The organism is Mesorhizobium sp. P2_D6, assembly GCF_056404315.1.
Genome location: NZ_JBFUEG010000025.1, coordinates 1 through 55,438, shown reverse-complemented (window position 1 = coordinate 55,438; position 55,438 = coordinate 1). Strand labels below are relative to the sequence as shown.

At 64.3% G+C, this 55,438-nt stretch carries 55 protein-coding genes, 1 tRNA gene, 2 pseudogenes and 1 riboswitch (1 of these 59 cut by a window edge); of the genes and pseudogenes, 33 read left to right on the top strand and 25 right to left on the bottom strand.

Annotated elements, in window-relative coordinates; translation table 11 throughout:
- Positions 1–450, top strand: partial view of a MarR family winged helix-turn-helix transcriptional regulator gene (locus tag AC1D1L_RS30775; protein ID WP_477345112.1) — the 3' portion only. 9 nt of this gene lie to the left of the window's left edge; the window shows 450 of its 459 coding nt (coding positions 10–459); the start codon falls outside the window, past its left edge; its stop codon occupies positions 448–450.
- 30 nt (positions 451–480) lie between these two features.
- Here AC1D1L_RS30775 and AC1D1L_RS30770 read toward each other — a convergent pair whose 3' ends face one another.
- The gene (locus AC1D1L_RS30770; RefSeq protein WP_477345136.1) at positions 481–912 is read right to left on the bottom strand and encodes an anthrone oxygenase family protein; all 432 of its coding nucleotides are present in this window, start codon (positions 910–912) and stop codon (positions 481–483) included.
- 155 nt (positions 913–1,067) lie between these two features.
- Between AC1D1L_RS30770 and AC1D1L_RS30765 the strand changes: the two genes are divergently transcribed.
- Together AC1D1L_RS30765 and ilvC are read left to right on the top strand one after the other, a co-directional pair.
- Positions 1,068–1,724, top strand: a complete 657-nt coding sequence (locus tag AC1D1L_RS30765; protein ID WP_477345134.1) for a TetR/AcrR family transcriptional regulator — start codon at positions 1,068–1,070, stop codon at positions 1,722–1,724.
- 19 nt (positions 1,725–1,743) lie between these two features.
- Complete coding sequence (gene ilvC, locus AC1D1L_RS30760; RefSeq protein WP_112394672.1) at positions 1,744–2,763, top strand: ketol-acid reductoisomerase; 1,020 nt, start codon at positions 1,744–1,746, stop codon at positions 2,761–2,763.
- Positions 2,764–2,844: 81 nt separating this feature from the next.
- On the opposite strand, the gene AC1D1L_RS30755 is transcribed toward ilvC, so the two are convergent.
- Together AC1D1L_RS30755 and AC1D1L_RS30750 are read right to left on the bottom strand one after the other, a co-directional pair.
- Complete coding sequence (locus AC1D1L_RS30755; protein ID WP_477345110.1) at positions 2,845–3,129, bottom strand: PilZ domain-containing protein; 285 nt, start codon at positions 3,127–3,129, stop codon at positions 2,845–2,847.
- Positions 3,130–3,298: 169 nt separating this feature from the next.
- Positions 3,299–3,874 carry a BA14K family protein gene (locus tag AC1D1L_RS30750; protein ID WP_477345108.1) on the bottom strand — a complete coding sequence of 192 codons (576 nt, stop codon included), beginning with the start codon at positions 3,872–3,874 and terminating at the stop codon, positions 3,299–3,301.
- Between the two features lie 166 nt (positions 3,875–4,040).
- Between AC1D1L_RS30750 and AC1D1L_RS30745 the strand changes: the two genes are divergently transcribed.
- Together AC1D1L_RS30745 and AC1D1L_RS30740 are read left to right on the top strand one after the other, a co-directional pair.
- Positions 4,041–5,153: an endonuclease/exonuclease/phosphatase family protein gene (locus tag AC1D1L_RS30745; protein WP_477345106.1), complete on the top strand. Its 1,113-nt coding sequence runs from the start codon at positions 4,041–4,043 to the stop codon at positions 5,151–5,153.
- Between the two features lie 14 nt (positions 5,154–5,167).
- On the top strand, positions 5,168–5,893 hold the full coding sequence (locus AC1D1L_RS30740) for an NUDIX hydrolase (RefSeq protein WP_352559242.1): 726 nt from the start codon (positions 5,168–5,170) through the stop codon (positions 5,891–5,893).
- Between the two features lie 4 nt (positions 5,894–5,897).
- Here AC1D1L_RS30740 and AC1D1L_RS30735 read toward each other — a convergent pair whose 3' ends face one another.
- Entirely contained in the window at positions 5,898–7,001 is a 1,104-nt protein-coding gene (locus tag AC1D1L_RS30735; protein ID WP_477345104.1) for a 1-aminocyclopropane-1-carboxylate deaminase, read from the bottom strand.
- Between the two features lie 147 nt (positions 7,002–7,148).
- On the opposite strand from AC1D1L_RS30735, the gene AC1D1L_RS30730 reads away from it, so the two are divergent.
- Entirely contained in the window at positions 7,149–7,625 is a 477-nt protein-coding gene (locus AC1D1L_RS30730; RefSeq protein ID WP_477345102.1) for an Lrp/AsnC family transcriptional regulator, read from the top strand.
- Between the two features lies 1 nt (position 7,626).
- Here the strand turns inward: AC1D1L_RS30730 and AC1D1L_RS30725 are convergent, their stop codons facing one another.
- The 4 genes from AC1D1L_RS30725 to AC1D1L_RS30710 all read right to left on the bottom strand — a co-directional run bounded on the left by AC1D1L_RS30725 (position 7,627) and on the right by AC1D1L_RS30710 (position 11,181).
- On the bottom strand, positions 7,627–7,869 hold the full coding sequence (locus AC1D1L_RS30725) for a hypothetical protein (protein WP_477345101.1): 243 nt from the start codon (positions 7,867–7,869) through the stop codon (positions 7,627–7,629).
- Between the two features lie 96 nt (positions 7,870–7,965).
- Complete coding sequence (locus AC1D1L_RS30720) at positions 7,966–9,183, bottom strand: ABC transporter permease (protein ID WP_477345100.1); 1,218 nt, start codon at positions 9,181–9,183, stop codon at positions 7,966–7,968.
- Positions 9,184–9,185: 2 nt separating this feature from the next.
- Positions 9,186–9,887, bottom strand: coding sequence for an ABC transporter ATP-binding protein (locus tag AC1D1L_RS30715; RefSeq protein WP_477345099.1), 702 nt, complete (start codon positions 9,885–9,887; stop codon positions 9,186–9,188).
- Between the two features lie 4 nt (positions 9,888–9,891).
- A complete protein-coding gene (locus AC1D1L_RS30710) occupies positions 9,892–11,181 on the bottom strand; it encodes an efflux RND transporter periplasmic adaptor subunit (RefSeq protein WP_477345097.1) in 1,290 nt (429 codons plus the stop codon).
- A gap of 112 nt (positions 11,182–11,293) precedes the next feature.
- Here AC1D1L_RS30710 and AC1D1L_RS30705 point away from each other — a divergent pair, with 112 nt between their 5' ends.
- Both AC1D1L_RS30705 and AC1D1L_RS30700 read left to right on the top strand, forming a co-directional pair.
- Positions 11,294–12,202, top strand: coding sequence for a PhzF family phenazine biosynthesis protein (locus AC1D1L_RS30705; RefSeq protein ID WP_352584059.1), 909 nt, complete (start codon positions 11,294–11,296; stop codon positions 12,200–12,202).
- Between the two features lie 106 nt (positions 12,203–12,308).
- Positions 12,309–12,384: transfer RNA gene (locus tag AC1D1L_RS30700), tRNA-Lys, on the top strand.
- A gap of 178 nt (positions 12,385–12,562) precedes the next feature.
- On the opposite strand, the gene AC1D1L_RS30695 is transcribed toward AC1D1L_RS30700, so the two are convergent.
- The 8 genes from AC1D1L_RS30695 to cbiE all read right to left on the bottom strand — a co-directional run bounded on the left by AC1D1L_RS30695 (position 12,563) and on the right by cbiE (position 19,477).
- Positions 12,563–12,835, bottom strand: a complete 273-nt coding sequence (locus AC1D1L_RS30695) for a hypothetical protein (protein ID WP_155922523.1) — start codon at positions 12,833–12,835, stop codon at positions 12,563–12,565.
- Positions 12,836–13,074: 239 nt separating this feature from the next.
- Positions 13,075–14,085: a nicotinate-nucleotide--dimethylbenzimidazole phosphoribosyltransferase gene (gene cobT, locus AC1D1L_RS30690; protein ID WP_477345096.1), complete on the bottom strand. Its 1,011-nt coding sequence runs from the start codon at positions 14,083–14,085 to the stop codon at positions 13,075–13,077.
- Between the two features lie 24 nt (positions 14,086–14,109).
- Positions 14,110–14,877, bottom strand: a complete 768-nt coding sequence (gene cobS / locus AC1D1L_RS30685) for an adenosylcobinamide-GDP ribazoletransferase (RefSeq protein ID WP_477345095.1) — start codon at positions 14,875–14,877, stop codon at positions 14,110–14,112.
- Positions 14,874–16,187, bottom strand: coding sequence for a cobyrinate a,c-diamide synthase (locus AC1D1L_RS30680; protein ID WP_477345094.1), 1,314 nt, complete (start codon positions 16,185–16,187; stop codon positions 14,874–14,876). The genes cobS and AC1D1L_RS30680 overlap by 4 nt, the downstream gene beginning before the upstream one ends.
- On the bottom strand, positions 16,184–16,996 hold the full coding sequence (gene cobA / locus AC1D1L_RS30675; protein WP_477345093.1) for a uroporphyrinogen-III C-methyltransferase: 813 nt from the start codon (positions 16,994–16,996) through the stop codon (positions 16,184–16,186). Before cobA ends, AC1D1L_RS30680 begins: the two co-directional genes overlap by 4 nt.
- Complete coding sequence (cobM, locus tag AC1D1L_RS30670) at positions 16,993–17,757, bottom strand: precorrin-4 C(11)-methyltransferase (RefSeq protein WP_477345092.1); 765 nt, start codon at positions 17,755–17,757, stop codon at positions 16,993–16,995. The genes cobA and cobM overlap by 4 nt, the downstream gene beginning before the upstream one ends.
- The gene (locus AC1D1L_RS30665; protein ID WP_477345132.1) at positions 17,754–18,254 is read right to left on the bottom strand and encodes a cobalamin biosynthesis protein; all 501 of its coding nucleotides are present in this window, start codon (positions 18,252–18,254) and stop codon (positions 17,754–17,756) included. Before AC1D1L_RS30665 ends, cobM begins: the two co-directional genes overlap by 4 nt.
- Complete coding sequence (cbiE, locus tag AC1D1L_RS30660; RefSeq protein ID WP_477345091.1) at positions 18,251–19,477, bottom strand: precorrin-6y C5,15-methyltransferase (decarboxylating) subunit CbiE; 1,227 nt, start codon at positions 19,475–19,477, stop codon at positions 18,251–18,253. The genes AC1D1L_RS30665 and cbiE overlap by 4 nt, the downstream gene beginning before the upstream one ends.
- A gap of 155 nt (positions 19,478–19,632) precedes the next feature.
- Between cbiE and AC1D1L_RS30655 the strand changes: the two genes are divergently transcribed.
- The gene (locus AC1D1L_RS30655) at positions 19,633–20,391 is read left to right on the top strand and encodes a cobalt-precorrin-6A reductase (protein WP_477345090.1); all 759 of its coding nucleotides are present in this window, start codon (positions 19,633–19,635) and stop codon (positions 20,389–20,391) included.
- On the opposite strand, the gene AC1D1L_RS30650 is transcribed toward AC1D1L_RS30655, so the two are convergent.
- The 8 genes and pseudogenes from AC1D1L_RS30650 to AC1D1L_RS30615 form a co-directional block, all read right to left on the bottom strand.
- Entirely contained in the window at positions 20,355–21,119 is a 765-nt protein-coding gene (locus tag AC1D1L_RS30650) for a precorrin-3B C(17)-methyltransferase (protein WP_477345089.1), read from the bottom strand. The genes AC1D1L_RS30655 and AC1D1L_RS30650 overlap by 37 nt on opposite strands.
- The gene (locus AC1D1L_RS30645) at positions 21,116–21,880 is read right to left on the bottom strand and encodes a precorrin-2 C(20)-methyltransferase (protein ID WP_352584078.1); all 765 of its coding nucleotides are present in this window, start codon (positions 21,878–21,880) and stop codon (positions 21,116–21,118) included. Before AC1D1L_RS30645 ends, AC1D1L_RS30650 begins: the two co-directional genes overlap by 4 nt.
- Positions 21,877–22,509: a precorrin-8X methylmutase gene (locus AC1D1L_RS30640; RefSeq protein WP_477345130.1), complete on the bottom strand. Its 633-nt coding sequence runs from the start codon at positions 22,507–22,509 to the stop codon at positions 21,877–21,879. Before AC1D1L_RS30640 ends, AC1D1L_RS30645 begins: the two co-directional genes overlap by 4 nt.
- Positions 22,510–23,856: pseudogene (gene cobG / locus AC1D1L_RS30635) on the bottom strand (precorrin-3B synthase); the annotation flags it as partial. It lies immediately after the preceding gene.
- The gene (locus AC1D1L_RS30630) at positions 23,853–27,530 is read right to left on the bottom strand and encodes a cobaltochelatase subunit CobN (protein ID WP_477345088.1); all 3,678 of its coding nucleotides are present in this window, start codon (positions 27,528–27,530) and stop codon (positions 23,853–23,855) included. The pseudogene cobG and the gene AC1D1L_RS30630, both read right to left, overlap by 4 nt.
- Positions 27,531–27,548: 18 nt before the next feature.
- Entirely contained in the window at positions 27,549–28,601 is a 1,053-nt protein-coding gene (cobW, locus tag AC1D1L_RS30625) for a cobalamin biosynthesis protein CobW (protein WP_477345087.1), read from the bottom strand.
- Between the two features lie 2 nt (positions 28,602–28,603).
- Positions 28,604–29,029 (bottom strand): DUF1636 family protein, encoded by a 426-nt coding sequence (locus AC1D1L_RS30620; protein WP_477345086.1) that lies wholly within the window; start codon positions 29,027–29,029, stop codon positions 28,604–28,606.
- A 39-nt stretch (positions 29,030–29,068) separates the two neighbouring features.
- Positions 29,069–29,271, bottom strand: a riboswitch (cobalamin riboswitch).
- A 29-nt stretch (positions 29,272–29,300) separates the two neighbouring features.
- Positions 29,301–30,500: a winged helix-turn-helix domain-containing protein gene (locus AC1D1L_RS30615; protein WP_477345128.1), complete on the bottom strand. Its 1,200-nt coding sequence runs from the start codon at positions 30,498–30,500 to the stop codon at positions 29,301–29,303.
- A gap of 333 nt (positions 30,501–30,833) precedes the next feature.
- Here AC1D1L_RS30615 and AC1D1L_RS30610 point away from each other — a divergent pair, with 333 nt between their 5' ends.
- From AC1D1L_RS30610 to AC1D1L_RS30525, 18 genes are all read left to right on the top strand, one after another.
- Positions 30,834–31,199, top strand: coding sequence for an NADH-quinone oxidoreductase subunit A (locus AC1D1L_RS30610; RefSeq protein WP_112394699.1), 366 nt, complete (start codon positions 30,834–30,836; stop codon positions 31,197–31,199).
- The gene (locus AC1D1L_RS30605) at positions 31,190–31,771 is read left to right on the top strand and encodes a NuoB/complex I 20 kDa subunit family protein (RefSeq protein WP_023670824.1); all 582 of its coding nucleotides are present in this window, start codon (positions 31,190–31,192) and stop codon (positions 31,769–31,771) included. Before AC1D1L_RS30610 ends, AC1D1L_RS30605 begins: the two co-directional genes overlap by 10 nt.
- 4 nt (positions 31,772–31,775) lie before the next feature.
- Positions 31,776–32,381: an NADH-quinone oxidoreductase subunit C gene (locus AC1D1L_RS30600; protein ID WP_436260520.1), complete on the top strand. Its 606-nt coding sequence runs from the start codon at positions 31,776–31,778 to the stop codon at positions 32,379–32,381.
- A gap of 9 nt (positions 32,382–32,390) precedes the next feature.
- The gene (locus AC1D1L_RS30595) at positions 32,391–33,581 is read left to right on the top strand and encodes an NADH-quinone oxidoreductase subunit D (RefSeq protein WP_477345085.1); all 1,191 of its coding nucleotides are present in this window, start codon (positions 32,391–32,393) and stop codon (positions 33,579–33,581) included.
- The gene (locus tag AC1D1L_RS30590; RefSeq protein ID WP_477345084.1) at positions 33,582–34,868 is read left to right on the top strand and encodes an NADH-quinone oxidoreductase subunit E; all 1,287 of its coding nucleotides are present in this window, start codon (positions 33,582–33,584) and stop codon (positions 34,866–34,868) included.
- Positions 34,869–34,878: 10 nt separating this feature from the next.
- Positions 34,879–36,183, top strand: a complete 1,305-nt coding sequence (nuoF, locus tag AC1D1L_RS30585) for an NADH-quinone oxidoreductase subunit NuoF (RefSeq protein WP_112565109.1) — start codon at positions 34,879–34,881, stop codon at positions 36,181–36,183.
- Positions 36,184–36,258: 75 nt separating this feature from the next.
- Positions 36,259–36,951: an NADH-ubiquinone dehydrogenase gene (locus AC1D1L_RS30580; RefSeq protein WP_477345083.1), complete on the top strand. Its 693-nt coding sequence runs from the start codon at positions 36,259–36,261 to the stop codon at positions 36,949–36,951.
- Positions 36,952–36,960: 9 nt separating this feature from the next.
- Positions 36,961–37,242 (top strand): pentapeptide repeat-containing protein, encoded by a 282-nt coding sequence (locus AC1D1L_RS30575; protein WP_477345082.1) that lies wholly within the window; start codon positions 36,961–36,963, stop codon positions 37,240–37,242.
- Complete coding sequence (gene nuoG / locus AC1D1L_RS30570) at positions 37,242–39,323, top strand: NADH-quinone oxidoreductase subunit NuoG (protein ID WP_477345081.1); 2,082 nt, start codon at positions 37,242–37,244, stop codon at positions 39,321–39,323. Before AC1D1L_RS30575 ends, nuoG begins: the two co-directional genes overlap by 1 nt.
- A 2-nt stretch (positions 39,324–39,325) precedes the next feature.
- A complete protein-coding gene (gene nuoH / locus AC1D1L_RS30565) occupies positions 39,326–40,369 on the top strand; it encodes an NADH-quinone oxidoreductase subunit NuoH (RefSeq protein ID WP_477345080.1) in 1,044 nt (347 codons plus the stop codon).
- Complete coding sequence (gene nuoI / locus AC1D1L_RS30560; protein WP_181055889.1) at positions 40,369–40,860, top strand: NADH-quinone oxidoreductase subunit NuoI; 492 nt, start codon at positions 40,369–40,371, stop codon at positions 40,858–40,860. The genes nuoH and nuoI overlap by 1 nt, the downstream gene beginning before the upstream one ends.
- Before the next feature lie 124 nt (positions 40,861–40,984).
- A complete protein-coding gene (locus tag AC1D1L_RS30555; protein ID WP_352559278.1) occupies positions 40,985–41,605 on the top strand; it encodes an NADH-quinone oxidoreductase subunit J in 621 nt (206 codons plus the stop codon).
- A 1-nt stretch (position 41,606) separates the two neighbouring features.
- Positions 41,607–41,915, top strand: a complete 309-nt coding sequence (gene nuoK / locus AC1D1L_RS30550) for an NADH-quinone oxidoreductase subunit NuoK (RefSeq protein WP_023670810.1) — start codon at positions 41,607–41,609, stop codon at positions 41,913–41,915.
- Positions 41,916–41,925: 10 nt separating this feature from the next.
- Positions 41,926–43,899 carry an NADH-quinone oxidoreductase subunit L gene (gene nuoL, locus AC1D1L_RS30545; RefSeq protein WP_477345079.1) on the top strand — a complete coding sequence of 658 codons (1,974 nt, stop codon included), beginning with the start codon at positions 41,926–41,928 and terminating at the stop codon, positions 43,897–43,899.
- Positions 43,899–45,404 carry an NADH-quinone oxidoreductase subunit M gene (locus AC1D1L_RS30540; protein ID WP_477345078.1) on the top strand — a complete coding sequence of 502 codons (1,506 nt, stop codon included), beginning with the start codon at positions 43,899–43,901 and terminating at the stop codon, positions 45,402–45,404. The genes nuoL and AC1D1L_RS30540 overlap by 1 nt, the downstream gene beginning before the upstream one ends.
- Before the next feature lie 18 nt (positions 45,405–45,422).
- Positions 45,423–46,859 (top strand): NADH-quinone oxidoreductase subunit NuoN, encoded by a 1,437-nt coding sequence (gene nuoN, locus AC1D1L_RS30535; RefSeq protein ID WP_477345077.1) that lies wholly within the window; start codon positions 45,423–45,425, stop codon positions 46,857–46,859.
- 5 nt (positions 46,860–46,864) lie between these two features.
- Positions 46,865–47,686, top strand: coding sequence for a biotin--[acetyl-CoA-carboxylase] ligase (locus AC1D1L_RS30530; protein ID WP_477345076.1), 822 nt, complete (start codon positions 46,865–46,867; stop codon positions 47,684–47,686).
- A 91-nt stretch (positions 47,687–47,777) separates the two neighbouring features.
- Positions 47,778–49,448, top strand: a complete 1,671-nt coding sequence (locus AC1D1L_RS30525; protein ID WP_477345074.1) for a ribonuclease J — start codon at positions 47,778–47,780, stop codon at positions 49,446–49,448.
- A 21-nt stretch (positions 49,449–49,469) separates the two neighbouring features.
- On the opposite strand, the gene AC1D1L_RS30520 is transcribed toward AC1D1L_RS30525, so the two are convergent.
- A complete protein-coding gene (locus tag AC1D1L_RS30520; protein ID WP_477345073.1) occupies positions 49,470–50,312 on the bottom strand; it encodes an MBL fold metallo-hydrolase in 843 nt (280 codons plus the stop codon).
- Between the two features lie 133 nt (positions 50,313–50,445).
- Between AC1D1L_RS30520 and mce the strand changes: the two genes are divergently transcribed.
- From mce to AC1D1L_RS30490, 6 genes and pseudogenes are all read left to right on the top strand, one after another.
- Positions 50,446–50,850 (top strand): methylmalonyl-CoA epimerase, encoded by a 405-nt coding sequence (gene mce / locus AC1D1L_RS30515; RefSeq protein ID WP_112565137.1) that lies wholly within the window; start codon positions 50,446–50,448, stop codon positions 50,848–50,850.
- Entirely contained in the window at positions 50,847–51,131 is a 285-nt protein-coding gene (locus tag AC1D1L_RS30510; protein WP_477345072.1) for a DUF1467 family protein, read from the top strand. Before mce ends, AC1D1L_RS30510 begins: the two co-directional genes overlap by 4 nt.
- A gap of 743 nt (positions 51,132–51,874) precedes the next feature.
- Complete coding sequence (gene proS / locus AC1D1L_RS30505; protein WP_477345071.1) at positions 51,875–53,203, top strand: proline--tRNA ligase; 1,329 nt, start codon at positions 51,875–51,877, stop codon at positions 53,201–53,203.
- Positions 53,200–54,516, top strand: coding sequence for a lipoprotein-releasing ABC transporter permease subunit (locus AC1D1L_RS30500; RefSeq protein ID WP_477345070.1), 1,317 nt, complete (start codon positions 53,200–53,202; stop codon positions 54,514–54,516). The genes proS and AC1D1L_RS30500 overlap by 4 nt, the downstream gene beginning before the upstream one ends.
- Positions 54,513–55,196, top strand: a complete 684-nt coding sequence (locus AC1D1L_RS30495) for an ABC transporter ATP-binding protein (RefSeq protein WP_112565145.1) — start codon at positions 54,513–54,515, stop codon at positions 55,194–55,196. Before AC1D1L_RS30500 ends, AC1D1L_RS30495 begins: the two co-directional genes overlap by 4 nt.
- Before the next feature lie 76 nt (positions 55,197–55,272).
- A pseudogene (locus AC1D1L_RS30490) lies at positions 55,273–55,438 on the top strand (IS5/IS1182 family transposase); the annotation flags it as partial.

Below are 55,438 nucleotides of genomic sequence, written 5' to 3'. Positions count from 1 at the left end.
AAAGCCATGCCTTCGCCGGAAGCCATCAAGGCCTGGGCGCGCCTGATGCGCGTTTCGCGCCAGCTCATCGAACGGGCCGAAGAGGCCTTGAAGGACGGTGGCTTGCCGCCACTCGACTGGTACGACGTGCTGCATGAGCTTGCCGAGGCGGGCGAGGGCGGGCTGCGGCCGTTCCAACTGACCGAGCGCACCCTGTTTGCGCAGTACAACATCTCGCGGCTGCTGGCCCGGCTCGAAGCCGACGGGCTGGTCGAGAAGCTGAAGGTCGCCGATGACGGCCGCGGTCAGACCATTCGCATCACTGCCAAAGGGCGCGAGACGCGCCGGCGGATGTGGGCGGTCTACGGCCGCTCGATCGCGGAACTGGTCGGCGCCAAACTCTCGGCGGATGAGTTGAGCACGGTGTCGACGTTGCTGGGGCGGCTGCGTCATCCGCCGGTTGCGGATTGATCCTTGCCGTCCGACAAGATCCGGCCGATGTCAGGCCAGATGGCTGCCCCAGAGAAAGGCCAGCGTCGCCAGCACGCCCAGTCCGGCGCGCACCAGGTGCAGGGTGCCCCACTTGACGATCAGGGCTCTGGCTTGCGGATTGTCGGCGCTCGCGGCCATCGCCTCCAGCTGCTTGTTGGTCGGCAACATCACCATCAGCGTCCACGGCCAGGGCAGGATGATCAGAATTGCGCCGAGCAGAAAGGCGAAGCCACCGGTCTGCCACCATGCGATCAGGCCAAGGACGCAGGCGACAATGGCGATCGACGCCTGCATGGCCGCGCCGCGCTTGTAAGAAGGCTGCCATTCCTTGAGCAGCGCCTTGTCATCGAGGCCAAGCCGCGCCGGCTGCTCGGCGACGCTGACATAGATGGCGGCGCCGGAGAACACGGCGGCGACCGTCAAGGCGAGCAATCCGACCAGCATCTTCTTCCCACAGCAAACGGTCCAGCGACGAACCGTTGAGCCAGAAATAGGGCTTGCAAGGCTGAGTGCAATACGGCATAGAACGGCGAACCGTAACGTACGGTACGGCTTGCCGCTCTTGCTGGCTCGCCTGCCGCCGAGGAACGACCGTGTTGCAGGCAAGCGCCGACATCGACACCAGCGAGACCCTGACGGAGCGGCAGAAGGCCGTTCTCGACGCGGCCTTGCGCCTGCTGGTCGAGGAGGGCGACAATCTGACGATGACCGCAGTTGCGCGCCGCGCCAGCTGCTCCAAGGAAACGCTCTACAAATGGTTCGGCGACCGCGACGGGCTGCTGACGGCGACGGTGCAGTGGCAGGCCTCGAAGGTGCGTGTGGTGCCGGTCGACGGCGATAGGCTCGATCTTGCCTCGCTGACGGCAAGCCTTGAAGGCTTTGCCGCGGACTGGCTGAAGGTGATTTCGAGCGACACGTCGATTGCCTTGAATCGCGTGGCGGTCGGCCATGCCGGGTCCGGCAAGGACGATCTCGGCGCCATTGTGCTTGAGAATGGCCGCTTTGCGCTGGCCAGGCGGCTGAAGCCGGTGCTGCTTGCCGGCAGGCAGGCCGGGCTGCTCGATTTTATGGATGCCGAAACGGCATTCCGCAGCTTTTTCGGGCTGGTCGCCCGCGATGTGCAGATCCGCCTTCTGCTCGGCGACCGGCTGGAATTGACTGAAGCGGCGATCGGCGGCGATGCCGTCCGGGCAACGCAACAGTTTCTCGCTCTTTTCGGAGCAAAAACCGGCCGCAGGGCCACTGATCTATAAAACGGGAAGGAAGACCAAAATGCGTGTCTATTACGATCGCGACGCCGATCTCAATCTGATCAAGGGCAAGAAAGTCGCCATCATCGGCTATGGCAGCCAGGGCCGGGCGCATGCGCTCAACCTCAAGGATTCCGGCGCCAAGGAGATCGCCATCGGCCTCAAGGCCGGCTCGGCGACCGCCAAGAAGGTCGAGGCCGACGGGCTCAAGGTGATGAGCGTGGCGGATGCCGCCAAATGGGCCGACCTGATGATGATGGCGACGCCCGACGAATTGCAGGCCGACATCTACAAGAACGAGATCGCGCCGAACATCCGCGATGGTGCGGCGATCGCCTTCGCGCACGGCCTCAACGTGCATTTCGGCCTGATCGAGCCGAAGGCTTCGGTCGACGTCGTCATGATCGCGCCGAAGGGCCCCGGCCACACGGTGCGCGGCGAGTACCAGAAGGGCGGCGGCGTGCCATGCCTGGTCGCCGTCAACCAGGACGCGTCGGGCAATGCGCTCGATCTCGCTCTGTCCTACGCCTGTGGCGTCGGCGGCGGCCGTTCGGGCATCATCGAGACCAATTTCCGCGAGGAATGCGAGACCGATCTGTTCGGCGAGCAGGTCGTTCTGTGCGGCGGCCTGGTCGAACTGATCCGCGCCGGTTTCGAAACGCTGGTGGAAGCCGGCTACGCGCCGGAAATGGCCTATTTCGAGTGTCTGCACGAGGTCAAGCTGATCGTCGACCTGATCTATGAAGGCGGCATCGCCAACATGAACTACTCGATCTCGAACACCGCCGAATGGGGTGAATATGTCTCGGGTCCGCGCATCATCACTGCCGAGACCAAGGCCGAGATGAAGCGCGTGCTGAAGGACATCCAGACCGGCAAGTTCACCTCGGAATGGATGCAGGAATACCGCGCCGGAATGTCGCGCTTCAAGGGCATTCGCCGCAACAATGACAGCCATCAGATCGAGGAAGTCGGCGCCAAGCTGCGCGCGATGATGCCGTGGATCTCGAAGAACAAGCTCGTCGACAAGGCGAAGAACTAATCCGCAATTTTAGGATTGCGACGAAGCCGGCGGAGCGATCCGCCGGCTTTTTCATGCTGGCTTCGGTCAGCTGGTCAGATCTCAGCCATAGTGCCAGTGCGGCTTCGGCGCGGTGCCGGTGAACTGGACGCCGATGCGGTCGTCGCGGCGCCAGCGCACGATGGCCTTGTAGCCGATGCCGTCGACCGGCACATAAAGCAGGAATTCGTCCGGCACGCGCGCGTCGATCGGCACTTTCAGCTCGGCGCCGCCGGCATGCATGTTGCGCACAGTGCACTTGACCTCGGAATTGGTGAGGCCGAGCAGGATCGTCGCGCCTTTCAGCACGCGCTGCCGGTGTTTGTTTCTCAACTCGTTGTCGGCCATGACGGCTTGTCCTTCGCGACCGGATTGGGCGCGATCGTCAGATGGGGGGCACGGTATCATGGATAGACCGAGCCGATAAACAGGTGGTTAGCGGCAAGACATCCAGCGTTCCCCCAAAACGAAAACGGCGCCGCGATGGGCGGCGCCGTCATGCATTGTCGCTTATAGTTCAGCTATAGGGCGACCAGCATTGCTGGCGCGGGCCATTGTAGGGCTGGAACGTGTTATCCCAGGCCCGGTAAGACCGGTAGCGGTCGTAGCACCACTGGACATGGGCGCTGGAAAGGCGCTGCGTGCGATAGTAGCGGCGGGGCGCCGGCTGCACGTAGTAGCCGTTATTGTAGTAGCCGTTGTTATAATAGCCGTTATTGTAGATGCTGCCGAGGCCGAGACCCAGGCCGAGGCCGAGAACTGCAGCGGCGCCGGTATCGAAATCGCGGCTGTGACGATGGCGATGATGACGCCAGCGCCAGTTGTCGTCGCCATTCCAGTTGTCGTTGTTCCAGTTGCCTGACCGGGCAAAGCGACGGCCGTCATGGCGACGCCACTGCCAATTGCTGAGCTGGCGGTCATTGCCGCCCGCCCAGTCGTCGCGAACCGGCGTAATCGTCGGGGCTGCGGTGCTTGACGGAATTGAGAGGTTTGGCTGCAGGATCGGGCCGGCGGCGGACGGCGCCGTAACACCCGAGAGGAGACCGAGCGCTATCAGCCCGGATTTGACCGTGGAAGAAAAGAGCGAGTTCATTGCACTCTCCAAGAGATACAGGCCCCACGCCCGGAAGACCCCAGGAAGTGGCCTATTGATGGACCTTTGCATCTGAACGGAGGATGAACGGAAAGGTTCCCTCAACCTCGCCGAGCAAGGGCCGGCCTCTTGTTTTTGGGGCTGCTTGCGGGCAAAGGTCAGGGCCATGTCGCTGCGCCTCGCCACCTTCAATGTCGAAAACCTGATGAACAGGTTCGATTTCTCCGGTTACCGCAATCAGCTCAACGAAGACCGCACGCTGGCGCTTTTCGAGATCCAGAGCGAGGCCGACTACAAGATGCTGGAGCAGGCGCGGGCCATCGCGCAGTCCGACGACACGCGCCAGCTGACCGCGCTCGCCATCGCTGCCACGCGCGCGGACATCATCTGCATGCAGGAGGTCGACAATATCGAGGCGCTGAAGGCCTTCGAATATGGCTATCTCTTCAAGATGGTGGGTGAGGGCTACCGGCAGAAATACACCACCGCCGGCAATGATTCGCGCGGCATCGACGTTGCCGTGATGATGCGTAACGAGACCGCGCAGGGACAGCCGATCGAATTCGTGCGCATGACCAGCCATGCCTATGCCACCTTCGAGCAGTTCGGCCTGTTCACGCCGGAGCTGGCCGAACTCGGGCATCAGGCCAATGAGCGCATCTTCCGGCGCGATTGCCTGGAGGTCGACGTCAAGGTCGGCGGCGTGCCGTTGACGCTCTATCTCGTGCATTTCAAATCGATGGGCTCGCCACGCAACGGGCTCGACGGGCGCGAAGCGACGATGCCGCTGCGCGTCGCCGAGGCGCAGGCCGTGCGCCGCATCATCGAGGAGCGCTTCAGCAAGGACCATGCAGCTGACAAGCGCTGGGCGATCTGCGGCGACATGAACGACTACCGGCAGCGGGTGAAGATCGAGGGCGACGCCTTCGATGGCTACCGCTTCCAGGTGATAGACGAGAGCCAGTCCTGCCTCAATGTGCTGACCGCCGGCGGCTTTTGCGAGAATGTCGTCGAGCGCCGTCCGGAGATGGACCGCTGGAGTTTCTACCACACGCGCGGGCCGCAGGAGCGCCATCTGTGCCAGCTCGACTACATCCTGTTGTCGAAAGGGCTGGCGGCGAAGAATGCGACGGCCGTTCCCGACATCATCCGCAACGGCCAGCCCTGGCGCACCATATTTCCGGCGGGACAGGCGGTGGAGCGTTTTCCGCGCGCCGGCTGGGACCGGCCGAAGGCCTCGGACCATTGTCCGGTGGCGATCACTTTGGATATGGCCTGAGTGGGAGCCTGAGCGTGAGTTTCGACCTGCCGCGCAATGTCATCCTGCCGGTCGATGAGATCGACGTTCGGCTCGACCCCGGCCAGCATCCGTTCGAGCGCGACAACGCGCAGGCCATCACTGAAAACTGGCGGCTTGAGACCGAAGCCAAACCCGCGCTGTTCGACGGCACCGTGGTGCTTTTGTCAGCACTCGCCTGGCGCGACAACCGTCTCGCCGGGCGCTGCCACGCGGTGAAGTACTCGACCTTCATGCTGTGGCGCAAGAACCGGCAAGGGACCGGCGCCGAGCACGCCTATGGCCATGCCATGCTGGTCGCCGGCGACAATGCGCTGGTGGCGATCCGCATGGGCTCGCACACGGTCATGGCCGGTCGCGTCTATTTCGCCGCCGGCTCGTTCGAGCCGATCGATTTTCGCGACGGCCGCGTCGATGTCGATTTCAACATGATCCGCGAGGTGCGCGAGGAAACCGGGCTTGACCTGACGGGCGCTGCGCGCGGCAGGCGCTACCACGCGCTGTCGACTTCGACCGGCACGGTTCTCTTCCGCCGCTACCACGTCGAGGAGCCGGCGGATGAGATTGCGCGGCGCATCAGCGCCTTCGTCGCCACCGAGGCCGAGCCGGAGATTGAGGGACCGGTGATCATCCGCCATGCCGCCGACCTGCCGGAGGGACTGGCGCCGCATATGAAGCCGCTGGTCGAGTGGCATTTTGCCCGCAGCGGCGAGGATCCCTGACCTGTCAGGGAAACAGCGGCGGCAGCGTCTCCTGTGGCGCGCTTTCCAGAGGTTTTGAGCCTGCTGCCGGTTGCGGCCGGGTCGGGGCGCTGTCGTCCTTGTAGTAATAGCTGTAACCGTTGATCGCCGGCGCGCCGCCGAGATGGGCGTAGAGAATTCTTGACCCCTCAGGAAAGAAGCCTTTGCGGGTCAGATCGATCAGGCCCTGCATCGATTTTCCCTCATAGACCGGGTCGGTGATCATGGCCTCGGTGCGGGCTGCCAGCCGGATCGCGTCGTTGGTCTCATCCGAGGGAACACCGTAGGCGGGGTATGCATAGTCGGGGTTGATGACGATCTCGTCGTCGCGGACCGTGCGGCCGAGCCCGACGAGGGCAGCGGTGTCATCGACGATGCGCCGGACCTGCGCGCGGGTCTGGTCGAGCGTTCCGGAGGCGTCGATGCCGATCACGCGGTCGGCGCGACCTTGCGCGGCGAAACCGACGATCATGCCGGCCTGCGTCGACCCGGTCACCACGCACACGATGATGTAGTCGAATTTGAATCCGAGCTCGGCTTCCTGGCGCGCCACCTCTTCGGCGAAGCCGACATAGCCGAGCCCGCCGAATTTGTGCACCGAGGCGCCGGCCGGAATCGGATAAGGCTTGCCGCCGGCGTCCTTCACCGACTGGATGGCGTCCTCCCAGCTCTTGCGGATGCCGATGTCGAAACCCTCATCGACAAGCCGGCTGTCGGCGCCCATCAGTCGCGTCAGCAGAATGTTGCCGACCCGGTCGTAGACGGCGTCATAGTGCGGCACCCATTTTTCCTGGATCACCACGCACTTCATGCCGATCTTGGCGGCCGTTGCGGCGACCATGCGGGTATGGTTCGACTGGACGCCACCGATCGATACCAGCGTGTCGGCGCCCGAGGCTATGGCATCCGGAACGATGTATTCGAGCTTGCGCAATTTGTTGCCGCCCATGGCGAGCCCGGAATTGCAATCGTCGCGCTTGGCGTAGACCTGTACTTTCCCGCCCAGCGCCGCGCTCAGCCGCGGCAGATGCTCGATCGGCGTCGCGCCGAAGGTCAGGGGGTAACGTTCGAATTTTGCGAGGAGTGACACCGATTAGTCTCCACCAGCGGTCGGTTTCGATAGGCAGAGGATAGGCGATCTCATGCGGAATGTGCTCTCAAACTTGCGCCGAGAATTTTTGCAGGATTCACAAACGGGCGATATGATTGGTCATATCGTCCACAGAGGTCTATCAAAATGGAAGAATCTTCCACACAAGCTCTTGACCGCATCGATGTGAAAATCCTGCGCGCCCTTCAGGCCGAGGGACGGCTGACCAATGCGGAGCTGGCGGCCCGCGTCAATGTCAGCGCCGCCACCTGCCATCGGCGCACGCAACGCCTGTTCGGAGAGGGATACATCACCGGGGTGAGGGCGGAGATCGCGCCGGTTGCGGTCGGTCTCGGCGCGCTGGTCATGGTCGGCGTCGTGCTCGACCGCTCGACACCGGAAAGCTTCGCCGCTTTCGAAGAGGCCGTGCTCGAGCTCAAGGAGGTGCTGGATTGCAATCTCGTCGCCGGCGACTTCGATTATCTCCTGAAGATCAGGGTCCGCGACATGGCGGATTTCAACAAGCTGCATGGGCAGAAGCTGATTGCGTTGCCGGGCGTTCGGCAAACCCGAACCTTCTTCGTCATGAAGGAGGTCAAGGAGAATGCAAGGCTGCCGTTTTGACTCAGCGCTTCGCCTTTTCCTGCGCCGCCTTGCGGTCGTTGCGGGCGGCGACGACAAACAAGACAAGGCCGAGCCCAAGCAACCCACCCATCGCCGTGCCCATCGTCTGGCCGACGACGCCCTGGAAATCGGCTGTGACGCGATCAGGATTGGCCGCGCCGTAGCTGGCGAGATACCACCAGATGCCGGCAAGGGCGCCTTCGATGATTATCATCGCCAGGATCAGCCGTGCCTTCTTGCTCATTACCATTCCTCGACCAGAGATGCATTGCCTTAGCATCGTAGATCGGACGACGACAGCGTTGCCGGCGTCGGCATGCACCCAAGTTGTGGATAGCAATTACTCGTGCCGCAGCGCGTCGATCGGATCGAGCCTGGCGCCGCGCAGCGCCGGGAAGAAGCCGAACACCATGCCGATCAGCGCCGAAAACCCGACGGCAAGCAGGATGACCGCCGGGCTTGGCGCGAACGGTATGGCCAGCGTCGCCGAGGCGAGGCCGGCCAATGTGAGACCGATCAGGATACCGATAATGCCGCCGAGCAGCGACAGCACCGTCGCCTCGACCAGGAACTGAATCAGTATGTGCTTTTCATGCGCGCCGATGGCGAGCCGGATGCCGATCTCGCGCGTGCGTTCGGTGACCGAGACCAGCATGATGTTCATGATGCCGATGCCGCCGACAAGCAGGCTGACGCCGGCCACGGCGCCGAGCATGCCGGTCATGGTGGTGGTGGCGCTGGCCATGGCGTCGGCGATCTGGGTCATGTCGCGGATCGAGAAATCGTCTTCGCGGTCGGGCGTGATGCGGCGGGTGTCGCGCAGAATATCCTCGACGCGCGGCTGCAATTCTGTGGTCGGCGTGCGGTCGTCGGCGGCGACATAAATGTTGTCGATGTCGCGGTTGCCGGCGATTCGGCGCTGGTAGGCGGCAAGCGGCATCAAGACGACATTGTCCTGGTCCTGGCCGAAGCCGGTATAGCCCTTGGGTTCGAGCAGGCCGATGATCTTGCACGAGGTGCGGTTGACGCGGATGATCTCGCCTTCAGGCTCGCCGGCGCCGAAGAATTGCTGGCGCACGGTCTCGCCGATCAGGCAGACGCCGGTGCCCGAGCGTGTTTCGGAATCGCTGAACGGCCGGCCCGAAACGAGCTTCCAGTCGCGGGCGTCGAGATAGGCGCTATCGGTGCCGGTGACGCCCGAGGTCAGGCTCTCGGTGCCGAAGATGACACGCACCTGTTTTTGCGAGGCCGGCGAAATGGCGCGTGCCCCGGTCAGATGCGCGACGAGGGCGGCAACATCCTTGTCGGCCAGCGGCCGCATCGCCTGGTCGAGCCCTCCCGGTCCGCCAGTGCCTGCAGGGCGGCCAGAGCGGACGACGAGCAGGTTCGAGCCGAGCTTGGCAATGTCGGACTTGACCTTGGCCGTGGCGCCGGAGCCGATGGTCAGCATGGCGATGACGGCGGCAACGCCGATGACAATGCCGAGCAGTGTCAGGAACGAGCGCAGCACATTGCGGCGGATGGAGCGCAGCGACAGGCGGACGGTTTCCCAGATCATGGTTAGGCCACTTCCAGTTTCGAGGAATCGGAAGCGACGTGGCCATCGAGGAAGCGGATGGTGCGCTCGGCATATTCGGCGACGTCGGCCTCGTGGGTGACCATGGCGATGGTCAGGCCAAGCTCGCGGTTCAGCCTCGTCAACAGCTCCATGATCTCGTGCGTGCGGGCGGTGTCGAGATTGCCGGTCGGCTCGTCGGCGACGAGCAGCGTCGGCCTGGTGACGATGGCGCGCGCGATCGCCACGCGCTGCTGCTGGCCGCCGGAGAGTTCTGCCGGCGTGTGGTGCTCGCGCCCGACAAGGCCGACCTCGGCCAACGCCTGCATGGCGAGTTCGCGGCGCTCGCGGGCAGGGGCGCCGCGATAGATCAGCGGCAGCTCGACGTTCTCCGCCGCCGTGGTGCGCGGCAACAGATTGTAGCCCTGGAAGACGAAGCCGATGTAGAGATTGCGCAGCAGGGCGCGGCGGTTGCGGTCGAGCCGGCCGGCATCGATGCCCATGAAGGAATAGGTGCCGGCGGTCGGCGTGTCGAGGCAACCGATAATGTTCATCGCCGTCGACTTGCCCGAGCCCGAAGGACCCATGATGGCGACGAATTCGCCGCGCTGGATGGCAAGGTCGACGCCGGCCAGCGCATGCACCGTGGCTTCGCCCTGGCCATAGCTTTTCCAGACCGTATCGAAGCCGATGAGGGCCGCGGCCACGGCGTCAGCTCCGCAGCTGCGAGGCGGTGATCACCTGAGCGCCTTCGTCGAGGCCGGAGGTGATCTCGGTCAGTTCACCGTCGGTGGAGCCGATCTTGACGTTGACAGGATGCGGCCGGCCGTTCTCCAGCACATAGAGTGTGCGTGAGCCGTCGGTGGGTGCCGCCACCTGCTGGCGGCGATTGCCGCCCGGACGGCCCATGCGACCTGTAAACAGGTCGCTTAGGCTCCAAGCGCGCGCGGCCTGCTGCGCCGGGCGGTAGCGGAAGGCGGTAGACGGCACGGTGAGCACGCGCTTGGCCTGTTTGGTGACGACCGAAACGGTGGCGGTCATGCCGGGCCGCAGCAACAACTCGTCGTTGTTGACCTCGAGCCGCGCATTGTAGGTGACGACGCCGTCGGTGGTGACCGAGGCGTAGGAGATGTCGCGGATTTCGGCGTCGAACGGCCGCTCGGGAAAGGCGTCGACGGTGAAGCGCGCATGTTGGCCGGGCCTGACCGCGCCGATATCGGCCTCGTCGACCGCCGCCACCAGCTCCATGTTGCGCAAATCGGCGGCGATGATGAACAGCACCGGCGCCTGCAGCGAGGAGGCGACCGTCTGGCCGGGGTCGACCGAGCGCGTCAGCACGATGCCGTCGATCGGGGCGTAAATCGTGCTCTTGGCAAGGTCGGTCTGCTGCGCCTTGAGGTCGGCCTGGGCGATGGCGAGATTGGCCTCGGCACTGTCGAGTGCCGCCTTGGAGCGGTCGCGCGTGGCGGTTGCGGCCTCAAGCGACTGGTCGGTCGCCATGCCGCGTTTGGTCAGTTCGGCGGCGCGCACCAGCGCCTTCTCGTTCTCGGCCAGCGTTACCGTGGCGTCCTCGACATTGGCGGCGGCGGCCTTGGCCGAAGCCTCGGCTCGTTCGATCTGGACCTCGAGTTTCACCGTGTCGAGCGTCGCCAGCACGTCGCCCTTCTTGACCTGCTGGTTCTCCTCGGCCGAGACGGAGCGTATGATGCCGGACAGCTCGCTTGAAATGTCGACCTGGGTGAGGGGCTGCAGCGTGCCGGTTGCTGACACTGCGACGGTGAGGTCGGCAATTGTGGCCGGCGTGGTGGTGTAGTCGATCTTGGCGGGAGAGCCGGAATACCATTGGTAGCCGGCGAGACCACCGGCAATGGCGATCAGCGCCAGCAGCGCGTATAGCCAGCCGCGGCGGCGCTTCTTGCGCACGCCGTTGCGGTCAAGTCCGAGCGCCGCCTCGATGGCGGAATCCGATTCCGTCTTTGGCAGATTGACAAGCTGGTCCACGCCGGACCCCTATGAAGCGTAATGTCCCTATAGGTGCACAGATCAGGCTTACTGGTTCGAATATCAAATTAAATTTCGGCCATGTTCGGATTGAGGCGGGAGGTTTTCCAAGATGCAGACGCGCAATTACTTGCTTTACGATGTGTTTACGACCGAACGGCTGGCCGGCAATCCGCTGGCTGTCGTGTTGGACAGCAAGGGGCTGGATACGGCAGCCATGCAGGCCATTGCGCGCGAGTTCAACCTGTCCGAATCGGTCTTCGTGCTGTCGCCGGACAATCCCAAGCATCGCAACCGCATCCGCATTTTCACGCCCGACTATGAAATGCCGTTTGCCGGCCACCCGACTGTCGGTGCGGCGATTGCGCTGGCCGAACTGGCAGGCGAGGGCGACGCCGGCATCTTCGTGCTGGAGGAGAATATCGGCCCGGTGCGCTGCGCCGTCAGCCGGCACGATGGCGCCACCTTTGCCGAGTTCGATCTGGCGAAGCTGCCGGAACCGTTGAAGCTCGAAGCCGACCCGCAAGCGATTGGTGCGGCCCTTGGCCTGGCGCCGCATGAGATCGGCTTCGAGAATCACCTGGTGTCGTTCTGGTCCGCCGGCGTGCCCTACGTCACGATCCCGGTCGCCAATCTGGAGGCGGCAGCCCGGATCAAGCTCGACAACCAGGCATGGTCGGAACTGGCGCCGCGCAAGAGCGAATGGGCTTTCGCCAGCCCGTACGTCTATTGCCGCCAGACGGTGAACCATGACAGCGCCTTCCATGTCCGCATGATCGTGCCGGGCACGCCGTCCTACGAGGATCCGGCGACCGGGTCGGCCGCGGCGGCCTTTGCCGGCGCCATCATGCATTTCGACGCCCCCACCGACGGCATTTCGCAGCTGTGGATCGAGCAGGGGCTGGAGATGGGCCGACCGTCGCGCATCCGTCTCGAACTCACTGTCGAAGGCGGAAAACTGGCCTCCGCCCGCATCGGCGGCCATGCGGTGAAGGTGGCGGAAGGCAGACTGTTCGTCTGACCGCCTGCGGCAGTTCAGCTATTTGTCGGGAAATGATTCCGGCAGGGCTGGACAGGACCGGTATCGGCGGCTATATGCCCGCCGACGCCGGTTTTACCGGTCGAGTGGGTGCGTAGCTCAGTTGGTAGAGCAGCTGACTCTTAATCAGCGGGTCCACAGTTCAATCCTGTGCGCACCCACCAAATTTTTCGAAAAGTTGGTGGAAGACCTTGGAATGCGGGACGCGTTGACGCGCCTCGGCATGCCTCAATCATGGGGCAGATTGCCTTAAACTCGGCGGCCGGTAAGCCCCGGTGCGCTATTTGGCGAAGGAGGGGAGGCCGCGCTGGATAAAGAAAGGCCCGGAAGCCGAAGCCGCCATCAATTAAAGCCAGTTTGAAACCACGGACTGGTGTCATACCCTAAGCGCGGATTATAATGATCCAGGAAGTTTTCGGCCCTATTTGACGGCCGCGCAACCACGGTGCCTGTCGATTTGCAGTCCGGTTTCGCGGTCGGCTTGCTGCCAGCCTTCTTATGAGCTGTAGAACACGAGGTTGTAGCCTGAGCGGTGGCCACCTTTTTCTTCTCTTTCGCAACAGCTGCTCCGGTGGCGGCCAATACTATTGCTACGCCAAAGACAACGAGTTTCATTGAAACGCCCTCACCCTGCACAACCGTAATGATTGCGCCTAGTCGACGTTACGTCAATCACATTTTGTCGGCAACGACGGCGACTAGAGCCAGTAAAAAGAGCCCACCACAGAAGCAGCGGGCCAATGTTCCCAAGGGGGAATCTTTCAGCGGCCGTGCCGTTCGAGCCACCAGTGCCAGCGACCGGCCCGACGATCGTCAGTGAAGCGGGCCGGCGCGCTCCCGTCAAATCGCCCTGGCTACTTCTCCGACACACCGGCCTCAGCAAAGCTGGCCATCCTTACATGGCATTCCAGCGCCGAGCGGACGATGTTGACGGCGAGGCAGGCGCCGGAGCCTTCGCCGAGCCGCATGCCGAGGTCGAGTAGCGGCGGCAGGCCGAGCGCTTCCAGCAGGCGGCGGTGGCCGGATTCGGCCGAGACATGGGCGGCGATGGTGTGGGCGAGGCCGCTTGGGTGCAGCCTTGCCAAGGGCGCCGCGGCGGCCGTGCAGACGAAGCCGTCGAGCAGCACCGGGACATTGTTGCGACGCGCGGAAAGCGTGGCGCCGAAGATGGCGGCGAGTTCGCGCCCGCCCAAGGCAGCGGCGATCTTCAGCGGATCGGACAGCGCGTCGGCATGGCGTTTGAGGCCGGCTTCGATGGCCGTGACCTTACGTTTCAGCCCGGCGTCATCAACGCCGGTGCCGCGCCCGGTCCATTTTTCCGCGCCGCCGCCGAACAGGGCAGTCGAGATGGCGGCTGCCGGTGTGGTGTTTCCGATGCCCATTTCGCCGAAGCAGACGAGGTCGAGGTCTTTCGTCACCGCGTCATGACCGGCGGAGACGGCGGCAAGAAACGCCTTTTCGTCCATTGCCGGCGTTTGTGTGAAGTCGCCGGTCGGGTGGTCGAGGTCGAGCGGGATGACATCGAGTTCCGCACCGGCGATGCGGGCAAGCTGGTTGATGGCAGCACCGCCGCCGGCGAAATTCGCCACCATCTGTACAGTAACCTCCGAGGGGAAGGCCGACACGCCTTGCGCTGTGACACCGTGATTGCCGGCGAAGACGAAGACCTTCACACGGTCGAGCTTCGGCATGTCGCGGCCCTGCCAGCGGGCCAGCCAGGCGGCGATGGTCTCCAGCCGGCCAAGGCTGCCTTGTGGCTTGGTCAGCGTGTCCTGGCGGCGGGAGACGGCATTGGCAGCCGTGTCGCTGCCGGCAGGCAGGTCAAGGCAAGCGGCGCGCAGTTCATCGAATGATTTGAAGGGCATGGGGAAGCAATCTCCGGACGTGATTCAGGTGTGGGAAACGGTAGCGACCAGCAGCACTATGATCTCGCCGAGCTGCTGCAAGGCGCCGATCGTGTCACCGGTTTGGCCGCCAATCTGGTTGAGGCAGAGCGCGCGCAAGGCGCTGAACACGAGCGCCAGCAGGATCAGCGCGGTAAACGCACCTCCCAGCCCCAGCGCCAGCAGTGCTGCGGCGCCGAGCACTGCGCCGAGAACAGCGGTTTGCGCCGACACGGTGCCAGCGCCTGCGGACAGGCCGTCGCTGCGCGCCGGCGGCGACAGGTGCATGAAGGCGCCGAGCAGGCCGCGCGAAGCGGCATGGGCGGCAATCAGGGCGAAGAGAACGCTTGTCGGATTGGCGAGTTGCGACAGCGCGCTCCAGCGGATGAGCAGCGACAGGCCAAGCGCCGAAGCGCCATAGGCGCCGATTCGGCTGTCGCGCATGATCTCCAGTTTTTTATCGCGCGTCTTGCCGCCGCCAAAGCCGTCGGCGACATCCGACAGCCCGTCCTCATGCAGGCAGCCGGTGGCGAGCAGCGTTGCCGCAAGGACAAGGGCGGCCGCCGGACCGGCGGCCAGGCCGAGTTTTATCCCAATGGCGTAGACGACGGCGCCAACCACTGCCACGGCGAGGCCGGCGACAGGTGCAGCCCAGATCGCATCGGCAAGGCTGCGGTCGCGAAAGTCGAAGACCGGCAGCGGCAGCCGGGTGAAGAAGACGAGGCTAAGCGCGACGTCGTCAAGCGCCTGCCGGGGCGAGGGAACGACGGTCATGCAGCCCTCGCAATGGCATGGAAGAAGGTGCCGCTGACATGGCCGCGCCGGTAGCCGGAGGCGCCGAGCGGATTGCCCTGGCCGTCGGCGAGATCGGCCAGCGGCTCGTCATTACCGGTCGCAATCATCTGCGCATAATGGAATTCGTGGCCGCGGATCAGCGCGCCCTGCGCGCCCAGCGGACAGGCGGCGCGCAGCCGCGCCTCGCGGTAGCCAAGGTTCATCTTGCGCTTGGCGAAGCTGGTGGAATGGCCGAGCAGGCCGAGCATGGCGTGTGTCTCGCCGGCCGCATCCTCCAGTGCTTCACCCAGCACCATGAAGCCGCCGCACTCGCCATGGATGGGCTTTGTCTCGGCGAAACGCGCCATGCCCGCGCGGAAATTCATTGCCGCCGCAAGACGGCCGGCGTGCAGCTCGGGATAGCCGCCGGGCAGCCAGCAGACATCGCAATCCTGCGCCGGCGCTTCGTCGGCTAGCGGCGAGAACGGCACGATCTCCGCACCGGCCTTGCGCCAATAGGCTGCGACATGCGGATAGAGGAAGGTGAATGCGGCGTCTTCGGCGAGCGCAATGCGCTGGCCGGGCGGCGGCAAGGCATTTTCGAAACTGCCCGGCGCCGGCGAAAAGGGTGCTGCCAGCGCCATGATGGCGTCGAGGTCGAGGGATTTCTCGACCATATCTGCCAAGCGGTCGAGATGCGCCATCAGGTCGGCATATTCGCCGGCCTGGACGAGGCCGAGATGGCGCTCCGGCAGATTGAGCGAGGGATCGCGCAAGATGCTGCCGACGACCGGCAGGCCGAGCGCTTCGATAGCCTCGCTGCACAGCTTGCGGTGGCGCTCGCTGCCGAGACGGTTGAGCACGACGCCGGCCATGCGCACGTCTGGGTCATAGGTGGCAAAACCCTTGGCGACGGCGGCCGCCGTGGTCGATTGGCCGGAGACATCGAGCACCAAAAGGACCGGCAGGTGGTAGAGCCGCGCCAGATCGGCGGCCGAGCCGGTGCGGCCTTGCCCGGCGGGGATGCCGTCGAACAGGCCCATGGCGCTTTCGAGGAAGATGAAATCGGCATCCGCTGTGGCGTTGCCGGCCAGTGCATTGAGCAGGTCGGGCGACATCGCCCAGCTGTCGAGATTGACGCCGGAAAGCCCGGTCGCCGCCGTGTGGAAACCGGGATCGATATAGTCGGGGCCGGATTTGGCGCCGCGCACTTTCAGACCACGCCGGGCGAGCGCGCGCAAAATGCCGATGGTGACGCTGGTCTTGCCGGAGCCGGAGCGCGGCGCGCCGATGATGATGGCGCGGGTCATGCGTCGCCCGCCAGTGCCGCGCGCATGGCGACAATGCCGCCGACGACAATGAGCGCCGGCGAGGCGAGCCCGGCAGCGGCGGCAGCCTCGGCGATGGTGGCGAGCGTGGCGACGACGGTTCGCTCCTGCGGCGTCGTCGCCGAAACGATGACCGCCGCCGGCGTCGATGGCGCCAGCCCGCCTTCGAGCAGGGACGCGGCGATGATGGGCAGATTGGCCATGCCCATATAGATGACCACCGGCTGGCCGGTGCGGGCGATCGCTGCCCAGTCGAGATCGTCATCGGTGCCGGCGGCGTGCCCGGTCGCCAGGATCACCGCCTTGTTGATGCCGCGCATGGTGGCCGGGATGCCGGTGGCGGCCAGCGCGCTCAGCCCCGATGTCAGGCCGGGCAGGACGCGAAACGGGATATCTTCCCGCGCCAGCGCCAGTGCCTCTTCGCCGCCACGGCCGAAAATGTAGGGGTCGCCGCCCTTCAGCCGGACGACGCGACGGCCGTCGCGCGCCAGCCGCACCAGCAAAGCGGTGATGTCGTCCTGCTTCATCGACGGCTTGCCGCCGCGTTTTCCCGCAAAGAACAGCTCGGCTTTGTCCGCCACGGCGACAACATCGGGGGAGACCAGCGCGTCGTAGACCAGCGCATCGGCATCGGCCAAAGCCGCCAGCACTTCCAGCGTCAGGCAGCCTGGATCGCCGGGACCGGCGCCGGCCAGCCAGACATGGCCGGGCTCAAGCGCACGCGGCTTGAAGTTGAGCCGCGACAGCGCCTTTTCGAGCGTGGTGTTTTCGCTTTTGGTCTTGCCGCTCACAATCCGTCCCGTCCGCGAAAACGCCGCTGATAGTGGGCGTCGTATAATGAACTCTCGCCAAAACCTTCCGCCGCCAGCGAAGAGCCGACGAAGATGATCGCCGTGCGCTCCATCGGATCGGCGGCGAGCAGCGCCTCGATGGTCGCCAGCGTGCCGGTCAGCACGCGCTCGTCCGGCCAGGAGGCGCGAAACACGATCGCCACCGGGCAATCGCCGCCGTAGTGCGGCGTCAATTCGGCGACGACGCGGTCGATGGCGTGGATGGCCAGATGAATGGCGAGCGTGGCACCCGTGCGGCCGAAGCCGGCCAGCGTTTCGCCGGGCGGCATTTTCGAGGCGCGGCCGGAGATGCGGGTCAGCACCAGGCTTTGCGCCACTTCGGGAATGGTCAGTTCGCGACGCAGCGCTGCGGCAGCGGCGGCGAAGGAGGGGACACCCGGCGTCAGTGTGTAAGGGATGCCATGCTTTTCCAGCCGGCGGATCTGCTCGGCCACGGCGCTCCACACCGAGAGATCGCCGGAATGCAGGCGGGCGACATCGTGGCCGGCCTGATGGGCAGCCACATACTCAGCCTCGATCTCGTCGAGCGACATCGGTGCTGTGTCGATCAGTTTCGTTCCCGGCGCGCAGTGCTGCAGCAATTCGGGGGCGACGATCGAGCCGGCATGCAGGCAGACCGGGCAGCTTGCCAGAAGCTTGGCGCCACGCAGTGTGATGAGGTCGGCAGCGCCCGGGCCGGCGCCGATGAAATGCACGGTCATGGCGCGTCTCCGCTGATGGCGATGGCGCAGGTGACCGGGCCGAGCACCGTGCGCGGCCCGAGCAGTTTTGCTCCGGCGCCGGCAACGGCAAGGGCGGAGGCTTCGGAGACGGATGGCGTGCCGGTGAGTTCTTGCGAGAGGTTGCGCGAGGCGGCCCCCTCATCCGGCCCTTCGGGCCACCTTCTCCCCGCTGGGGAGAAGGTGCTCGCGTCGACGCCGGTAATCTCCTCTCCCCCCGGGGAGAGGTCAGCCGAGCGAAGCGGAGGCTGGGTGAGGGGGAACGACGGTTCGGTGCCAGCAACATCCACTACTATCACTGGGAGGTTGAGCTCACGGCCTGCAGCGAAAATGGCCTCTTCGTTGCGCTTGAATTCGGTCGTCGCCAGGGCGGACAGCGCCGTCATCGCCAGCCCATGCGCTTCGAGGGCAGTTTCGATCGCCGCCAGCACGTCTTCGACGCTCACGCCCTTGCGGCTGCCGATACCTGCGACCATCATGGCTTCACCCAGCTCCATTGGGTGACCGGCATGGCCGGCCGCCAGGCCTGCATCGAGCCAACAGGGGAAGCGCGGGAGATGGCGATGCGGGTGAGGTCGCCGCCGCGCTTGGTATGCTGGGCGAGGAGCAGAGTTTCCATCTCCAGAGTGACAGCATTTGCGACCAGACGACCGCCGGAACGCAGCACCTTGATGGCTGCGTTCAAAACACCTGAAACACTACCGCCGCCACCGATGAAGATCGCGTCCGGCGTGGCCAGCCCGGCCAGCGCCTTGGGTGCTTTGCCTTCGACCACGACAAGGCCGGGAACGCCGCAATGCGCGGCGTTGCGGGTGGTGCGGGCCGCGCGCTCGCTGTTGGCCTCGATGGCGATGGCGCGCATCGAGGGGTGAGCGAGCATCCATTCGATGCCGATGGAGCCGGAACCGGCACCGATATCCCACAGCAATTCACCACGCCTTGGCGCCAGCGCCGCAAGCGTGATGGAGCGGATATCGTGCTTGGTGATCTGGCCGTCATGCTCGAACAGGTGATCGGCGCGGCCAGCGGTTAGCGGCAGGATGCGAGCTTCCGGTGTCGATTCAAGTTCGAGCGCCAGCACGTTGAGCGGATTGATATCGCCAAGATCGAAAGCGTCGGCTCGAGCGGAACGCTGCTTCTCGTTCGGTCCGCCCAGCGCTTCCAGGACCGTCAGCCGCGAAGCGCCGAAATCGAGCTCTGTGAGCAGGCGCGCGATTGCCGCCGGTGCATCGGCGTCAGATGTCAGCGCCAGGATGCGCGCATTCGGCTGCAGCAACGGCCGGATCAGGTCGAGCGGCCTCCCATGCAGCGACACCATCTCGATGTCCTGTAGCGCCCAGCCAATCCTCGCGGCGGCCAGCGAAATGGCCGAGGGTGCAGGGATGACATGCATCTCCTGTGGCTCGACCTTGCGGGCAAGAGTGGCGCCGACACCATGGAAGAACGGGTCGCCGGAGGCGAGCACGCAGACGCGCCGGCCGGCCAGCGCCAGCACATCGGCCATGCCGGCATCGAAGGGGACCGGCCACGGGCGTTGCTTGCCCTTGGCAAGCGAAGTCACCAGCGCCAGATGCCGCTTGCCGCCGAAGACGATTTCCGCTTCGGCGATCAGCCGCTTGGCCTCGTCGCCGAGACCCGCTAAACCGTCCTCGCCGATGCCGACGATGGTGAGCCATTTTGGTGTTGGCTGATTTTTTGACATGTCGGCGCCGCCCCTCATCCGCCTGCCGGCACCTTCTCCCCGTATAGTGACGGGGAGAAGGGGGAAGCTCCGACGCTGACGCCTCCCTCTCCCCGTTCTTCACGGGGAGAGGGTAAGGGTGAGGGGCAGCGCCGGCGCTGTTCAATATGGTGCCCATGAAGAAGATTTTGATCCTCGGCGGCACGACGGAAGCGCGCCAATTGGCCGGAAAACTGGTTGCGGATTTCCTCGTCACGCTGTCGCTGGCCGGCCGTACCGAAAGCCCGGTCGCGCAAGGTGTGCCGGTGCGCAGCGGCGGATTTGGCGGCGCCGATGGGCTGGCCGCCTATCTCAGGGAGGCGCGCATCGATCTGCTGATCGACGCCACGCATCCCTATGCCGCGCGGATTTCCGCCAACGCGGCGCAAGCCGCGCGCCTGACCGGCGTGCCGATCCTGGCGCTGCGCCGTCCCGGCTGGGAGCCTGTCGAGGGCGACCGCTGGACGCTGGTGGATACGGTGGGCGATGCCGTGCAAGCGCTTGGACCGGCGCCGCGCCGCGCCTTCCTGGCGCTCGGCCGGCAAGAGGTCGCAGCCTTCGAGGCCGCGCCCCAGCACCACTATCTCATCCGCAGCGTCGATCCGGTCGAGCCGAAACTGGCGGTGCCGGATGCGGCTTACCTGCTGGCGCGTGGGCCATTCCGCGAGGCGGATGAACGCGCGCTGCTCGAAAGCAAGCGCATTGATGTCGTCGTGTCCAAGAACAGCGGCGGCGAGGCGACCTATGGCAAGATCGCGGCGGCGCGGGCGCTCCGCATCGAGGTGGTCATGGTGCGCAGGCCCGCCCTGCCGGACGTGCCCTCCGCCAAAACCGTCGATGAGCTTGCCGCGATGATCGATCATGGTCTCGACCCCGTCGCGGAGCGCGGCGTGTAGACCAGCGCCGGCTTGTCGCCGCGCTTGATGATCCTTGTTTCCGGCGAGCCGATGATGATGCAAGTCGCCATATCGGCCTTTTCGGCCTCAACGTCGGCCAGCAGAAACACCTCGATGCGCTCGTCCGGGCGGCCGGCCGCGCGGCCGAAGATCACCGGCGTGGTGCCGGGCAGGATGGCGGTCAGGCATTCGAAGGCGCGGCCGAGCTGCCACGGGCGCGCCTTGCTGATCGGGTTGTAGAGCGCGATAACGAAGCCGGCGCCGGCCGCCGCCAAAAGACGCAGCTCGATCAGATCCCACGGCTTCAGATTGTCGGACAGCGAGATGGCGCAGAAATCATGACCGAGCGGCGCGCCGATGCGGGCCGCGACCGCCAGCATGGCGGTGACGCCAGGCACGACGGCGACATCGACCGCGTGCCATTCGGCCGGGCCGGCCTCGATCGCCTCGCAGACGGCCGCCGCCATGGCAAACACGCCAGGATCGCCGCCGGAGACGACAGCGACATCATGGCCCTCGGCAGCCTTGACCAGCGCGTCCTTGGAGCGGGCGAGTTCCTCGCGATTGTCGGAGGCGACGCGGGTCTGGTCAGGGCGCAAGTCGAGCCGGTCGAGGTAAGGCTTGTAGCCATAGAAGAATTTTGCTTCCGCCACGGCGCGACTGGCTTCCGGCGTGACCTGATCGGCATTGCCGGGTCCGAGGCCAATAACGGTGAGACGGCCGCTCATGGCTTGGCACCCATTCCCATAGCACCAGGCCGGCCGGACCAGCCGGCGACCAGCACGATGGCGAAGTAGGGTGCCTTGTCGTCCGGCTTGTCGGCGAGCCTCATCGAGACGCTGCCGGCCATGGTGCCGCGCTCGACATAGACAGCGCGGGTCAATTTGCCTGTCGCCTCCAGCGCCCGCCTGATCTTGGGCAGGTTGCGGCCGACCTTCATGATAACAGCGGCGTCGGTGTCGGCCAGCCGGCGAGTGAGTTCGAACTCGCTCATTGTTCCGGGCAAAACCGTCAGCACATCGTCGCCCTGGACGATCGGCACACCGGTCTGCGACCAGCATCCGGACATGGCGGTAACGCCGGGGATGACCTCGGTCGGGAAGCGATGGGCGAGGCGCACATGCAGATGCATGTAGGAGCCGTAGAACAGTGGATCACCTTCCGACAGCACCGCCACCATCCGGCCGGCCTCGAGGTGTTCGGCTACCTTTTCGGCCGACTGCTCGTAGAAATCGGTGATCTGCGAGCGGTAGTCGTCGTCGTCCTTGTCGATTTCGGTGGTGACGGGGTAGAGCAGCGGCAGTTCGAGCATATCCGGGCGGAAGCGCGCCTCGACGATGGCGCGGGCATTGCTGTTGTTGCCGCGCTTGGCGAAATAGGCGACGATATCGGCTTCGGCCAGGACGCGCGCGGCTTTCAGCGTCAGCAGTTCGGGGTCGCCGGGACCGGTGCCGATGCCGACAAGGCGGCCTTTGGGAAGCGCGTTCACAGGCCGGGCCTCGCCAGCGAATTGAGGGCGGCAGCGGTCATCGCGCTGCCGCCGAGACGGCCGCGCACGATGGCGTAGGGCACGCCATAAGAATTCTCGGCCAATGCATCCTTGGATTCGGCCGCGCCGACAAAGCCGACCGGCATGCCGATGATGGCCGCCGGCTTCGGCGCGCCGTCGCGCAGTTTTTCCAGGAGATAGAACAGCGCCGTCGGCGCGTTGCCGATGGCCACAACCGAACCGGCCATCCGTTCGCCCCACAGGTCGATCGCGGCGGCCGAGCGGGTGTTGCCGATGTCTTTGGCAATGTCGTGCGTGCGCGGGTCGCGCAGCGTGCAGATCACCTCGTTGCCGGCGGGCAGCCGGGCGCGGGTGACGCCATGCGAGACCATTTCCGCATCGCAGAAGATCGGCGCACCGGCCGCCAAGGCGGCACGGGCGGCCACGACGAAGTCGGGTGAGAAAACAAAATGACTTGATGCTTCGACCTGGCCGCAGGCATGGATCATGCGGATGGCGACATCGGCCTCGGCTTCGGAAAAGCGCGACAGATCGGCCTCGGCGCGGATGATCGCGAAGGAGCGCTCGTAGATCGCGTTGCCGTCACGGATGTAGTCGTAGGCGGCCATGCTCATTCCCTGTCGGTAGGTTTCGGCGATTGCCGCCGGCCCGAGCCTTGTCAGACAAGCGGCGGCGGTTTCGCCCTGAAATCGTGCGCTGCGGATCGCTGCTGCGACGCAACTGACGCCGCGCGCGGCGTCATAGCCCGGCCTGTAGCCCGCAGGAAGGGCCTTTGCCGTCGCGTTCACGACAAGTCCGGCTCCGTTTTCGCCGCCGACGATTGTTAGCGCCGCCGCGCCGGGGTGTGCGCAGCCCTTGGCACAACCGGAAATGTGCAGGGTGAAGTCGAGGATATCGGCGTTTTCGGCGGCGATGGTTTCGGCGATGTCGCGCGTGGCGATCTGGCCGGAGGCGCAGGCAGGAGTGCCGGGGCAGGCGGCAATGCGGGTGCGGGGGTCGGTGGCGGAGGTGACGAAACTGAGGGCGGCAGCGGTGGTTTGGAGGAGGTGGTTTACGGCTGGTGGTTGGCCGAGGAAGAGCAAGGCACGGCCGGGAGCGAGGCGAATTTCGGTGGCGCCGAGGCTCGAGGCTTGGCTGGCGAGGTCACTAAGGTTTTGGGCCGGCATGCTGCCGAAAGGCAGGCCGATGCCGAGAGCGGTGGCGTCGTCGGTTATGGGGAAAAGACCGATGGGACTGCTGATCTCCCCCCTTGCGGGGGAGATGTCCGGCAGGACAGAGGGGGGTGTGACGGAGTGCCAAGCTGCAAGAGAGGCCAACTGTCTTTGCGATAAATCCCGAGCGTGCGCCTCGCGGCCTTTTTCGGCGACCATCCTCAGTGCAGCGACGGCGATATCTCTCGCGACATCCGCATCGACCTTCGCCAATACCTTCGCGTTTCGACCGTCGCCTCCAACCGACACAGCCCACACGACGCCATCGCCGGCCCGCACCGCCTTCAGCCTGACATCGGCCGTCACCCCATCCATCGTCAGCTGCCCGCCACCATCGACAACCACCGAAACCTTCGGCCCAAGCCGTTGCGTCAGCCCGGCATCCTCAACCGCCATCCTGATCCGCTCAGCCAGCGCCCGTGGATCGGTAACCTCCTGTGGATCGATGCCCGCCAGCGGCCCGGTCTCGACCGGCACGCCGATGCGCACCGCAATGCCCAGCGCGTCCACCTCCGCCGCCAGCAGGGCTGCGCTTTCCGCAGTCAGCCCGCGGATCTGCAGGCTGCCGCGCGCCGTCACCTCCATGATGCCGTTGCCGTGCCGCAGGGCGGATTCGCAGAGTCCGATCAACAGCTTCGGCGACAAACCTCTGGCAACCGGATTGAGCCTGACCAGCAGGCCGTCGCCGGTCTGCATCGGCGCCGACAAAGCCGGACAGGCGCCACGCCTTGAGAAGGCGTTCATGCCGCGACCCCGAGCGCCTCGGCCTCGGCGATCAGCGCGGCAAGATCGTCGTCGACGGAATTGCGCAAGGGATGCCAGAGGCCACGTCTGCGCGCCGACAGGAAGCGTTCGGCGATCACTTTGGCGGCAGCGGGGTTTTCGCGCAGGATGAAGGCGCGCACCTCAGGATCGCCGACATAAGCGTCATGCACGGCCTCGATCAGCGCGCCCGAAATGGCGTGTGTGGTTTCGGCAAAGCCGATGAGGCGGTCGACCGTCTCGGCGAATTCGGAAGCGCCGCGCGGGCCGTGGCGCATCTGGCCCGATATAAACCGCGCGTTGACCGCTCGTGCCCGAACCACCCGCGATACGGCTTCGCTCACCGAGCGCGGTTTAGGTTTCTGCGGATCCGTCGTGTCGAGCACGATCACGTCGGCATTCCTGCCCAGCGCTGCCAATGCGGCCGAAAAGCCGCCGATGAAGGCGACATCAGCGGAGCCTTCGAGAATGTCGCGGCCGGGGTCGTCGCCGGTGTGGACGAGAAGATCGGCCTCGGCGATGCGGGTCTCGAACGCGCCGGGCGAGGCGGTGCCTTCGCCCTCGGCGCCGCCATAGGCATGCGATGTGGCATCGAGATAGGCGCGGCCGATTTCTTCGCGCGCGCCCCAGTCGCCGCTCGACAAAAGGTCCTCGACGCCGGCGCCGTAGGTGCCGGGCGAGGTGCCGAAGATGCGCGGGCTGAGCTTGCCGTCGGCGCGGGTCTTTGCGGCGAGCGGGTTTTCCGAATCGTCCTCGTCGCGCGCGGCAACGGCGTTGGCGGCGGCATCGATCAGCGCGATCTGGGTCGGGAACATGTCGCGGAACAGGCCTGAAATCCGCCAAGTGACGTCGACACGCGGGCGGCCGAGGGCGGCCGGAGGCAGCACCTCGATGCCGGTGATGCGGCCTGTTGCAGAATCCCATTGCGGCCGGCAGCCCATCAGCGCCAGCCCTTGCGCTATTTCCTCGCCGCCGGTGCGCAGCGACGCCGAGCCCCAGAGGTCGATGACCAGCGAGCGCGGCCAGTCGCCATGCGATTGCATGTAGCCGCGCACCACTTCTTCCGCCGCCGCTCGGCCCAGATCATAGGCGGTCGGCGTCGGCATGGTGCGCGGGTCGGAGGTGAACAGGTTGCGGCCAGTGGGCAGCACATCGGAGCGACCACGCGCCGGCGCGCCAGCCGGACCAGCCTTGACGTGGCGGCCATCCAGCGCGGCAAGCAGCGCCGACTTCTCGGCAGCAACGCTTTGCAGGCGCATGGCATCTGGTTCGTCGTCGGGTGCCCGGCCGTAGATATGCAGACCGTCCTTGATGGCGAAATCCTTGAGGTCGCAAAGCCAGGCATCGATACGGCGCAGCGCTTCATCGGGCGCGTCGGTCTTGGCGACACCGGCTTCGGAGGCAAGGCCGGTCTTTCGCGCGGTGTCGACGATCAGTTTTGCGAGGCGGTCGCGGCGGCGGCGGTCGAGGCCGTCGGCCTGAGCGTATTCGTCGACCAGGCGTTCCAGTTTGTGCTGTTCCTCGTCAAGGCCGGCGCCGGTCAGCGGCGGCGGCAAATGGCCAAGGGTGACGGCGGCGATGCGCCGCTTGGCTTGTGCTGCTTCGCCCGGATTGGAAACGATGAAGGGGTAGATGACGGGCAGCGGGCCGGTGACGATCTCGGGAAAGCAGGCTTGCGACAGCGCGACCGTCTTGCCGGGCAGCCATTCCAGCGTGCCGTGCGCGCCGACATGGATGAGAGCATGGATGCCGAGCGATTTGCGCAGCCACAGGCCGAAGGCGAGCAGGGCGTGGCGTGGCGGCAGCGTCGGGTCGTGGTAGTCGGCACGACGGTCAGCCGAGCGCCCGCGGTCGGGGGCAAGTGCGACGGTGATGTTGCCGAAGGTCGCGGCGCGGAAGGGGAAGTGCTTTTTGCTTGATAGCGAAGGTTGGCGTTCTGTCACGCCCCCCTCTGTCCTGCCGGACATCTCCCCCACTTGGGGGGAGATTGAGCCGTCATCTGCGCTTTCGCCAATCGCTGACATTGCAGGAAGGGAGCCGCCAACGGAACTGCTGATCTCCCCCCAAGTGGGGGAGATGTCCGGCAGGACAGAGGGGGGCGCCTCGCGCAAACCCGTCTCTTCAGCCTTTCCCCAAGCTGCTTCTACTTTGGCAATTGCCTCAGCAGGCAAATCCTTGGAGAGCCCGAGATACTCCCCCAACCCCAACCCATCATCACTCCGCTCCAACGCATCCAGCAGCGCGCGCGGTGATTGCGGAATCCCTTCAACCGCATAGCCCTGCTCCTTCAGGTCATGCAGCATGGCCAGCACGCTCGACGGCACATCCAGGCCCACGGCATAGCCGGTGCGGCCAGGCGCGCTTGGGTAATCCGGGATCAGTATGGCGAACTTGCGCGCCGCGCGAGCCGTCTCCTGCAGGCGAATAAACGCCGCTACCCTATCCGCCACCTGCGCCACGCGATCCGGTTCCGGCCGGTTGGCGAAGGCGCGGTGGCCGAGTGCGGGGTCGGTCTCGCTTTCGCCCTTGAAGGAAATCGCGCCGGCAAGGATGCGGCCGTCGAGTTCGGGCAGCACGACATGCATGGCAAGGTCGGCGGGCGCTAGGCCGCGCTGGTTGTTGTCCCAGACGTCGCGGCGAGTGGTGGCGACGATGACCTGGAAGACGGGCACGCCGGCGCGGTCAAACAGGGTTTCCACGCCGGGCTCGGCACCGGAAGCGAAGGCGGTGGCTGTGATGATGGCGGCGGGTTTGAGCGAGGCCAGCGCGGTTTCGACGAAGGCGAGGGAGGTGGCGTCTTTCAGGCTGGAGACGAAGATCGGGACCGGGGTGATACCGCGCTGGCGAAGGGCATCAAAGAGGGCATCGATGGGCGCGACATCGGCAGCCAGCAGCATTGAGCGGTAGAAGAGGATGGGCACGACAGCTGCGGCGTCTCCCTCCCCCTCGAGGGGAGGGTGGCCCGCAGGGCCGGGTGGGGTCGGTACGACTGGGTTCGACGTTTCTTTCTGTCGCCGCGCTTCAGAAAGTCGGCGCACTTCACCGGCGACCCCACCCCCGGCCTGCGGCCGGACCCTCCCCTCAAGGGGGAGGGGGACGACGCCGCGGCCTGGCTCGTAGTAGCCGGCTTTCGGCACCGCGACCGGCTCGGCCGCCACCACATTGTACCCGGCCAGCCCCGCCAGCCGCTGCATCAGCGCTGTCATATTCTCCGGGCCGCCCTCGCGGAAATAATCAAGCAAGGCGTCCAGTTCCTCACGCGGCAGCGTCGAGGCTTCGATCAGGCGCAGGTCCTCGTCGTGGCTTTCGCCGGGCAGCAGGGCGAGTTTGATGCCCCGCTCTCGGGCGATTGCTGCAAGCTGGTCGCAGCCGTAGCGCCACCAGTCGTAGCCGCCGAGGATGCGCACCAAAATCATCTTGGCGTGGCGAGCGACGCTGTCGACCCAGAGGTCGACGGACATGGGGTGGCGCAGGTCGCGGAGCGCCGCCAATCGCATCGAGGGCAGGCGGCCGGCATCAGCCTTCCATGCGGCCGCCAGCCCGGCGAGGTCGCTATCGGTGAAGGACAGCGCCACAATATCCGCCGGCGTCTGCCTGAGATCGACCGGCTCGGCGAGATCGTCGAGCGAGGCGGATGTCGTGGTGAGGATGTGCATCGCGGCTCGTGCCTGAGATCAGCCGGCGAGTATACGCTCGATCGCCGGGCGGTTCAGCCCCTTGAGGCCAATGACGACGAGGCGCGAGCGGCGGTCGTCCTCGGCCGTCCAGGCGCGGTCATAGTAATGGTTGACGCGCGGGCCGACGGCCTGCAGCAAAAGCCGCATCGGCTTGCCGCCGACATCGACGAAGCCTTTCACGCGCAGCACATTCTCCTCTTCGGCAATGGTGGTGACGCGCTTTGCCAGTTCGTCGGGATTGGCGATCGAGGGAATGTCGACGATGAAGGTGTCGAAGTCGTCGTGCTCGTGGTCGAAAGCGCCGTCATGGTGCGACTTGCGGTTCTCGATGTCGTCCTCGACGGCGAGGCCGAGGCCCAGCAGGATCGAGGGATCGACCTTGCCATGCGCGGTCGCCACGATTTTTACGGCGCGGGCGGAATGCTCATTGATGATGGCGTTGGCGCGGGCCGAACCGGCTGAATCCATCAGGTCGCTCTTCGATAGGATGATCAGGTCGGCGCAGGCGATCTGGTCCTCGAAGACTTCCTCGACTGGATCGTCGTGATCGAGCGTCTCATCCTGAACACGCTGTGCCTGCAGGGCGTCCATGTCGTTGGCGACGCGGCCTTCGGCCAGTGCCGGGCCGTCGACCACGGCGATGACGCCGTCGACCGTCACGCGGCTCTTCACGCTCGGCCACTGGAAAGCCTGGACCAGCGGCTTGGGCAAAGCCAGCCCTGAGGTCTCGATCAGGATGTGGTCGACCTTCGGCGTCAGCGCCAGGATCTGGTCGAGGGCCGGCACGAAATCGTCGGCGACGGTGCAGCAGATGCAGCCATTGGCCAGCTCAACGATGTTTTCCTCCGGGCAGGTGTCGATGCCGCAGCCTTTCAGGATTTCGCCGTCGATGCCGATGTCGCCGAACTCGTTGACGATGATGGCAATGCGCTTGCCGCCGGCGTTTTCCAGGAGATGACGGACCAGCGTCGTTTTGCCGGCGCCGAGAAAGCCGGTGACGACGGTGCAGGGAACACGGGAGAGATTGCCGGCCGGATTTGGAGCGTTCATGGTCAGTCCTTCAACATGTCGAGGGGTGGGATGCGGGCAACGAGGCCGCGCTTGAGGCTATCGGGCCGGCCGCGCCAGGGGATGAGGCCGTCGGTCGAGGTGGCGAAGAGTTTTGCGCCGGTGACGAGGTCGGCGCCGCTGGTCGTGGTCAGGTCGCCGAAGACATAGCTCCAGCAGCCATCGCGCAGGATCGCGGCGCTGAGCCGACGCTTGCAATTGCCGAGGCATTCGACGGTGCGGACACGGATGTCGCCGGCAGCGGCGCGGCGCGTGTCCTCAGCCAGCAATTCGCCAGCGCGGGGATGGGCGTCTGAGCCGGTCTCGTCGCGGCAGGAGGCGCAGACGATGACGGTGACGCCGACCAAGGCGTCGCTATCGGCGGACGAAATATCCGCTGTGCCAGCCGAAAAACTGCTGTTCTGGTCCAAAAACCGGGCTCCTTGCCCGGAAACCCGCCAGGCGATCGGATTCTTCTGTCGCAGACGGCAGGTCTCCTGGCTCGCGGGTCATCGCCTTGGTAGCCGCCTTCCCGGTGTTACCCAGTGGCTTTCGGCCTTGGCTCGTCGCTTACAGTTGCGGGGACAGCCGCGGATTTGGGATTTTGTCCCGCACCGCATTCCCTCTTGGCCCCAGCCGTTGCGGGCAGGGGACCGTCTGCAGCGGATTTAGGCTTTTGCGGGCAGTACTGTCAACGCACGGCTACGACATGGCAATGTCGGCCAAAGGCTGTCCCAAATCGCCGGCCGGCGTCACTTCGATGCGCTCGAGGCCAAGCCAGCCCTGCATCTGCTTCAATTCCTCGAAGAGTTGTGCGGCGGTCTCAGGTGGCGCTTTGGGTTCGGCATAAGCCGCGTGGACGCGCAGCACGCTGGCGGGACGGTCGGCTTTGAGGTCGACGCGCCCCACGATCCGGTCGCCGAGCAGAAAGGGCAGGACATAATAGCCGTATTGGCGCTTTTCGGCCGGGGTGTAGATCTCGATGCGGTAGTGGAAATCGAACAGACGCTCGCTGCGCGAACGCTCGAAGACGACGGGGTCGAACGGCGCCAGCAAGGCGCGGGCTTCGATTTTTCGCGGCAGGCGGGCGTCCTTGTGGAGGTAAGCCGGCTTGTCCCAGCCTTCGACGCGCACCGGCAAAAGCTCGCCCGTCTCGACCAGTTCCTCCAGCCGGCCCTTCATGTCGGCCGGCGACAGGCGGAAATAGTCGCGCAAATCGCCAGATGTCGCGATGCCGTGGGCGCGGGCGGAAATGCGCAGCAACTCGCGGTGCGCGTCCTCGGCCGCCGGCACCGGCAGATCGAGGATCGCCTGCGGCAGCACGCGCTCGGGCAGGTCGTAGAAGCGCTCGAAGCCGCGACGGTGGGCCGTGGTGATACGGCCGGCCCAGAACAGCCACTCGAAGGCATGCTTGGCATGGCTCCAGCCCCACCAGCCGCCCGAGCCCTTCTGGCCTTCGAGCGCCGAAGCGGCGATCGGACCGCGCTCGGCGACCGCGCGGTAGATCTCCTCGATATAGGCGGCGTGCTCGCGGCCCCATTTGGCGAGGCCGAGATACATTTCGTCGCCGCTCTCGGCACGCTGCATGCGCCAGCGCATCAGCGGCCAGGTCTCGACCGGCAGAAACGAGGCCTCATGCGCCCAATATTCGAACACCGCGCGCTTGCGGGTGATGGCGGCATTGTCGAGCAAAGCCAGCGGGTAGGGGCCAAGGCGCGAATAGAGCGGCATATAGTGGGCGCGCACCACGGCGCTGACGGAATCGATCTGCAGCAGGCCGGTGCGCGAGAGCACCCGGGCGAGGTGGCGGCGATCGGGTGTGCCGCCCGGGCGGGGGTCGGTAAAACCCTGCGCGGCCAGTGCGATCCGCCTGGCCGTGGCGAGCGATATTTTGTCCTTCATCAAGATGCCTTTGCCCTGGTCCTGTTCGCGCATTTTTAGCCGGTGATTCCGACCATGCTAGCAGGCGAATGGCGGGAGACATGTCAGGAGACAAAAGTGGAGTAAAAGGTGAAGGAAATCAAACAGGAGCGGATCGGACCAGTTTTTCCCGACCTGCCGTCCAGCACTGCGTTTTGAACAAGGTTTGACTTGCTTCGCCGAAAGCCCTGCGCTAACCCTCGCCGCGTTGCAGCATAGGCACCTAAAACGGTTCAGCGGTTAAACTGTCACGCTTCCGCATTAGGGTTGGTTGCTGTAATCAAAGTGGATTGGCCGCCAACGGAAAGCCGCAGCATGAACGCACTGCTCAGTTCGTACCTGCCCATCGTCCTCTTCATCGCCGTGGCGGCAGTCGTCGGCCTGGCGCTTATCATCGCGCCGTTCCTGGTGGCCTACCGCAATCCCGACCCGGAAAAGCTTTCCGCCTATGAGTGCGGCTTCAACTCTTTCGACGATGCCCGCATGAAATTCGACATCCGCTTCTACCTAGTGTCGATCCTGTTCATCATCTTCGATCTGGAAGTGGCCTTCCTGTTCCCGTGGGCGGTGTCGTTCTCGAAGATCGGCATGCTCGGTTTCTGGTCGATGATGGTGTTTTTGGCGGTGCTGACCATCGGCTTCGCCTATGAATGGAAAAAAGGAGCGCTGGAATGGGATTGAACGACAGTTCCGGCACACTCGTCGCGCCGAAGCCCAAGGGCCTGATCGACCCCAATACCGGACGTCCGGTCGGTTCTGACGATCCGTTCTTCCTCGAGATCAACAATGAACTCGCCGACAAGGGGTTTCTGGTCACCTCGACCGAGGCGCTGATCACCTGGGCGCGCAGCGGCTCGCTGATGTTCATGACGTTCGGTCTGGCGTGCTGCGCCGTCGAGATGATCCACACCTCGATGCCGCGCTACGATTCGGAGCGCTTTGGTGTTGCGCCGCGCGCGTCGCCGCGCCAGTCCGACATCATGATCGTCGCGGGAACGCTGACCAACAAGATGGCGCCGGCGCTGCGCAAGGTCTACGACCAGATGCCGGAGCCGCGCTACGTCATCTCGATGGGCTCTTGCGCCAATGGTGGCGGCTACTACCACTATTCCTATTCGGTGGTGCGCGGCTGCGACCGCATCGTGCCGGTCGACATCTATGTGCCCGGCTGCCCGCCGAGCGCCGAAGCGCTGCTCTACGGCATTCTTCTGCTGCAGAAGAAAATCCGCCGCACCGGCACGATCGAACGGTAAATCCATGGCCGCATCCCTTAGCGAACTGTCGACCTATCTCGGCGAAAAGCTGCCGGGCCGCGTCAAAGACGCGGTGCTGGCCTATGGTGAGCTCGGCATTTCCGTCGAGCCCGGCGACCTGATCGACGTGGCGACCTTCTTGCGCGACGATCCACGCTGCCAGTTCATCTCGATCATCGATGTCTGCGGCGCCGACTATCCGTCACGGATCAAGCGCTTCGATGTCGTCTATCATCTGTTGTCTCCGAAGCAGAATTTGCGCATCCGCATCAAGGTCCAGGCCGACGAAGAGACGCTGGTGCCGTCGCTGACATCAGTCTATCCCGGCGCCGACTGGTATGAGCGCGAGACCTACGATCTCTATGGCGTCCTGTTCTCCGGCCATCCGGATCTGCGCCGCATCCTCACGGATTACGGCTTCGAGGGTCACCCGCTGCGCAAGGATTTCCCGCTGACCGGTTTCGTCGAAGTCCGCTACGACGACGAGGCCAAGCGCGTGATCTACGAGCCGGTGGAATTGAAGCAGGAATTCCGCAATTTCGATTTTCTTTCCCCGTGGGAGGGCACCGACTACGTGCTGCCCGGGGACGAAAAAGCCAAGACGAATTGAGGCGCCAGAATGGCCGAAACCTCCGTCCGCAATTTTAACATTAACTTTGGACCTCAACACCCTGCGGCGCATGGTGTTTTGAGGTTGGTGCTTGAGTTGGACGGTGAGGTCGTGGATCGCGTCGATCCGCATATCGGCCTGCTGCATCGCGGCACCGAAAAGCTGATCGAGCACAAGACCTATCTGCAGGCCGTACCTTATCTCGACCGGCTCGACTATTGCGCGCCGATGAACCAGGAACATGCCTTCGCGCTCGCTGCCGAGCGGCTGCTCGGTATAGAGGTGCCGAAGCGTGGGCAACTGATCCGCGTGCTCTATTGCGAGATCGGCCGCATCATGTCGCACATCCTCAATGTGACGACGCAGGCGCTCGACATCGGCGCGCTGACGCCGCCGCTGTGGGGCTTCGTCGAACGTGAAAAGCTGATGGTGTTTTATGAGCGGGCTTCCGGCTCGCGCATGCATGCCGCCTATTTCCGCCCCGGCGGCGTGCACCAGGACCTGCCGGCGAAGCTGGTCGAGGACATCGGCAAGTGGATCGATCCGTTCCTGAAGTCGCTCAACGATCTCGACAAGCTGCTTACCGGCAACCGCATCTTCAAGCAGCGCAATGTCGATATCGGCACGGTGTCGCTGGCCGATGCCTGGGCCTGGGGTTTTTCCGGCGTCATGGTGCGCGGTTCGGGCGCTGCCTGGGATTTGCGCAAGTCGCAGCCCTATGAATGCTATTCCGAAATGGATTTCGATATCCCGATCGGCAAGAACGGCGACTGCTATGACCGTTACCTCGTGCGCATGGAAGAAATGCGCCAGTCGGCCAAGATCATGCGCCAGTGCGTCGACCTCTTGCTCGGCAAGGAAAGCGCCGGACCGGTGTCGAACCTCGACGGCAAGGTGGTGCCGCCCAAGCGCCAGGCGATGAAGCGCTCGATGGAAGCGCTGATCCATCATTTCAAGCTCTACACCGAGGGCTATCGCGTGCCGGCCGGCGAGGTCTATGCCGCCGTCGAGGCGCCGAAAGGCGAGTTCGGCGTCTATCTCGTCTCCGACGGTACCAACAAGCCGTACCGCTGCAAGCTGCGCGCGCCGGGCTTCGCGCATCTGCAGGCCATGGACTTCCTTTGCCGCGGCCACATGTTGGCCGACGTCACCGCCGTTCTCGGCTCCCTCGACATCGTGTTTGGTGAGGTCGATCGCTAAATGTCAGTCCGCCGTCTCGCAGAAGCCAGCGTCCAGCCAGCCACCTTCGCCTTCAACCGGGCGAATGCGGCGGTGGCCAAGCAATGGATCAAGAAATACCCCAAGGGCCGCGAGCAGTCGGCGATCATTCCCTTGCTGATGATCGCGCAGGAGCAGGAAGGCTGGGTCACCAAGGCGGCGATCGAGACGATTTCCGACATGCTCGGCATGCCGCGCATCCGTGGGCTCGAGGTCGCGACCTTCTACACGCAGTACCAGCTCAATCCGGTCGGCACGCGCGCGCATATCCAGGTCTGTGGCACCACGCCCTGCATGCTGCGCGGCTCGGAAGCGCTGATGGATGTGTGCCGCTCGAAGATCCACCACGACCAGTTCCACACCAACGACAAGGGCACGCTGTCGTGGGAAGAGGTCGAGTGCCTCGGCGCCTGCGTCAACGCGCCGATGGTGATGGTCTTCAAGGATACGTTCGAGGATCTGACGCCGGAACGGCTGGCCGAAATCATCGATCTCTACGATGCGGGCAAGGGTGCCACGGTTCCCACGGGACCGCAGAATGGCCGCACCGGCTCGGAGCCGGCCCCCGGCCTGACGACGCTGAAGAGCGAAAAGGCGATCCTCAAGGCGACGCGCGACAAGGAAGCCAAGGCGGCGACCAAGGCTGCCAAAGCGGCGCCAGCCGCAGTTGCGCCGGCCGCTACGGTTTCGCAGGCGCCGGCCGCAGCGCCGGTTGCGCCGTCCAAGGCCGGCAAGCCAAAGACCGATGCTCCAGAGACCAGTCCGGCCCTGAAGTCGCCATCGCCGGTCAAGGTCGCGCCCGAGGTGGAAAAAGCAGCGAGCGTTGCCGCACCGCTGCATTCGGCTGCCAATGCCAATGTGGCTGCGCCGGAAGTCGAGGAGGTCTCGAAACAGCGTAGCGGCCCCAGGAACAAAGCCGAGCCGGCGACTGCCTTCAAGGCGCCGGAAGTCAAGATTCCAGCCGCCAAGCCGGCAAAACCGTCGCTCGAAGACAAGAACCGTCCCGCTGGCATCGACAGGCCGGTCGCGGTCGATGATCTCAAGCTGATCTCAGGCGTCGGTCCGAAGATCGAGGGCATCCTGCACACTCTGGGCATCTTCACCTTCGCGCAGGTCGCTTCGTGGAAGAAGGCCGAGCGCGACTGGATGGACGGCTATCTCGCCTTCAGTGGCCGCATCGACCGCGACGACTGGGTCGGCCAAGCCAAGGCGCTCGCCAAGGGCGGCGTCGCCGAATACATCCGCGTCTTCGGCAAGAAGCCGGTCTGAGGGACGAAACATGCTTCAGGATCAAGACCGCATCTTCAACAACATCTACGGCCTCTTCGACAAGTCGCTGGCCGGCGCCATGGCGCGCGGCGCCTGGGACAACACGCCCGGCATCATCGCCAAGGGGCGCGAATGGATCGTCAACGAAATGAAGGCGTCGGGCCTGCGCGGCCGTGGCGGCGCCGGCTTCCCGACTGGACTGAAATGGTCGTTCATGCCCAAGCAGAGTGACGGAAGGCCGAGCTATCTCGTTGTTAATGCCGACGAATCCGAGCCCGGCACGTGCAAGGACCGCGACATATTGCGCAACGATCCGCACACGCTGGTCGAGGGCTCGTTCATTGCCGGCTTCGCCATGGGCGCGGTCGCCGCCTACATCTATGTGCGCGGCGAGTTCGTCAGGGAGCGCGAGGCGCTGCAGCGCGCCATCGATGAGGCCTATGAGGCCAAGCTGATCGGCAAGAACAACACGTCCGGCTACGATTTCGACATCTACATGCATCACGGCGCCGGCGCCTATATTTGTGGCGAGGAAACCGCACTTCTGGAAAGCCTCGAAGGCAAAAAAGGCCAGCCGCGGCTGAAGCCGCCATTCCCGGCCAATGTCGGCTTGTACGGTTGTCCGACAACCGTGAACAATGTCGAGTCGATCGCGGTGGCCCCGACCATTCTGCGCCGTGGTGCGGCCTGGTTCTCGTCCTTCGGCCGGCCCAACAATGTCGGCACCAAGCTGTTTTGCATCTCCGGTCACGTCAACAATCCGTGCACCGTCGAAGAGGCGATGTCGATCCCGTTCCGCGAGCTGATCGAGACGCATTGCGGCGGCATTCGCGGCGGCTGGGACAATCTGCTTGCGGTCATTCCGGGTGGCGCTTCGGTGCCGCTGGTGCCGGCAGAACAGATCATCGATGCGCCGATGGATTTCGACGCGCTTCGCGACCTCAAATCGGGCCTCGGCACGGCGGCTGTCATCGTCATGGACAAGTCGACCGATATCGTGAAGGCGATCGCCAGGCTTTCCTATTTCTACAAGCATGAGAGCTGCGGCCAGTGCACGCCGTGCCGCGAAGGCACCGGCTGGATGTGGCGGGTGATGGAGCGGCTGGTGCGCGGCGAGGCGCAGAAGCGCGAGATCGACATGCTGCTCGACGTGACCAAGCAGGTGGAAGGCCATACGATCTGCGCGCTGGGCGACGCGGCGGCATGGCCGATCCAGGGCTTGATGCGGCATTTCCGCGGCGAGGTGGAGCGGCGCATCGACGAGTTTTCGCGCAACGCGCACCGGGCCGAGCCGGTGATGGTGGCAGCGGAATAGATTTGAAATACGGGCGTGAAGCCCGGGACTGACATATCGGGGCGGGGCAGACGAAGAAACGACCAGGAGATTTCTATGGCGCCGTATTCGAACCCTTTGATGCCCAAATTGGATGAACTTGAGAAGATGAACCAGGATTTGACCAGGATGATGCCGAAGGAGATCGCCAGCGCCGTCAACCTTCTCGCGCATCCTGTCGCCGGTGTTGCCGCCATGTCGGCGCTTGGCTTCGGCCTCGCCAACCATGCCTTTGGCGTGTGGCTTGGCGCATGGTCGGGTGCTGTCGAGACATCGCAGCGGATTTTCCAGCCGATCATCGACGATTTCGAGCAGCGCGCTGAGCGTTATTCGGAGACCGCCCCCGCCACCAAGGCGCGCGCGGCGACCAAAACCCTGATCGCCGAGGCGCAGACCTTCGCCCAGGACGTGACCGATATTGCCGCCCGCACCGTCGATGCCGAGCCGGAGAAGGCGGATCCGGTCGCCGAAGACGCCACGACCGGATTGATGCCGGAGGATTTCAGGCAGCCCAAGACGATAGCGCGTCCGTCCAAGCCGTCTGATCTCAAGGCGATAGCGGGCGTCGGGCCGAAGCTGGAAAAGGTGCTGAACGGCCTCGGCATCTGGACCTTTGCCCAGATCGCGGCATGGACGCCGGAAGAGATCGCCTGGGTCGAGGATTACCTGTCGCTCAAGGGCCGCGTCGGCCGCGACGAGTGGACCCGCCAGGCAGCGGCGCTGACGCTCGCCGCCAAGGCGAAGAGGTAGGGGGCAGGCATGGATGTCCACGACAGGAGCGAAGTTCTCGATGTGCGCAATGCCATCGTCAGCAACTCCAGATTTGACGATGTGAACCTGTCGAACACGCAGTTTCACAACGTGAACCTGTCGGCCGTCCTGGTGGAAGACGCGAACCTCTCGAACGCGTTTTTCAGCAATGTGAATATGAGCAATTTGAAGATAGAAAACGCTGAACTCGCCGGCATGATGATCAATGGCATCAGGTTGAGCGATCTGTTTCAGGGATATGAGACGGCGCAGACCGCCGGGGGCAATTGATGGCAAAGCTCAAGGTCGACGGGAAAGAGATCACTGTACCCGACCACTATACGCTGCTGCAGGCGGCCGAGGACGCCGGCGCGGAAGTGCCGCGCTTCTGCTTCCATGAGCGGCTGTCGATCGCCGGCAATTGCCGCATGTGCCTGATCGAGGTGAAGGGCGGGCCGCCCAAGCCGCAGGCTTCCTGCGCCATGGGCGTGCGCGACCTGCGCCCCGGCCCGAACGGCGAGCCGCCGGAAATCTTCACCAACACGCCGATGGTCAAGAAGGCCCGGGAAGGCGTGATGGAGTTCCTGCTGATCAACCATCCGCTGGATTGCCCGATCTGCGACCAGGGCGGCGAGTGCGACCTGCAGGACCAGGCAATGGCCTTCGGCGTCGATTCCTCGCGCTATCACGAGAACAAGCGCGCGGTCGAAGACAAGTATATCGGCCCGCTGGTCAAGACGGTGATGAACCGCTGCATCCACTGCACGCGCTGCGTCCGCTTCACCACGGAAGTCGCCGGCATTTCCGAGCTCGGCCTGATCGGCCGCGGCGAGGACGCCGAGATCACCACCTATCTCGAAAGCGCGATGACCTCGGAGCTGCAGGGCAATGTCATCGATCTCTGCCCGGTCGGCGCGCTGACCTCGAAGCCTTTCGCCTTCCAGGCGCGGCCGTGGGAGCTGACCAAGACCGAATCCATTGACGTCATGGACGCCGTCGGCTCGGCGATCCGCGTTGATAGCCGCGGCCGCGAAGTGATGCGCATCCTGCCGCGCGTCAACGAAGCGGTGAACGAGGAGTGGATTTCCGACAAGACCCGCTTCATCTGGGATGGGCTGCGTACGCAGCGCCTCGACCGCCCCTATGTGCGCAAGGACGGCAAGCTGGCGCCCGCCAGCTGGGCCGAAGCCTTCGCGGCAATCAAGGATGCGGTGTCGAAGGCTGCGCCCGAGAAGATCGGCGCCATTGCCGGCGATCTCGCTGCGGTCGAAGAGATCTACGCATTGAAGCAGCTTATGGCTGCGCTGGGCTCGAAGAACATCGACTGCCGCCAGGATGGCGCCGCACTCGATCCGGCGCTTGGCCGCGCCAGCTATATCTTCAATCCGACCATCGAAGGCATCGAGCAGGCGGACGCGGTGCTGATCATCGGCGCCAATCCGCGCTTCGAGGCTTCGGTGCTCAACGCCCGCATCCGCAAGCGCTGGCGCATCGGCAATCTGCCGGTCGGCGTCATCGGCGAAGTCGGCGACACACGCTACGACTATGAACAGCTGGGCGCCGGTCCGGAATCGCTGAAAGATCTGGCCGACGGCAATGGCAAGTTCTTCCAGGCTCTGAAGAAGGCGACGCATCCGCTGATCATCGTCGGCCAGGGCGCACTCGCGCGCGCCGATGGCTCTGCGGTCCTCGGCCAGGCAGCGAAGCTCGCCGCTGCCGTCAACGCTGCCCGCGCCGACTGGAACGGCTTTGCCGTGCTGCACAATGCGGCCGCCCGTGTCGGCGGCCTCGATGTCGGCTTCGTGCCGGGCGAGGGCGGCAAGAATGTCGCCGGCATGCTCGGCGCGAGCGATGTGCTGTTCCTGCTCGGCGCCGACGAGATCGACATGTCGAAGACCGGCGGCGCTTTCGTCGTCTATGTCGGCACGCATGGCGACGCCGGCGCGCACCGCGCCAATGTCATCCTGCCGGGCGCGGCCTATACCGAAAAGTCCGGCACCTATGTCAACACCGAGGGACGCGTGCAGCAGACCAACCGCGCCGGCTTCGCGCCGGGCGATGCGCGCGAGGACTGGGCGATTCTCAGGGCACTGTCGGATGTGCTCGGCAAGAAGCTGCCGTTCGATTCGCTGCAGCAGCTGCGCGCCAAGCTCTATGGCGAATACCCGCACCTCGCCCGCATCGATCATGTCGAGGCCGGTAACGCCGACGACATCGCCAAGGTGGCGAAGCTCGGCGGGCGGCTGAACAAGGGCACTTTCACCTCGCCGGTCACGGACTTCTATCTGACCAACCCGATCGCGCGGGCGTCGGCCGTGATGGCTGAGTGCTCGGCGCTGGCGAAAAACGGCTTCAGGCAGGCGGCAGAGTAGACATGGACACTTTCTTCTCCTTCTACGTGCTGCCGACGCTGATCATCCTCTTGAAGTCGGTCGTGCTGATCGTCGTTTTGCTGATCGGGGTCGCCTACCTGCTTTACGCCGACCGCAAGATTTGGGCGGCGGTGCAGCTGCGCCGCGGCCCGAACGTCGTCGGCCCGTGGGGCACGTTGCAGGCTTTCGCCGATCTGTTGAAGTTCGTCTTCAAGGAGCCGGTCATTCCGTCCGGCGCCAACAAGGGCGTCTTCCTTTTGGCGCCGCTGGTGTCGGCGGTGCTGGCGATCTCTGCCTGGGCGGTTATTCCCGTCAATGCCGGCTGGGCAATCGCCAACGTCAATGTCGGCATCCTCTACGTCTTCGCCATCTCCTCGCTCGAGGTCTATGGCGTGATCATGGGCGGCTGGGCGTCCAACTCGAAATATCCATTCCTTGGTGCGCTGCGCTCGGCGGCGCAGATGGTGTCCTACGAAGTCTCGATCGGCTTCGTCATCGTCACCGTGCTGCTTTGCGTCGGCTCGCTCAACCTGTCGGACATCGTGATGTCGCAGCAAGACGGGCTGGGCACCAGGCTTGGTCTGCCCAACAGCTTCCTCGACTGGCACTGGCTGGCGCTGTTCCCGATGTTCGTCATCTTTTTCATCTCGGCGCTGGCCGAGACGAACCGCCCACCCTTCGATCTGGTGGAAGCCGAATCCGAACTCGTCGCCGGCCACATGGTCGAATATTCCTCGACGCCGTTCCTTTTGTTCTTCCTCGGCGAATATGTCGCCGTGGTGCTGATGTGCGCGCTGGCCACCATCCTGTTCCTCGGCGGCTGGCTGCCTCCCTTCGACTTCGCGCCCTTCACCTGGGTGCCCGGCGTGATCTGGTTCGTGCTCAAGATCTGCCTGATGTTCTTCATGTTCTCGATGGTGAAGGCCTTCGTGCCGCGCTACCGCTACGACCAGCTGATGCGTCTTGGCTGGAAAGTCTTCCTGCCGATTTCGCTGGCGATGGTGGTAATCGTCGCCGCCTTTCTCAAGATCACGGGGTTTGCGTGATGTCCGCTCTTGGCCAAGCCGCCAAATCGCTGCTGCTGCAGGATTTCGTCAGCGCCTTCTTCCTGTCGATGCGCCAGTTCTTCGCGCCGAAGGAGACGATCAACTATCCGCACGAGAAGGGTCCGGTCAGCCCGCGCTTCCGGGGCGAACATGCGCTGCGCCGCTATCCCAATGGCGAGGAGCGCTGCATCGCCTGCAAGCTGTGCGAAGCGATCTGCCCGGCGCAGGCGATCACCATCGAGGCCGGCCCGCGCCGCAATGACGGCACGCGCCGTACCGTGCGCTACGACATCGACATGGTGAAGTGCATCTATTGCGGCTTCTGCCAGGAAGCCTGCCCGGTCGACGCCATCGTCGAGGGGCCGAATTTCGAATTCGCTACGGAGACGCGCGAGGAGCTTTACTACGACAAGGACAGGCTGCTGGCGAATGGCGACCGGTGGGAGCGCGAACTGGCGCGCAACATCTCGCTGGACTCGCCCTACCGCTGACATTTGACGCATGGACGGGGCGAGGGGCCTCGTCTAAGGACAACGCAACTTGCCGGCCGGAGGCGGTCGCAAACATCGAACAGGACGGATGTCCTGTTTCGGACAGGAACCCGGGGGATCCCCAATGCTGAGTGGACTAGAGGCGGCCTTTTTCTACCTCTTCGCCTTTGTCGCGGTGGCGTCGGCCTTCATGGTCATTTCGGCGCGTAACCCTGTGCATTCCGTGCTGTTCCTGATCCTGACCTTCTTCAACGCCGCCGGCCTGTTCATGCTGACCGGCGCCGAGTTCCTGGCGATGATCCTGCTCGTCGTCTACGTCGGCGCCGTCATGGTGCTGTTCCTGTTCGTCGTCATGATGCTCGATGTCGACTTCGCCGAGATGAAGGAGGGCGCTCTGCAATATGCGCCGATCGGCGCGATGGTCGGGCTGATCCTGGCGGCGGAGCTGATCGTGGTGCTTGGCGGTTACACATTCGCGCCGCAGCTGGCGTCGACGGTCTCGAAGCCGATCCCGGACCTCGCCGCGCGGACCAACACCGCCGCCCTCGGCGACATCCTCTATACCGACTACCTCTACTACTTCCAGATTTCGGGCCTCATCCTGCTGGTCGCCATGATCGGCGCGATCGTCTTGACGCTGCGCCACAAGGAAGGGGTCAAGCGGCAGTCGATCGCAGCCCAGGTTGGCCGAACGCCGGCGACGGGCATGGAAATCCGCAAGGTCAAGTCGGGCGAGGGGCTCTGAGATGGTCGTCGGCATCGCACATTACCTCACCGTATCGGCGATCCTGTTCACGCTCGGCGTGTTCGGCATCTTCCTGAACCGCCGCAACATCATCGTCATCCTGATGTCGATCGAGCTGATCCTTTTGGCCGTCAACATCAATTTCGTCGCCTTCTCGGCGGCACTCGGCGATCTCGTCGGACAGGTGTTTGCGCTGTTCGTGCTGACGGTCGCGGCCGCTGAAGCGGCCATCGGTCTTGCCATTCTTGTCGTCTTCTTCCGCAACCGCGGCTCAATCGCGGTCGAAGACGTGAACCAGATGAAGGGTTGACGAGGCAGTTATGTATCAAGCGATCGTCTTCCTTCCGCTGCTGGGCTTCCTGATTGTCGGCCTGTTCGGCAATTCGCTCGGCGCCAAGGCATCGGAATACATCACCTCGGGCTTCCTGGTGATCTCGGCCGTGCTGTCCTGGGTCGCCTTCTTCTCCGTCGGCTTCGGCGAGGGCGAGGTGTTCACCGTGCCGGTGCTGCGCTGGATCCAGTCGGGCGGGCTGGACGCCTCCTGGGCGCTCAGGATCGACACGCTGACGGTGGTCATGCTGGTGGTGGTCAACACCGTGTCGGCGCTGGTTCACATCTATTCGATCGGCTACATGCACCACGACCCGAACCGGCCGCGCTTCTTTGCCTATCTGTCGCTGTTCACCTTCGCCATGTTGATGCTGGTGACGGCCGACAATCTGGTGCAGATGTTCTTCGGCTGGGAGGGCGTCGGTCTCGCTTCCTATCTGCTGATTGGCTTCTGGTACAAGAAGCCGTCGGCCAATGCCGCGGCCATCAAGGCCTTCGTCGTCAACCGCGTCGGCGATTTCGGCTTCGCGCTCGGCATTTTCGGCGTCTTCGTGCTGTTCGGCTCGGTCAATCTCGGCACCATCTTCGCCAATGCCGCGACGTTCATTCCGACCGAAGGCGCTGAGCACGGTGCTGCCGTTCTCACCTTCCTTGGCTATGCGCTCGACAAGCACTCGGCCATGACCATCGTCTGTCTGCTGCTGTTCATGGGCGCCATGGGCAAGTCGGCGCAGGTGCCGCTGCACACCTGGCTGCCGGACGCCATGGAAGGCCCGACGCCGGTCTCCGCCCTCATCCATGCCGCCACCATGGTCACGGCCGGCGTGTTCATGCTGGCGCGCCTGTCGCCGCTGTTCGAGCTGTCGCATTCGGCGCTGACGGTGGTCACCTTCATCGGCGCCTTCACCGCCTTCTTCGCGGCGACCGTCGGCCTGGTCCAGAACGACATCAAGCGCGTCATCGCCTATTCGACCTGCTCGCAGCTCGGCTACATGTTCGTCGCGCTCGGCGTCGGCGCTTATGGCGCTGCCATCTTCCACTTGTTCACGCACGCCTTCTTCAAGGCGCTGCTGTTCCTCGGTTCGGGCTCGGTCATCCATGCCGTCTCCGACGAGCAGGACATGCGCAAGATGGGTGGCCTGCGGAAGCTCATTCCCAAGACCTACTGGATGATGGTGATCGGCACGCTGGCGCTGACCGGCGTCGGCATTCCGGTGACCGTTATCGGCACCGCCGGCTTCTTCTCCAAGGACGCCATCATCGAGGCTGCCTTTGCCGGGCACAATGCGGTCGCCGGCCTCGCCTTCATCCTGCTGGTCATCGCCGCCTGCTTCACCTCGTTCTACTCCTGGCGGCTGATCTTCATGACCTTCCACGGCGAGCCGCGGGCGAGCCACGACGTCATGCACCACGTCCATGAATCGCCGCCGGTGATGCTGGTGCCGCTGTTCATCCTGGCCGCGGGCGCGCTGTTTGCCGGCATCATCTTCCACAACGCCTTCATCGGCGAGGGCTATGCCGAGTTCTGGAAGGCGTCGCTGTTCACGCTGCCGGACAATCACATCCTGCACGATATCCACGAATTGCCGCTGTGGGTCGAGCTGGCACCGTTCGTCGCCATGGTCATCGGCTTTGCCGTCGCCTGGAAGTTCTACATACGCTCGCCGGAACTGCCCCGGAGTGTCGCCGCCAACCATCGCCTGCTCTATGCCTTCCTGCTCAACAAGTGGTATTTCGACGAGCTCTACGACGTCCTGTTCGTGCGGCCGGCCAAGGCGCTGGGCAGGTTCCTGTGGAAGACCGGCGACGGCACCATCATCGACGGGCTCGGGCCGGACGGCGTTTCGGCGCGCGTCGTCGACGTCACCAACCGTGTCGTCAAGCTGCAGACCGGCTACCTCTATCACTATGCCTTCGCCATGCTGATCGGCGTGGCCGCACTCGTCACCTGGATGATGCTCTGATGACCGCCTGGCCAATCCTCTCGCTGGTCACCTTCCTGCCGCTGGTGGGTGTGCTGCTGATCCTGTTCATCAGGAACGACAGCGAAAACGCACGCCGCAACATCCGCGCCATCGCGTTCACAACGACGGCGGCCACCTTCATCATCTCGCTGTTCATCTGGACCGGCTTCGACAATTCGCAGGCCGGCTTCCAGTTCGTCGAGAAGTTCGCCTGGCTGGATTCGGGCATTTCCTACCATATGGGCGTCGACGGCATTTCGATGCTGTTCGTCATCCTGACGACGTTCCTGATGCCGCTTTGCATCCTGGCGTCGTGGGAAGCGATCGACAAGCGCGTCAAGGCCTACATGATCGCCTTCCTGCTCCTGGAAACGCTGATGATCGGCGTGTTCTGCGCGCTCGACATCGTGCTGTTCTACGTCTTCTTCGAGGCCGGCCTGATCCCGATGTTCATCATCATCGGCGTCTGGGGCGGCAAGCGCCGCGTCTATGCCTCGTTCAAGTTCTTCCTCTATACGCTGGCCGGCTCGGTGCTGATGCTGCTCGCCATCATGGCGATGTTCTTCCAGTCCGGCACCACCGACATTCCGACGCTTTTGACCCACAATTTCCCGGCCAGCATGCAGACATGGCTATGGCTCGCCTTCTTCGCCTCTTTCGCCGTGAAGATGCCGATGTGGCCGGTGCACACCTGGCTGCCTGACGCGCACGTCGAGGCGCCGACGGCGGGCTCGGTGATCCTGGCCGCCATCCTGCTCAAAATGGGCGGATACGGCTTCCTGCGCTTCTCGCTGCCGATGTTCCCGCTGGCGTCGGAAATGTTTGCGCCACTGGTGTTCACGCTGTCGGTCGTCGCCATCATCTACACGTCGCTGGTGGCGCTGATGCAGGAGGACATGAAGAAGCTGATCGCCTATTCCTCGGTCGCCCATATGGGCTTCGTCACCATGGGCATCTTCGCCATGAACCAGGAAGGCGTGCAGGGCGCGATCTTCCAGATGCTGTCGCACGGCCTGGTGTCCGGCGCGCTGTTCCTGTGCGTCGGCGTCATCTACGACCGCATGCACACACGCGAGATCGACGCCTATGGCGGTCTGGTCAACAACATGCCGAACTACGCCACCGTGTTCATGGTCTTCACCATGGCCAATGTCGGCCTGCCCGGCACCTCGGGCTTCGTCGGCGAGTTCCTGACCATGCTCGGCGTGTTCCGGGTCAACACCTGGGTGGCGTTCTTCGCCGCCACCGGCGTCATCCTGTCGGCGGCCTACGCGCTCTGGCTCTACCGCCGGGTGATCTTCGGCGCGCTGACCAAGGAAAGCCTGAAGGGCCTGCTCGATCTCTCGACGCGCGAGAAGGCGATCATCTACCCGCTGGTCGTGCTGGTCATCTTCTACGGCGTCTATCCCGCTCCCGTCTTCGATGCCACGGCCCAGTCGGTCAAGGCGCTCGTCACCAATGTCACCGCATCCATCGGCGCCGCGCAGACCGCGGCGGCGAACTGACCAGAGGTTTTGCGAACCATGACGCCGGACCTTTACTCCAGCCTTTCGCTCTCGACGCCGGAGCTGATCCTCGCCATCGGCGCGCTGGCGCTGTTGATGGTCGGCGCCTATTCGCGCGCCAACGCCGTCAACATGGTGACCGGCCTTGCCGTCGCCGTGCTGGTGATATCAGGCATATGGCTGGTCTTTTCCACGGGGCAGGGCAGCGCCTACGGCAACGCCTTTATCCAGGATCCTTTCTCCCGCTTTATGAAGGTGCTGTCGCTCGTCGGTTCGGCAGTGACGCTGGTGATGTCGATGCGCTTTGCCAAGCAGGAGCATTTCGACAAGTTCGAATACCCGGTGCTGATCCTGCTCTGCACGCTCGGCATGATGCTGATGATCTCGGCCAACGGCATGATCGGGCTCTATCTCGGCCTCGAACTGCAATCGCTGGCGATCTACGTGCTGGCGGCGATCAACCGCGACAATCTGCGCTCGACCGAGGCCGGCCTGAAGTACTTCGTGCTCGGCGCGCTGTCGTCGGGCATGCTGCTCTACGGCATCAGCCTGGTCTACGGCTACACCGGCAATGTCGGCTTCCAGGAAATTGCCTCCGCACTTGGCAGCGGCGAACGCCAGCTTGGCCTCGTCGTCGGCCTGGTCTTCGTGCTGGCCGGCCTCGCCTTCAAGATCTCGGCGGTGCCGTTCCATATGTGGACGCCGGATGTTTACGAGGGCGCACCGACGCCGGTCACCGCCTTCCTGGCGGCAGCCCCCAAGATGGCGGCGATGGCGCTGATCGTGCGCGTCACCATGGGCGCCTTCAAGCCGATCGCTTCCGACTGGCAGCAAATCGTCGTCTTCATCTCGATCGCCTCGATGGCGCTCGGCGCCTTTGCCGCCATCGGCCAGACCAACATCAAGCGACTGATGGCGTACTCCTCGATCGGCCATATGGGCTATGCGCTGGTCGGTCTTGCGGCCAACAGCGAGGCCGGTGTGCGCGGCGTCGCCATCTACATGCTGATCTATCTGGTGATGACGCTCGGCACCTTCGCCTTCATCCTCGCCATGCGGCGCAAGGAAGGCAATGTCGAGCAGATCAGCGATCTCGCCGGTCTCTCGTCGACCAACCCGATCATGGCGACGATCCTGACCATATTGATGTTCTCGCTGGCCGGCATCCCGCCGCTCGCCGGCTTCTGGGGGAAGTGGTACGTCTTCCTCGCCGCCATCAACGCCAACCTCTACGCGCTGGCGATCATCGGCGTGCTGGCTTCGGTCGTGGGCGCCTATTACTATCTGCGCATCATCAAGATCATGTGGTTCGACGAACCGGCGGGCGGCTTCGTGCCGATGGCCAGTGAACTGCGCCTCGTGCTCGGCGTCTCCGGCGCTTTCGTGCTGTTCTATGTGCTGATCGGCGGTCCGATCGCGACCTACGCCGAAGCCGCCGCCAAGACATTTTTCTGAGCGGGATGGCATTTCGGCTGGCTCCAACCTCTGAGACGGAAGGGTTCCGGCTCGAGGCCCATGACAGTATCGGCTCCACCAACACGGTGGCGCTGGACCATGCAAGGGCAGGCGACCCCGGCAAATTGTGGGTCGTTTCCAAAAAGCAGGAAAGCGGGCGCGGCCGCCGTGGCCGTGCCTGGGTATCGCCCGAAGGCAATCTGGCGGCGACTTTGCTCGTCATCACCGGCGGTGAGCTTCGCATTGCCGCGACGCTCGGCTTCGTCGCCGGCCTGTCGCTGGCCGACGCGCTCGACGCCGTGGTGCCGAAGGGCAGGATCGCCATCGGCCTCGACGGCGGAAGCGACGGCAAGAACCGTTTCGAGCTGAAATGGCCGAACGATGTGCTGGCCTCCGGCGCCAAGCTGGCCGGGATCCTGTTGGAATCGGCCATTCTCGATGGCGGCCGCTTCGCGGTGGCGGTCGGCATCGGCGTCAATGTGGTGGCATATCCCGAGGATATGCCGTATCCGGCGACATCGCTGCAGGCGCTTGGCGCGACATGCGATGCCGAAACGCTGTTTCTGGCGCTGTCGGATGCGTGGACCGACAATGCGCGGCTGTGGGACGAAGGACGCGGGCTCGATGCCATCCGGCGGCGCTGGCTGGCGCGTGCGGCGGGGCTTGGCGGCGAGGTTGCTGTCAGGATTGACGGGAATGTCGTGCGCGGTACCTTCGAGACCATTGACGAGGACTGCCGTTTCGTGATCCGCGATGATGAGGGGTCGGTCGTGACGGTAGCCGCCGGCGACGTGCATTTCGGCGCGGTCGCGTCGGCAAGAGTCTGATTGTTGTGCGCAATTCCTGTGGGAAAACCGTTACACACTTTTCCTGGAATTGCTTAAGGGGCTGGCCGCAACGGCCGGGAAGGGAAAATTGATGGCGAAAGCGCAAAACGCCGAACTCGTCTTCGTGCCGCTTGGCGGCGTCGGCGAGATCGGCATGAACTTCGCCCTTTACGGCTACGGGACGCCCAGTGCCCGCGAATGGATCGTCGTCGATGTCGGCGTCACCTTTCCCGATGCGGCGCATCCGGGCGTCGACCTGATCCTGCCCGATACGCGCTTTATCGAGGAGAACCTCGCCAATCTGCGTGGCATCATCATCACCCACGCGCATGAAGACCATTATGGCGCGCTGCTCGATACCTGGCCGAAGCTGAAGGCGCCGGTGTGGATGACGCCGTTCAGCGCCGGCCTGCTGGACGCCAAGCGCCAGGGCGAACAGGGCGCGCCGAAGATCCCGGTGACGATCTACCGGGCAGGCGAGACGTTTACCGTCGGTCCGTTCGAGATCGAGGCCATTCCGGTGGCGCATTCGATCCCCGAGCCGATGTCGCTGGCGATTACCTCGCCGGCCGGCACGGTCATCCATACCGGCGACTGGAAGATCGATCCGGAACCGACGATCGGTCCCAAAACCGACGAAGCGCGCTTCCGCGCCTACGGAGACAAGGGCGTGCTGGCGCTGGTCTGCGATTCGACCAATGCGCTCAGGGAAGGCGAATCGCCGTCGGAAGTGGCGGTTGGCGAGGGTCTCAGGGGTGTCATCCAGAGCGCCGTCGGCCGCGTCGCGGTCACCACCTTCTCGTCCAATGTCGGGCGCATCGTCTCGATCGCTAAGGCGGCGCGTGACGCTGGCCGGCAGTGCCTGGTGCTCGGCCGCTCGCTGAGGCGTGTCATCGATGTGGCCGGTGAACTCGGCTACATGGACGGGTTGCCCGAGTTCATCGCCGAAGAAGACTTCGGTTTCATCCCGCGCGAAAACCTGGTCATCATCTGCACCGGCAGCCAGGGCGAGCCGCTGGCGGCACTGGCCAAACTGTCGCGCGAAGAGATGAAATCGGTGTCTCTGACGGCAGGCGACACGGTGGTGTTTTCCTCGCGCACCATTCCCGGCAATGAGAAGGCGATCCTCGAGATCAAGAACCGCCTGATCGACCTCGGCATCAAGATCATCGAGGACGGCGACGCGCTGGTGCATGTCTCCGGCCATCCGCGCCGCAGCGAATTGCGCAAGATGTATGAATGGGTGCGGCCGCAAATCGGCGTTCCCGTGCATGGCGAAGCCGCGCATCTGGTGGCGCAGGGGTCGCTGATGTCGACCTCCGGTATCGGCCAGGTCGCGCAGGTGCGCGACGGCGACATGCTGAGGCTGGCGCCCGGTCCCGCCACGATCATCGACCAGGTGCCATTCGGCCGCATCTACAAGGATGGCAGGCTGATCGGTACCGACCAGGCTATGGGCATACGCGACCGGCGCAAGCTCTCCTTCGCCGGCCATGTCGCGGTCAATGTCGTGCTCGACGACAAATATGAGCTGGCCGGCGATCCCGATCTGGTCGCCATCGGCGTCGCCGAAGCGGATGCCCGTGGCGAGAACATGGAAGATCTGATGCTCGACGCGGCCGTCGGCGCGGTGGACTCCATCCCGCGCCAACGTCGCAAGGACCTCGATCTGGTGCAGGAAGCGGTGCGTCGCGCCGTGCGCGGCGCCGCCAACGAAGCCTGGGGCAAGAAGCCGCTGGTGACGGTGTTCGTCACGCGCTAGGGTGACGCCATCCGCTGGAGTTCAGCTGGTGGCGGGAAGCCAGCGAAACGTCCCGTCCACCTGCTCGATGTGCCCGAGACCCGGAAACGGCATATGATAGCCGGCGACAAGCAGCCGGTGGTGGGCGGCCATTTTCAGCAGGCGCTTGCGGGTCTCGACGGCCTGCTCCTTCTCGTCGTCGAGATCGGCATGCCACTCAGGGCGCTGGATCGACACGACAGAGTGCAGAAAGGCGTCCGACCAGATGAGCAATTGCTGCCCATCGCTTTCGACGTGGAACGCCAGCAGTCCCGGCGAATGGCCGGCGGCGTCGATGGCGGTGATGCCCGGCACGACCTCGTCTCCGGGCGCTACGAATGTCGCGCGGTCGACAAGGCCGGCGCAGACACGCAGGAACAGATCGCGATTGCTCAGCCTGGTTTCGCGCACCGTATCGGCCTCGGTCCAGAAGACGAATTCTGCCGCACCGAACACGTAGCGCGCCCGGCTGAAGACGGCTTCGCCGTTGTGGACGAGGCCCCCGATGTGGTCGGGGTGGCCATGCGTGATGACGACCAAATCGATGTCGCCGGGCTGGAGCCCAAGGTCTTGCAGGCATTGCAGGAGTGAGCTGTCGGCATCGCCGAATCCGGTGTCGAACAGAATCTTTTCGGCACCGGTGTCGACCAGTGTCGGGATGAAGCAATGGTCGTATCGATCGGGATCGATGAAGTTCGAGATGGCGAGTTCCCGCACCGCGCCCGGCGATTGCCCGGGTGCGAAGGCAGCCGCCAGATTGTCGCGGAGATCGACGGCGTCGAGCAGGGCGGCGACCTTGAAGGAGCCGAGATCGAAGCTGAAAACGCGGGAGCGGATATCGGGCATTGCCGTTTGTACTTCGCAGACATCGATTGGAACAGGCCGACGGTTCTCGGAAGTGCGACCTTGCGCGCCTCGGCAAAGGCTATTGATGTCAGCCGATTTGCCGTAAGACGCCAGCATAGAAGCTGGAGGTTTCATGCTGGGACGCCTGAACCATGTCGCGCTTGCCGTGCCGGATCTGGCTGCGGCGATTACCGCTTACCGTGATACGCTTGGCGCGAAGGTCACCGCGCCGCAGGCACTGCCGGAGCACGGCGTGACGGTGGTGTTCGTCGATGTCGGCAACACCAAGATCGAACTGCTGGAGCCGCTGGGCGACGGCTCGCCGATCGCGGCTTTCCTGGCGAAGAACCCCTCGGGCGGCATGCATCATGTCTGCTATGAGGTCGACGATATTCTTGCCGCGCGCGATCATCTCAAGGCGAGCGGCGCCCGCGTGCTGGGCGACGGCAATCCCAAAACCGGCGCCCACGGCAAACCGGTGCTGTTCTTGCATCCCAAGGATTTCTTCGGCACGCTGGTCGAACTGGAGCAGGCATGAGCTGGATTTCGTTTGCCGCGCTGTTCTTCATCACCTGGTGGCTGATGCTGTTCATCGTGCTGCCTTTCAGCGTGCATACGCAGGATGACGATCACGACGTGACGCTGGGCACCGTTGCCAGCGCCCCGCGCGGGCCGCATATGCTGCGCGCCGTGATCCGCACCACCGTCGTCACGGCGGTCGTCATGGGCATTTTCTACGGGCTGACGCACGGGCTGGGTTACAGCCTCGACGAAGTCCCGCACATCATCCCCGAAGCCAGCCAGGCACCGGCTAACTAAAACCTTTCCCGCCGACAAAATCGGGCGGGCGGCAGGCTGCTGTTTGTGCCTATTTTCGGATCATGGAAGTCTAGTTTCGGCGCACTCGGGCTGAGGTTAGCAACTCTGCGCGCAAGAATAGCCAATCCTGATGGAATCGCGGCGAGATCACGCCGGCGCAAGCTCATGTGATTTGGGAATGTGTAGATCTAACCAGATGATTGCGCAAAAAAAATGCAAGGCACAAGGCCTTGCAATTTAAACGCGTTCCGATCTGTTTTCCGGTTTCCGGCGGCAGCGGGTAACCGCGCCTAGATCGCATCCTCCCAAGACTTTGACCGCGTAGGAGAGCAGATTTTTCTCCGCCCTCTCGGTTATCGGGGCACACTAGCCTAACCCTGATGAAATTGTCACGCAGAATTTTGCCCGCAAACGGGCAATCTGTGCTGCAGTGCACAATAGTGCGGCAGGCTTTGCTTGCGAAACGAACAACACCGGCGCTGCCGCATTAATGTGACCAGGTGTGCTGCGTCGCTCAGACGCGCAAGGCGTGTATCAGCACCTTCCAGCCTGGCGGAGCACCTTGCGCCCAAGGATTATCGTTTTCGGTTTGAAGGTCTTTGGAAGAAGAAGAATCGTTTTTTGCGATTTCGGGCCGATGCCGCGGGTCGGGTTTCCATTCCGTCACGAAATAGCTATGAAGCCGGGGCAAGCAAGCCAGCCGCGCCGATTCCAGCGCAGCCTCCTCTCTCACGGACCTGTCCATGCGTTTGTCGCAGTTTTTCCTGCCCATCCTGAAAGAAAATCCGCGCGAGGCCGAGATCGTCTCGCACCGGCTGATGCTGCGTGCCGGCATGATCCGCCAGCAGGGGCAGGGCAGCTTTTCCTGGCTGCCGCTGGGCAAGCTGGTGCTGGACAAGGTCTGCCGCATCATCCGGGAGGAGCAGAACCGCGCAGGCGCACTGGAAATCCTGATGCCGACCATCCAGTCGGCCGACCTGTGGCGCGAAAGCGGCCGCTATGACGACTACGGCAAGGAGATGCTGCGCATCAAGGACCGGCAAGACCGCGACATGCTCTACGGTCCGACCAATGAGGAAGTGGTTACCGAGATCGTGCGCGCCTACGTCAAGTCCTACAAGGATTTGCCGCTCAACCTCTACCACATCCAGTGGAAGTTCCGCGACGAGGTGCGGCCGCGCTTCGGCGTCATGCGCTCGCGCGAATTCCTGATGAAGGACGCCTATTCCTTCGACCTCGATTTCGAGGGGGCAAAGGCGGCCTATAACAGGATGTTCGTTTCCTATCTCAGGACGTTCACGCGCATGGGCCTGCAGGCCATTCCGATGCGGGCCGACACCGGGCCGATCGGCGGCGATCTCAGCCATGAATTCATCATCCTGGCCGACACCGGCGAGAGCCAGGTCTATTGCGACCGCGAGTATCTGTCGCTGCAGGTGCCCGGCGAAAACACCGACTTCGCCAATGACGGCGAGATCGCCGACATCGTCAAGACGTGGACGACGCCCTACGCCGCCACCGACGAGATGCATGACGAGGCGGCCTGGGACAAGCTCGGCGAAGCGGACCGGGTGTCGGCGCGCGGCATCGAGGTCGGCCACATCTTCCATTTCGGCGACAAATATTCGAAGCCCATGGGCGCCAAAGTGACCGGGCCCGACGGCAAGGACCATTTCGTCTCCGGCGGTTCCTACGGCATAGGTCCGTCGCGCCTGGTGGCGGCGATCATCGAGGCCAGCCATGACGACAACGGCATCATCTGGCCGGAAGCGGTGGCGCCGTTCGACATCGGCCTGATCAACATGAAGGTCGGCGACGCCGACTGCGACCGTGTCTGCGACGAGCTCTATGCCGCCTTCACCGGCGCCGGCAAGGACGTGCTCTACGACGACACCGACCAGCGGCCGGGCGGCAAGTTCGCCACCGCGGATCTGATCGGCCTGCCCTGGCAGGTGATCGTCGGACCGCGCGGCGTCGCCGCCGGCGAGATCGAAATCAAGAACCGCCGGACCGGCGAGCGCGAGACGCTGCCGGTGGCTGAGGCCAGGAAACGCTTCGGTACAACCGCATGAGCGAAGCCGCGGCAGCGAAATCGCCGGTAGCCAAGTCTCCGGTCGTCAAGTCTCCGGTCGCTGGCCCGTTCTCCATGTTCGAACGCATGGTTGCCTGGCGCTATCTGCGGTCGCGCCGCAAGGAGACGGTGATCTCGGTCATCGCCTCGATCTCCTTCCTCGGCATCATGCTCGGCGTCGCGACGCTGATCGTCGTCATGGCGGTGATGAACGGATTCCGGGCTGAGCTTCTGACCCGCATCCTCGGCGTCAACGGTCATCTGATCGTGCAGCCGCTGGATTCGCCGCTTGAGGACTACGCGCAGGTTGCCGCCCGCATCAACGGCGTGGCCGGCGTCAAATACGCCATTCCGCTGATCGACGGCCAGGTGCTGGCGCAAGGCAATGTCGGCGGCGGCATGGGCGCGCTGGTGCGCGGCATACGCGCCGAAGACCTCGGCAAGATCGCCATCGTCGCCAACAACGTCAAGCAGGGTTCGCTCGCCGATTTCGACTCGGGCGAGGGCGTCGCCATCGGCAAGCGCATGGCCGAGAATCTCGGCCTCGTGCTCGGCGACACCATCACACTGATCTCGCCTGACGGCGATGTGACGCCGATGGGCACGACGCCGCGGATGAAGGGCTACAAGGTGGCGGCGATCTTCGAGGTCGGCATGTCGGAGTATGACAGCTCCATCGTCTACATGCCGTTTTCCGAAGCGCAGCTCTATTTCAACATGGACGGCAGGGCGCAGACGATCGAGATCTATGTCGACAATCCCGACGATGTGGACGCGCTGAAACCGCTGGTCGATGCGGCAGCGCAGCGGCCGATCGACATGGTCGACTGGCGCCAGCGCAACGAGACGTTCTTTTCAGCACTTCAGGTCGAGCGCAACGTCATGTTCATGATCCTGACGCTGATCGTGCTGGTGGCGGCGCTCAACATCATCTCCGGCCTGATCATGCTGGTGAAGGACAAGGGCCACGACATCGCCATCCTGCGCACGATGGGCGCCTCGCGCGCCGCCATCCTGCGCATCTTCCTGATGACGGGCGCTGCGATCGGCGTCACCGGCACGCTCGCCGGCGTGCTGCTCGGGGTGCTCATCTGCACCAACATCGAATCCATCCGCCAGTTCTTCTCCTGGATGACCGGCAAGGTGCTGTTCAATCCGGAGCTCTATTTCCTCAGCCAGTTGCCGGCAAAGATGGACCCGCGCGAGACCACCTACGTCATCCTGATGGCGCTCGGCCTGTCCTTCCTGGCCACCGTGTTTCCGGCGTGGCGGGCCGCCCGTCTCGATCCGGTCGAGGCCTTGAGATACGAATGAAGTCCGAGATCATTATCGAGCTGAAGAGCGTCGAGCGGCACTATGTCCAGGGGCCGCGCAAGCTCACCATTTTGAACGGCGCCGACTTTTCGCTGAAGCGCGGCGAGATGGTGGCGCTGGTGGCGCCATCGGGCACCGGCAAGTCGACGCTCTTGCACACTGCGGGCCTGCTCGAGCGCCCCGACGCCGGCGACGTCATTTTGGCCGGCCGCGCCTGCGGACGGCTGTCCGATGACGAACGCACCGCGATCCGCCGCAACGATGTCGGCTTCGTCTATCAGTTTCACCATTTGCTGCCGGAATTTTCGGCACTCGAAAACATCATGATGCCGCAGCTGATCAAGGGGCTCTCGCGCAAGGAGGCGTCGGAGCGCGCGGCACAGCTGCTCGACTACATGCAGATCGGCAAGCGCGCGTCGCACCGGCCGTCCGAATTGTCGGGCGGCGAGCAGCAGCGCGTCGCCATTGCCCGTGCCGTCGCCAATGCGCCATTGCTGCTTTTGGCCGACGAGCCGACCGGCAATCTCGACCCCGTCACTGCCTCCTATGTCTTCGAGGCGCTGGGCGCGCTGGTCAGGCAGTCCGGCCTTGCCGCGCTGATCGCCACCCACAATCACGAACTGGCCTCGCGCATGGATCGGCGGGTGACGTTGCACGAGGGTAAGGTGGTGCCGCTTTAGCAGGCTGTTGAAGAAGTGCTGGCGCGGGTGTTTGGGTCGTGATTCACTGATCCCGAGATGATTTGGGGATTTTTGGATGCGCGGCTCAGACGAACGGACAGGTTCGCTGTTTTCGTATGTCGACCTTGAGGCGCGGGTTCGCCGCGACCATCCGTTGCGAGTGATACAGGAGATCGTGAACGCGGCTCTCGTTGCGATGGACCGAGATTTTGCTGGGCTCTATCGGCCGGGGCTCGGCCGCC

Bases quoted from the DNA above. Each gene is read 5' to 3' on its own strand.
- ilvC (WP_112394672.1), top strand. From the start codon at position 1,744: ATGCGTGTCTATTACGATCGCGACGCCGATCTCAATCTGATCAAGGGC.
- AC1D1L_RS30755 (WP_477345110.1), bottom strand. From the start codon at position 3,129: ATGGCCGACAACGAGTTGAGAAACAAACACCGGCAGCGCGTGCTGAAA.
- AC1D1L_RS30750 (WP_477345108.1), bottom strand. From the start codon at position 3,874: ATGAACTCGCTCTTTTCTTCCACGGTCAAATCCGGGCTGATAGCGCTC.
- AC1D1L_RS30745 (WP_477345106.1), top strand. From the start codon at position 4,041: ATGTCGCTGCGCCTCGCCACCTTCAATGTCGAAAACCTGATGAACAGG.
- AC1D1L_RS30730 (WP_477345102.1), top strand. From the start codon at position 7,149: ATGGAAGAATCTTCCACACAAGCTCTTGACCGCATCGATGTGAAAATC.
- AC1D1L_RS30725 (WP_477345101.1), bottom strand. From the start codon at position 7,869: ATGAGCAAGAAGGCACGGCTGATCCTGGCGATGATAATCATCGAAGGC.
- AC1D1L_RS30720 (WP_477345100.1), bottom strand. From the start codon at position 9,183: ATGATCTGGGAAACCGTCCGCCTGTCGCTGCGCTCCATCCGCCGCAAT.
- AC1D1L_RS30705 (WP_352584059.1), top strand. From the start codon at position 11,294: ATGCAGACGCGCAATTACTTGCTTTACGATGTGTTTACGACCGAACGG.
- AC1D1L_RS30695 (WP_155922523.1), bottom strand. From the start codon at position 12,835: ATGAAACTCGTTGTCTTTGGCGTAGCAATAGTATTGGCCGCCACCGGA.
- cobT (WP_477345096.1), bottom strand. From the start codon at position 14,085: ATGCCCTTCAAATCATTCGATGAACTGCGCGCCGCTTGCCTTGACCTG.
- cobS (WP_477345095.1), bottom strand. From the start codon at position 14,877: ATGACCGTCGTTCCCTCGCCCCGGCAGGCGCTTGACGACGTCGCGCTT.
- AC1D1L_RS30680 (WP_477345094.1), bottom strand. From the start codon at position 16,187: ATGACCCGCGCCATCATCATCGGCGCGCCGCGCTCCGGCTCCGGCAAG.
- cobM (WP_477345092.1), bottom strand. From the start codon at position 17,757: ATGACCGTGCATTTCATCGGCGCCGGCCCGGGCGCTGCCGACCTCATC.
- AC1D1L_RS30665 (WP_477345132.1), bottom strand. From the start codon at position 18,254: ATGATGGTCGCAGGTATCGGCAGCCGCAAGGGCGTGAGCGTCGAAGAC.
- cbiE (WP_477345091.1), bottom strand. From the start codon at position 19,477: ATGTCAAAAAATCAGCCAACACCAAAATGGCTCACCATCGTCGGCATC.
- AC1D1L_RS30655 (WP_477345090.1), top strand. From the start codon at position 19,633: ATGAAGAAGATTTTGATCCTCGGCGGCACGACGGAAGCGCGCCAATTG.
- AC1D1L_RS30650 (WP_477345089.1), bottom strand. From the start codon at position 21,119: ATGAGCGGCCGTCTCACCGTTATTGGCCTCGGACCCGGCAATGCCGAT.
- AC1D1L_RS30640 (WP_477345130.1), bottom strand. From the start codon at position 22,509: ATGGCCGCCTACGACTACATCCGTGACGGCAACGCGATCTACGAGCGC.
- AC1D1L_RS30630 (WP_477345088.1), bottom strand. From the start codon at position 27,530: ATGCACATCCTCACCACGACATCCGCCTCGCTCGACGATCTCGCCGAG.
- cobW (WP_477345087.1), bottom strand. From the start codon at position 28,601: ATGAACGCTCCAAATCCGGCCGGCAATCTCTCCCGTGTTCCCTGCACC.
- AC1D1L_RS30615 (WP_477345128.1), bottom strand. From the start codon at position 30,500: ATGAAGGACAAAATATCGCTCGCCACGGCCAGGCGGATCGCACTGGCC.
- AC1D1L_RS30610 (WP_112394699.1), top strand. From the start codon at position 30,834: ATGAACGCACTGCTCAGTTCGTACCTGCCCATCGTCCTCTTCATCGCC.
- AC1D1L_RS30605 (WP_023670824.1), top strand. From the start codon at position 31,190: ATGGGATTGAACGACAGTTCCGGCACACTCGTCGCGCCGAAGCCCAAG.
- AC1D1L_RS30600 (WP_436260520.1), top strand. From the start codon at position 31,776: ATGGCCGCATCCCTTAGCGAACTGTCGACCTATCTCGGCGAAAAGCTG.
- AC1D1L_RS30595 (WP_477345085.1), top strand. From the start codon at position 32,391: ATGGCCGAAACCTCCGTCCGCAATTTTAACATTAACTTTGGACCTCAA.
- AC1D1L_RS30590 (WP_477345084.1), top strand. From the start codon at position 33,582: ATGTCAGTCCGCCGTCTCGCAGAAGCCAGCGTCCAGCCAGCCACCTTC.
- nuoF (WP_112565109.1), top strand. From the start codon at position 34,879: ATGCTTCAGGATCAAGACCGCATCTTCAACAACATCTACGGCCTCTTC.
- AC1D1L_RS30580 (WP_477345083.1), top strand. From the start codon at position 36,259: ATGGCGCCGTATTCGAACCCTTTGATGCCCAAATTGGATGAACTTGAG.
- AC1D1L_RS30575 (WP_477345082.1), top strand. From the start codon at position 36,961: ATGGATGTCCACGACAGGAGCGAAGTTCTCGATGTGCGCAATGCCATC.
- nuoG (WP_477345081.1), top strand. From the start codon at position 37,242: ATGGCAAAGCTCAAGGTCGACGGGAAAGAGATCACTGTACCCGACCAC.
- nuoH (WP_477345080.1), top strand. From the start codon at position 39,326: ATGGACACTTTCTTCTCCTTCTACGTGCTGCCGACGCTGATCATCCTC.
- nuoI (WP_181055889.1), top strand. From the start codon at position 40,369: ATGTCCGCTCTTGGCCAAGCCGCCAAATCGCTGCTGCTGCAGGATTTC.
- AC1D1L_RS30555 (WP_352559278.1), top strand. From the start codon at position 40,985: ATGCTGAGTGGACTAGAGGCGGCCTTTTTCTACCTCTTCGCCTTTGTC.
- nuoK (WP_023670810.1), top strand. From the start codon at position 41,607: ATGGTCGTCGGCATCGCACATTACCTCACCGTATCGGCGATCCTGTTC.
- nuoL (WP_477345079.1), top strand. From the start codon at position 41,926: ATGTATCAAGCGATCGTCTTCCTTCCGCTGCTGGGCTTCCTGATTGTC.
- AC1D1L_RS30540 (WP_477345078.1), top strand. From the start codon at position 43,899: ATGACCGCCTGGCCAATCCTCTCGCTGGTCACCTTCCTGCCGCTGGTG.
- nuoN (WP_477345077.1), top strand. From the start codon at position 45,423: ATGACGCCGGACCTTTACTCCAGCCTTTCGCTCTCGACGCCGGAGCTG.
- AC1D1L_RS30530 (WP_477345076.1), top strand. From the start codon at position 46,865: ATGGCATTTCGGCTGGCTCCAACCTCTGAGACGGAAGGGTTCCGGCTC.
- AC1D1L_RS30525 (WP_477345074.1), top strand. From the start codon at position 47,778: ATGGCGAAAGCGCAAAACGCCGAACTCGTCTTCGTGCCGCTTGGCGGC.
- AC1D1L_RS30520 (WP_477345073.1), bottom strand. From the start codon at position 50,312: ATGCCCGATATCCGCTCCCGCGTTTTCAGCTTCGATCTCGGCTCCTTC.
- mce (WP_112565137.1), top strand. From the start codon at position 50,446: ATGCTGGGACGCCTGAACCATGTCGCGCTTGCCGTGCCGGATCTGGCT.
- AC1D1L_RS30510 (WP_477345072.1), top strand. From the start codon at position 50,847: ATGAGCTGGATTTCGTTTGCCGCGCTGTTCTTCATCACCTGGTGGCTG.
- proS (WP_477345071.1), top strand. From the start codon at position 51,875: ATGCGTTTGTCGCAGTTTTTCCTGCCCATCCTGAAAGAAAATCCGCGC.
- AC1D1L_RS30500 (WP_477345070.1), top strand. From the start codon at position 53,200: ATGAGCGAAGCCGCGGCAGCGAAATCGCCGGTAGCCAAGTCTCCGGTC.
- AC1D1L_RS30495 (WP_112565145.1), top strand. From the start codon at position 54,513: ATGAAGTCCGAGATCATTATCGAGCTGAAGAGCGTCGAGCGGCACTAT.